The sequence below is a fragment of the Streptomyces sp. NPDC088252 genome, assembly GCF_044740965.1.
GTDB lineage: Bacteria > Actinomycetota > Actinomycetes > Streptomycetales > Streptomycetaceae > Streptomyces.
Window position 1 is genome coordinate 252,235 of sequence record NZ_JBIURS010000004.1, and the last position, 55,239, is coordinate 307,473.

The window sequence follows — 55,239 nt, forward strand, 5'->3', positions numbered from 1 at the left end:
TACCGCGCGGGGGACGGTGCCGAGACGAAGCGGCAGGCCGAGCCCTATCGGCTGGTGAGCACCGGGTGGCGCTGGTATCTCGTCGCATACGACCTGGGGCGCGAGGACTGGCGCACGTTCCGGGTCGACCGGGTCAGCGAGCCGTTCGCGACCGGGGCCCGGTTCACCCCGCGCGAGCTGCCCACGGGGGACGCGGCAGAGTTCCTCGCCGACTCCATCGCCCGGCGACAGCCCGAGCTGGCCGTCGACGTGAGTTTCGCGGCCCCGGCGGACTTCGTGTCCGCGCGCCTCCCGGCCCCGATCGGCCCACTGGAGCGGACCGGCGAGAACAGCTGCCGGCTGCGGGCGGTGCTGTCTGACTCACTGGAATGGGTGGCGGTCCGGCTCGCGCTGGTGGACTGCGAGTTCACCGCGCACGAGCCGCCGCAGCTGGTGGAGTACCTGAGTGATCTGGGCGCCCGGTTGACCCGCGCGGCAGCGGCGCACCGACGCGCGGACCCACCGGCCACGCGCCGAAGCGCCGGGGCCGCGAAGACGCCGGCCGACCGGTCCACAGGCACCGGGGCCGCGGGCACCAAGGGCGCAGCCACCAGCACCAGAGGCGCCCTGGGCACAAAAGGATGAGCCCCGGCGCCAGGGGGGGTGGGCGCCGGGACTCAGCTCAGGGGGTCACACGAAGCGACCTATTTCGGAGGTTACTGGACTCGGGCTCACGCCGCAGCGTCAAAACCCGTGTCGTGCGCCATTCGCTTCAGTTCGAGCAGCGCGTGCTTCTCGATCTGGCGGATCCGCTCACGGGTCAGCCCGTGCTGCTTGCCCACCTCGGTGAGGGTCCGCTCGCGGCCGTCCTCGATGCCGTAGCGCATACGGATGATCGACGCGGTGCGGTTGTCGAGCTTGCCGATCAGGTCCTCCAGTTCCTCGCTGCGCAGCAGCGTCATCACCGACTGCTCGGGCGACACCGCGGAGGTGTCCTCCAGCAGATCACCGAACTGTGTCTCGCCCTCGTCGTCCACGGACATGTTGAGACTGACCGGGTCGCGGGCCCAGTCCAGGACATCGCCCACACGCTCCGGCGTGGAGTCCAGCTCTGCGGCTATCTCCGTGTGCTCCGGCTCGCGCCCGTGCTCACGGTTGAACTCGCGCTGCACCCGGCGGATCCGGCCGAGCTCCTCCACCAGGTGGACGGGGAGCCGGATCGTACGGGACTGGTCGGCTATGGAACGGGTGATGGCCTGGCGGATCCACCACGTCGCGTACGTGGAGAACTTGAAGCCCTTGGCGTAGTCGAACTTCTCGACCGCGCGCACCAGGCCCGCGTTGCCCTCCTGGATCAGGTCGAGCAGGGGCAGCCCGGCCCGCGGGTAGCGGCGGGCGACGGCAACGACGAGCCGGAGGTTGGAACGGATGAATATGTCCTTGGCGCGCTCGCCCTCGGCGACCAGCGCCTCCAGCTCCGCGCGTGATGCTCCACCGGCTTCGCTCTCCACCACACCGTCGAGAATCTGACGCGCGTACACACCCGCCTCGACGGTTTGCGACAGCTCGACCTCCTTTGCGGCATCGAGCAGCGGCGTACGCGCGATCTCGTCCAGGTACATGCCGACCAGGTCGCGATCGGCGATCTCTCCGCCCGAGGCGCGAACACTGCTTGCCCGGCTGGTCCCGCCGGTGGCGGACGAACGACGGGCGACGGCACGGGTTGCCATGCGTGCTCCCTTGCTGAGTAGGTCGCGACACCCTCTCGGGTGCCCTGCATCCGATGGAAACAACGACTGGAATCCGGACAGAATTCCCATGCCTGGCATTCATTTTCGTGATCATGCAGTACCCTGTGCCGCCGCGAAGGGATTGCGCATGCCGAACATCCAGACAGAAGTGCAGGTCAGGCCAGGCACCGAAGGCGATTTGGTGGCACTCACGGACATCTACAACCATTACGTTCGTGAGACCGCGCTCACATTCGATACGGCCCCCTTTACACCCGAACAGCGGCTGCCGTGGCTTCGTTCCCACCCGGAAGACGGCCCCCACCGTCTTCTGGTTGCTAAGGATGTCCGCATTGTCGGCCCCGTCTCGATCCTGGGGTACGCCACCAGCAGCGCCTTCCGTCCCAAGGCGGCGTACGCGACCTCGGTCGAGGTGAGCGTGTACTGCGCCCCGTGGGCCACCGGCCGAGGCATCGGTACGCTCCTCTACTCATCCCTGTTCGAGGCGCTCGCCGGCGAGGACCTGCACCGCGCGTACGCGGGCATCACCCAGCCCAACGACGCCTCGGCCCGGCTGCACGAGCGTTTCGGTTTCCGCCATGTCGGTACGTACGCCGAGGTGGGCCGGAAGTTCGGAACCTACTGGGACGTGGCCTGGTACGAGAAGCAGATGGGGCCCGGGTCCTAGGTCGCGCACGGTCCCGGACCGGGACCACAGCCCGATACGCGCCACGGGCGCCACGCCTAGCGTCCTCCCGTATGGACGAGACGACGAGCACGGACGACACAGCGGGCGGCACAGCGGGCAGCCGGGGCGACGCGGCGGCCGTCGGGGGCGACGCGGCGGCCGTCGGGACCTCCGAGGACACCACGGGCACGCTCGACGAGGCGCTGGAACGCCTCCACACCGCGGGCCCGGAACGGAACGGCTGGCTGAGCAATCACGGTCCGATGGCCGTCGAGGCACTGGTCCGGCACGGTCAGGCACCGCTCGTCCACCGCTGGCTCGACCACTACAGCGACAAGCTGGAGGACATGCCGGACGCCGCGTCCCGGGTCACCGCGGAGAACTGGCGCGAGGCCCTGGGAGACCCGCGCCGGATCGCGGACTGGACGCTGTACTTCGAGCGGGAGACGGCCGAGCGCCCCTGGCGGGACGTCCTGGCCGAGTGGTGGCCGCGGCTGCTGCCCGGCATCGCGGCGGGCGCCACCCACCCCGTGATCCGGGTCGGCCACTCCGTACGCACCCTGCTCGCGGGCGAGGCGAGCGCCCCCCGGATGACCGAGCTCGCCCATGGCCTCGGCTACTGGGCCGCCCGCCACCAGCCGCTGCCCGCGCTGACTCCGCTGACCCCCGCACCGAGCGCCGGGGCCGCGCTGGACGCCGTGCCGCCGGTGCCGGAACAGAGCGGCGGCATCCGGGACCGGCTGGCGCGGCTCACCGCGTTCCCGGTCTGGCCGCAGCGCTTCACCGACGACCCGGACGAGGCCCGGACCCGGTTGGAGGAGCTGGTGCGGGCCGCGACGCATCGATATGCCACCCACGGGCACGGCGAGCCGGTCATGCTGGTGCATGCCGCGACCGCGCCCAACGCCGTGCTGCGCACTCTCCCCGCACTCCCCCGCGCACTGTGGGCGCCGAGCCTGGGGGCCGCCTGGGCGGCGAGCGCCGCCGTCACCGCCGCGTACGGTCCGGCCGAGCCCGCCCCGTACGCGCCCACGACCGCTTCCGCCGAGGAGCTCTTCGCTCGGGCGGCGGCGCACGGGGACGACCACACCATCAAGTTCACCGACACCGCGCTGGACGTCGGCGACTCCACGGCCCTGGCCGCCGCGCTCCGCTCGATCGAACTGAACCCGCCGACCCTGTGACGGATCCTCCGAGGCCTCTCACCGGCCTCGGCGCCCCCGTCCCCTCGGCCCCCGGCCTTCGGCATTCTCAGCCGAACTGCACCGACCGTTTCGCCAGCCCCATCCAGAACCCGTCGATGACGCTGCGGCCCAGGCCCAGCTCCCTCTCCGACGCACCGAGTGTCACGAAGAGCGGCGCGAAGTGCTCGGTGCGCGGGTGGGCCAGCCGCCCGGCCGGGGACTTGTGCTCGAAGTCCAGCAGGGCGTCGATGTCCTGCGCCTGAAGCGCCCGCTGCCCCCAGTCGTCGAACTCCGCCGACCAGCCGGGGACGCCGCCGCCCGCGTGCCGCAGGGCGGCCAGGTTGTGGGTGAAGAAGCCGCTGCCGACGATCAGGACGCCCTCGTCGCGCAGCGGCGCGAGCCTGCGCCCGATGTCCATCAGCTTCTGCGGGTCCAGCGTCGGCATGGAGATCTGAAGTACGGGGATGTCGGCGTCCGGGAACATCTCCACCAGCGGGACGTATGCCCCGTGGTCGAGCCCGCGGTCCGGGATGTCCTGGACCGGCATACCGGCGCCACGCAGCAGCTTGCGCACGTTCTCCGCCAGTTCCGGGGCGCCCGGGGCGGCGTACCGCACGCGGTAGTAGTGCTCGGGGAAACCCCAGAAGTCGTAGACGAGCGGGACGGTCTCCGTCGCACCGAGGGCGAGCGGGGCCTCCTCCCAGTGCGCGGAGACCATCAGGATCGCGCGGGGGCGGGGCAGGCCGGCGGACCAGGCGGCCAGTTCCCCGGGCCAGACCGGGTCGTCGGCCAGCGGCGGTGCGCCGTGGGAGAGGTAGAGGGCGGGCATGCGCTCCGCGGTGACAGTCATGGCACTCCCCATCCGCTGCTGATCGAGGTAAGTCTTCTACTGGTCTCTTTGCGAAGGAAGGATTCTTTAATCTTCAAGCTCCTACCTTCCGAGACCTTAGCTCTATCTAGTTAAACTTTCAAGAAAAGGTCGTACAGTGGAGTACATGACCACGGCATCCCCCGGCGAGCCCCGCTGGCTCTCCGACGAAGAGCAGCGTGTCTGGCGTGCGTATCTCCACGCCACCACGCTCATGGAGGACCACCTCGACCGCCAGTTGCAGCGTGACGCGGGGATGCCGCACATCTATTACGGACTGCTCGTCCAGCTCTCCCAGGCGCCCCGCCGCCGGAAGAGGATGACCGAGCTGGCCAAGGACGCCAAGATCACCCGATCCCGGCTCTCGCACGCCGTCGCACGGCTGGAGAAGAGCGGCTGGGTGCGCCGCGAGGACTGCCCGTCCGACAAGCGCGGCCAGAACGCGGTCCTCACCGACGACGGCTACGAGATGCTCCGCCGGTCCGCGCCGGGCCATGTCAGCGCCGTGCGCCAGGCGATGTTCGACCGGCTCACACCCGAGCAGATGCGCTCGCTCGGCGAGATCATGCAGGTCGTCGCCACCGGGCTGCAGCCGGAGGGCACGGACGCGGATCTGCCCTGGCTGCGCTGAGCCACTCACCACACGGCTCTGCCCCGGTTCCGCTCGACGGAACCGGGGCAGAGCCGCGTTCACCTCACTTCACGCCGCAGGGCGACGTCAGTGGGCGACGACCGGGACCTTGAACTCGTCCTCGACACCGTCGACGTCCCCCGAACCGGAGCCCGCGCTCGCCGTGGTCGCCGTGGGGCGCCCCGCGTTGATGAAGGTCACCGCGATCGCGGAGGCCACCACCAGGATGCCGACGGCCCACCAGATGGCACCGGTGAAGCCGTGCACCATCGACTGGAGCTTCAGCAGTTCGGGGTCGCGGGCGCCGAGCGCGGCGTGCGAAGTGGCGTACGCCGTCGCCGCCGATGCCGCGATGGTGTTCAGCAGCGCCGTACCGATCGCGCCGCCGACCTGCTGCGAGGTGTTGACCATCGCGGACGCGACGCCCGAGTCCCTCGGCTCGACACCGTGCGTGGCCAGCGACATGGCCGGCATGAACGCCGTGCCCATGCCGAGCCCCAGCAGGAGCTGCGCGGGCAGGATGACCGTGGTGTACGAGGAGCCGACCTCCAGCCGCGTCAGCAGCAGCATGCCGACGGCGGCGGCCAGGAAGCCGGGGCCCATGAGCTTGCGCGCCGGGACGCGGGTCATCAGCCGGGCACCGATCTGCGTCGAACCGGTGATCATGCCCGCGATCATCGGGAGAAAGGCGAAGCCCGTCCTGATCGGCGAGTACCCCTTCACGACCTGCAGGTAGTACGTCAGGAAGAGGAACAGACCGAACATCGCGATGACGGCCAGACCCAGCGAGAGGTAGACGCCGCCGCGGTTGCGGTCCAGCACCACGCGCAGCGGCAGCAGCGGCGACTTGACCCGGGACTCGGTCAGGACGAACGCCAGGAGCAGCACACCGGCCGCGACGAACATGCCGATGGTCAGCGCGTCCGACCAGCCGGCGGACTCGGCACGGGTGAAGCCGTACACCAGCGAGACCAGACCCAGTGCGGACAGGACGACGCCCGGGATGTCGAGCGGCGAGCGGTTGCGGCTGCCGGCCGGCTCGCGGATCACGAAGTACGCGCCCGCGGCCGCGACGACCGCGAACGGAATGTTGACGAAGAACGTCCAGCGCCAGTTCAGCGCCTGGGTCAGGAAACCGCCGAGGATCAGGCCGACGGCGCCACCGCCACCGGCGATCGCACCGTAGATGCCGAACGCCTTGGCACGCTCCTTGGCATCGGTGAACATCACGGCGAGCAGCGACAGCGCCGCCGGGGCGAGCAGCGCGCCGAAGACGCCCTGGAGGGCCCGGGAGCCGAAGAGCATGCCCTGGTTCTGGGCCGCGCCACCGAGCGCGGAGGCCAGTGCGAAGCCGATCAGACCGACGACGAACGTCCGCTTGCGGCCCCAGAGGTCGGCGATCCGGCCTCCGAAGAGCAGGAGTCCGCCGAAGGCGAGCGCGTAGGCCGTGATGACCCACTGTTTGTTGGCATCGGATATGCCCAGGGCCGTCTGGGCGTGCGGCAGCGCGATGTTCACGATCGTGGCATCGAGCACGACCATCAGCTGCGCGAGGGCGATGAACGCCAGCGCTTTCCAGCGACTGGGGTCCGGGAGTCGGATATCAGCTGTTTTTGACATGGAGCTATCCACCTAAGGACGCGCGTGGGCGCGCGAAATCGTGAACCGAGAGGTCGGCGAACGGGCAGTCGGTAAGGGACGGCCGGCGAGAACGGCCGCCGGAGAAGGCCGGGCGGGACGGGTCGGGCGCCGTCGGTGGGGCGTGACGGATCAGCCCCGACGGGGCGGACGGCGTGACGGGTCGGGTGCGACCGCTCGGGCATGACAGGTCGTTGCGGGTCGAGCGGTGAATGGAAGACGTGGTCGAGGTGCGGTGAAAGGGGAAGGCGTGGTCACAGTGCGGCGGTCGCGCCGCCGGGCACCCGGTTCAGGAGCCCGGCGCGGGCCTCATGGCCGGCGCCGCAGATCCTCCAAGGTCGCCGCCGTTCCGGGCAGCCGGGACCGGGCCGGAGCCTCCAGTCCGTCCAGGAACAGCTGTAGATGACGGTGGGTGAACCGGTCGATGTCCGGGCAGCCGATGCCGGGCAGCGGCCGGGTGAGCTGGGAGAGGGCGACCAGTACGTCACCGACCGCGATGTCGGTGCGCAGGCGCCCGGCGGACATGGCGCGCGCCACGAGCCCTTCGACGGCCTCTTCGAGGCGCCGACGCTCGGCGAGCAGTTCGGGGTGGTCCTTGTCGAAGCCGCCGGACAGCATCGGGCACAGGGCCCCGATCCGTTCGTCGGCCGCCGCGTGCACGAAGCGGCAGAGCGCGGCAAAGGGATCGGCCTCCTCGGCCGCCGCCTCCTCCGCGCGGTCGGTGGTGCGGGAGGTGACCGCGAGCACGACCTCGTGCGTCAGCGCGGCCCGGTCGGGGAAGTTCCGGTAGAGCGTGGCGTTGCCGACGCCGGCGCGGCGGGCGACCTCGTCGAGCGGCACGTCCGGCCCGAACTCGACGAACATCTCGCGCGCGGCCGTCACGATCCGCTCCCGGTTGCGCAGCGCGTCCGCCCGCGGACGGTGCGTCCGGGGCTGCGCCGTTCCGGCGGCGGTGCGAGTGGCGGTGTCCACGACGACTGTCCCTGCCTTCCGAATCCTGGGGTTCCCGGCGCCACGGTCTTCGCGGTGCCGGTCTTCGGTTCTGGTCTCTTCGGCCTCGGCCCTGCTTCGGCCTCGGTCTCGATCCTGCTTCGGTCCTGGTCCTGCTCTTGCTCCTGTGTTGTTTCCATCCTTGCAGCACCCCCTCCCCGCAACCGGGGAATGCCTCCCCGTTTCACGGGGACACGAGTTCAAACGGGGAAACGGTCCCCGGTTATTTCCCCACCACGATGTGACCTGAGGCACACCTCGAAACGGGAAAACCAACCGTTCGGCGCACCCGGCGAGCGGTGCCGCATCACCCGTCACAGGCTGATCGGCAGAGCGCAGTCAGGGCCGGCCGGCTGCCGCGGACCCCGAGGCGCCTGTATGCAGAAGACCCGCCACCGGATACGCAAGCACCGCAGCCCGATCGCGCTCGCCTCGGCCACGACCCTGGTCATCGCGGCACTGGCCTCGGCCAGCAGCGCGCTTCCGATGTCCGGCCGGGCATCGGCCGGACCGGTGGCGAGCCCCCGGGCGGCGGGCACAGCCGCGTGCCGAATAGCGACGACCATGGGCGTGCAGATGTCGGAGGGCATACCGACGGCGGCGAACTACGCCCGCTCCACGGGCAGGATCCACGCACTCAACCTGATGATCGACTTCCCCGACGCACCGGGCGCCGAACCGGCGATGGACCGGTTCGGCGAATTCTTCCCGCAGACCATCAACTGGTTCCGGACCGCTTCGTACGGGCGGCTCACCTACATCCCCGACGCGCCCGTGAAGACCTGGCTGCGGATGCCGCTCCCGTTCTCCGAATACGGGATAGAACGCGGATCATCGTACGAGCCGGGGTACCGCCAACTCGTCCAGGACATCGTCGCCGCCGCGAAGTCGAAGGTCGATTTCAGCACGTACGACCTGGTCAACATCCTGGTCACACCGAACGCCGGGCCTCCCGCCCTGGACACCGTCCTGTCCGTGACCTTCTCCGGCAACGACGAGGCCCCGCACGCGGACGGCGTCCCGCTCGCCAACACCTCGTTCATCTACAGCCGCCAGGACGACGGCTCGGGCTCGTTCAAGCAGAACGGTTACCGTGTCCTGCCGCACGAGAACGGCCATGTCTTCGGCCTCCCCGACCTCTACACCGTGGAGGGCGGCGGCGCAGTCGGGCACTGGGACATCATGTCGGAGGACTGGGGGGCCAACAACGACCTGCTCGGCTGGCACAAGTGGAAGCTCGGCTGGCTGGACAACAAGCAGGTCAGCTGCGCCGCCCGGTCCGGCACCAGCGACCACGTCCTCGAACCGCTGGCCACCCGGGGCGGCATCAAGCTGGCCTTTGTACCGCTGAGCAGCGAGTCCGGCTACGCCGTGGAGGTACGCACCCGGGCGGGCAACGACCAGGCGGTCTGCCGGCCGGGGGTGCTGATCTACAAGGTGCACTCGGACGTCGACACCGGTCAGGGGCCGGTGTCCGTCGCGGACAGCACCAAGGGCAGCGGCGGCTGCACCCAGCTGCCCAATGTGCACCCTGAACTCTCCGACGCCCCCTACCAGCCCGGCCAGACCTTCACCGACCGGGCGAGCGGCATACGCATATCCGTGGTCGACAAGGACGACAAGGGGAACTACCGCGTCCGGATCACTCGCCCCTGACCGCCCGAGTCCTCGGCCCGACCGCCCCGCTCGGCCACGGTCACGTCCGGCCGCCCTCTCCATCCGGATCCGTGGCCGGTTCTTCCCCGTCGGCCCGCCGCACCTCCGCCTCGACGGGCCCGCGCAGCTCCCGCTTGAGGATCTTCCCGGTCGGATTGCGGGGCAGCGGTTCCCTGCGTACCAGCACATGGGCCGGAACCTTGAACGCGGCCAGGCTCCGGCCGACGTGCGCCCTGAGGTCCTCGGGAGTGACGGTGGCACCGGCCCGCAGCCGGACGACGGCCGCGACCTCCTCCCCCAGGACCGGATGCGCGACCCCCAGCACCGCCGCGTCCTCGACGTCCGGGTGGTCGTGGAGCACCGCCTCGACCTCGACGCAGTACACGTTCTCCCCGCCGCGGATCACCATGTCCTTGATCCGGTCGACGACATCGACCCGCCCCGCGCGCACCAGCGCGAGATCACCGGTCCGGAACCAGCCGTCGGTGAACGCCCGAGCGGTCGCCGCCTCGTCCCGCCAGTAGCCGCGGACCAGGGACTGGCCGCGCAGCCACAGCTCACCGACCTCGCCGTCGGGCAGCACCTCGCCCGTGGGGCCCGTGATCCGCACCTCGGTGGCGGGGGTCGGACGGCCGACACTGCCCGGGTGGAGCCGGTACTCGGCGCCGAAGTTCGCCAGGACCCCTCCGCTGGTCTCGGTCAGACCGTAGCCGTTGCGGGGCTCGATCCGGTCGCCGTGGCGGGCGGTCAGCCGCGCGACCAGATCGGGCGGGGCGGCGGCCCCACCGGTGTTCAGCATCTGCAGACTCTCCAGACCGTCGCCCGCCCGCTCGGCCGCCGCGAGGAGCTGGAGCGCGGTCGTCGGGACTCCGGCGTAGTGCGTGACGCCGTGTGCGCGGATCAGCCGCAGCGCCTCCTCGGCATCCCACTTCCGCATCAGCACGATCGTGCCGCCCGCCGCCATCGCCGCGTAGAAGCCGGTGAACGCGGCGACGTGGAAGAACGGGAACGTCAGCAGCGTCACCGGGGCGGGCCCCTGCCCCGGGACGATCCCGCGCCCGAGCGCGGAGGCGGCGGCGTGGTAGCGGGGGTTGAGTACGGCACCCACCTGGGCGAGATGGGTGGCGACCGCGCCCTTGGGCCGGCCGGTGGTGCCGGAGGTGTAGATGATCGTCGCGTCGTCCTCCGGCCGGATCTCGACCTCGGGGGGCGCGGCGAGCGGATCGGGCGCGGGCAGGTCCTCGTACCGCTCGACGCCGTCCGGGACCGCCCCCTCCGCGTGGAAGACGACCACGCGCGCCCCGTTCTTCGCCGCCCAGCCGGCGACCCTCGGCAGCCGCTCGCCGTCCACCAGGAGCATCCGCGGCTCACAGTCGTCCAGCGCGTACGTGAACTCGTCCTCGGTCCACCAGGCGTTGAGCGGGACGGCCACCAGCCCGGCCAGTTGCGCGGCCCAGAAGGCGATCTGCCACTCCGGGTGGTTGCGCATCGCGACGACGGCCCGGTCTCCCCGGCGCAGCCCGTACGTCCCGGTCAGCCGACACGCCAGCGCGGACGCGGCGGCGAAGAACTCGGCGTACGAGTAACCGCGCTCCGTCGAGATCAGGAACGGCCGGTCCCCGTAGGCCCAGGTGGTCTCCACGAACTCACGGAGTGTGCGTGGCCCGTCCGCGTACACGAGGGCTCCGGCGTGCGCCCCGTCCTCTGCCCGCACCACGGCGAACGGGGCTCCCGGAGCGGTGAGCGCGGCTTCGACACGGGCCGCGGCGTCCGCGGCGGCGGCTTCATCGGCAGCGGCGGCCGGGGGGCGGGCCTGCGGGGCCGATGCGGCGGGAATCGGGTCGATGTGCGGCACGAACGACCTCTCTAAGCGCTTGCTCAGTACCTTCGCGACGGTATGCCCGCGCCCACCCGTCGTCAAGGGAACCGTCCGACCCGCGCCCGCAGCGGCTCTCGGAGCCTGTCGGGTGGCCTCGGAGCTGCCGAAGGCGGTCACGCAGTCTGCGTGCGGGCGACCTGCGCGGCGTCCGTGGCCGCACAGACACTGTGACCGGGCCCGGCGGGGTCAGGCGGGAAGTGTCAGGCGGAAGGCCGTGTGTCCGGGGCCGCTGGTGACGGTGACGGCTCCGCCGTGGGCGGTGATGACGGCGTGGACGATGGCGAGGCCGAGACCGGTGCTTCCCGTGCTGCGGGAGCGGGCGTGGTCGGCGCGGACGAAGCGTCCGAAGACCTCGGGCTGGAGCTCGGAGGGAATCCCTGGTCCGTTGTCGCTCACGCACACAGCGACGCCGGTCCGATCGGCGGTGAGGGCGACGGTCACTTCCGTGCCGGGCGGGGTGTGGGTACGGGCATTGGCCAGGAGGTTCCCTATGGCCTGCTGGAGCCGGTGGGCGTCGCCGGTGACGGTGACCGGTTCTCCGGGGAGGTCGAGGAGCCAGCGGTGGCCGGGGCTCGCGGCACGTGCGTCCTGTGTCGCGTTCAGGATCAGCAGGGTCAGATCGACCGGCTCGTGTTCGAGGGGGCGTCCGGCGTCCAGGCGGGCGAGGAGAAGCAGGTCGTCGACGAGGCGTGTCATGCGCTGCGACTCCCCGTCGATGCGCTCCAGGGCGTGGCGTACCTCGCCGGGAACGGGGCCGTGGTGGCGCAGGGCGAGCTCGGCGTGGCCCCGGATGTTGGCGACGGGGGTGCGCAGTTCGTGACTGGCGTCGGCGGCGAAGTGCCGGAGCCGCTCCTCGCTGGCCTGGCGCTGGGTGAGTGCGCCCTCGACATGACCGAGCATGTGGTTGAGGGCGCTGCCGACCTGACCGACCTCGGTACGGGGGTCGGTGTCGGGAAGCGGTCCGGGCATGGCGACCTCCCCACTGGCGAGGGGCAGCCCGGCCACCTCCGCGGCGCGGGCGGTGACCCGCTGGAGGGGGCGCAGGGAGATCCGCACCCACAAGGCCCCGGCGACGCCGGTGACCACGAGGGCGGCGCCGAACAGCACGGCCTCGACCGCTTCGAGGCGGTGAACGGTCTCTTCCACCGGGTGCAGGGGCAGGCCGGTGATCAGGGTGTCCTGGTCGTCGCCCCGGACAGCCGTGACGCGGTAGGCGCCCAGAGCTGCGAGGCGGACGCTGTGTCCGTGTGCGTCGGCGGGGATCCCCGCCAGGGAGTGACGGTCCGCGGAGGTGAGGGGGAGGGGGCGGTCGGTGGCGTCGTGCACGACGGCTGCCTGGGTGACGGTGCCGTTCAGGAGGCGCGCACCGAAGGTCGACTCCGCCTGGCCCCGGGTGTCGGGGCGGTTGTCGGCGTCGGGCGTGGCCTCGTGCTCCAGGCTGGCGGCGAACCGGCCGCCGGAGGCGGACAGCTGCTCGTCCAGGCGCCCCATCAGGAAGCCCCGCAGTGCGAGGGCGGTGGTGATTCCGACGGCGAGGCAGGCGAGGGCGAGCAGTGCGACGAGTCCGGCGGTGAGCTGGCCGCGCAGGGTGCGGGGCAGCGGGCGTCTCATCGGGATTCCGGCTTGAGCACGTAGCCGACACCACGCACCGTGTGGATCAACGGGGTGCGTCCGGCGTCGATCTTCTTGCGCAGGTAGCTGATGTAGAGCTCGACGATGTGGGCCCGCCCACCGAAGTCGTAGGCCCAGACCCGGTCGAGGATCTGGTCCTTGGACAGCACCCGGCGCGGGTTTCGCATGAGGAACCGCAGAAGTTCGAACTCGGTCCGGGACAGCTCGACGGTGACCCCGCCGCGTCTGACCTCCCTGGCTTCCTCGTCCATGGCGAGATCACCGACGGTGAGCCAGTTCGTGCCGGCGGATTCCGCCGTCAGACCGGCCCGCCGGAGCAGCCCGCGCAGCCGGGCCAGGACTTCCTCCAGGCTGTAGGGCTTGGTGACGTAGTCGTCGCCGCCGGCGCTAATGCCGACGACGCGGTCCTCGACCGCGTCCCGGGCGGTCAGGAACAGCACGCACACGCCGGGTGCGTCGTGTCTCAGCGCGCGCAGGACCTGCAGACCGTCGAGGTCCGGCAGCATCCAGTCCAGGACCACCGCGTCGGGCCGGAAGTCACGGGCGGTCGCGAGCGCGGTCACGCCGTCGGCAGCGGTGCGGACCTGCCAGCCCTCCCCGGCCATGACCCCGGCCAGGACATCGGTGACGTCGGGTTCGTCGTCGACGACGAGAACCCTTACCGGTTCTCCGTCAAGGCGGTGCAGAGGCGATGTCGTACGCGGCTCATCCATGGTTCCTTCAGCATCCCCCGGCGCGGGCCACGGCAGGTCGGGCCGTGTCTCTGAGTTCCCTCTGAATCGGCTCTGAGAGTCGCCGGCGGGTCGCTTTCAGAAGATACACAGAAGTTGAACCGGGAGGCTGGCCGTCCGTCGCCGGAACGAGTCCTGTCCGGAGGAGCCCCCATGACCACCACGTTCACCACCACATACGCGAGCCGCAAGATGCGCCACCGGCGCCCGCGCCGCAGCGCCGTGCGCTTCCTGGCACCGTCGGCGATCTGGGCCGGTGCCGCGGGAGTGCTCGCCCTGTGGTGGATCGACACGACCTCGGTGGTCGGCCCGGCGGGCTGGCTCACCGGCGCCGGGCGCATCACGGGGCTGCTGGCCGGTTACGCCTGCGCGGTGCTGCTGGCCCTGATGGCCCGCGTGCCACTCCTGGACCACACCATCGGCACGGACCGCCTCGCGCGCTGGCACGCCCTGGGCGGTCGCTGCACCGTCTCGCTGGCCCTCGCCCACACCCTGTTGATCATCTGGGGCTACTCACTGACCTCCCACACGGACGTGCTCGGCCAGACCTCCATGCTCGTCCTGCACTACCCCGACCTCCTCAAGGGCACGGCGGGCTTCCTGCTGCTCGTGGCCACCGGAGTCCTCTCGGCCCGCGCGGCCCGCCGGAGGATGAGTTACGAGACCTGGCACTACCTGCACTTCGCCACCTACCTGGCGGTCTTCCTCGCGTTCGGCCACCAGCTCTCCAACGGCGCGGACTTCGTCGGCAACCGCCTCGCCCAGGTGGCCTGGTACACGCTGTATCCCGGTGTTGCCGCGCTGGTCGCCTGGTACCGGTTCGCCGTCCCCGTCCGGCGCGGGCTGCGTCACCGCCTGCGCGTCGCGGCCGTCCACCCCGAGGCGCCGGGCGTGGTCTCCGTCCACCTCACCGGCGAGCACCTGGATGAGCTGGGGGGTGAGCCGGGGCAGTTCCTGCGCTGGCGCTTCCTGGCCCGCGGGCTGTGGTGGACCGCGAATCCCTACTCCCTCTCGGCCCCCGCGCACCCGCGCCATCTGCGCATCACGGTGAAGACCGCGGGTGGCCACAGCGCCGCGCTCGCCCACCTCGCGCCCGGCACCCGGGTGTGGGCCGAGGGACCCTACGGCGGCCTCACGGCGAACCGCCGCACCGCTCCCAAGGCCCTGCTCCTGGCCGGCGGCGTCGGCATCACCCCCCTGCGCACGCTCTTCGAGACGCTGCCGGGGCAGGTCACCCTCGTCCACCGCGCCCGCCGCCCCGAAGACCTCGCCCTGCGCGGTGAGATCGACGCGATAGCCGCCCGCCGACGGGCCGTCGTGCACTACGTCGTCGACGAACCGGCCGAGTACTCGTCACCTCTCACCGCCCAGGGCCTGAGTGCTCTGGTGCCCGATCTCGCCGCGCACGACGTCTACCTCTGCGGTCCGCCCGGCATGACACGGGCCGCGATCCAGGCCCTGCGCGACGCCGGTGTCCCGGCACGGCGCATCCACCACGAGTCGTTCGCGTTCTGAGGAGAACCGTCATGCGCCGAGCCGTCCTGGCAACCACCGGGATCAGCGCCCTCGTCATCGCGCTGCTCGCCCTCAAACCCCACCAGCGCCCCGCCCTCGCAGGAGTGACCCCCCGATCCCCCACGGTCTCCTCGTCCCCGCCCACCTCTGCGGGCACGGCATCGGGCGCGTCCACGGGGACGGGCACGTTCACCGGGGATCCCATCGACACCCCGTACGGAACCGTGCAGGTCGCCGCCACCCTCGCCCGGGGAAGGATCACCGCCGTCAAGGTGCTCCGGGCGCCGGACCAGAACGGCCGCGACCAGCAGATCGCCTCCTACGCCCTGCCACGCCTCACCCAGGAGGCGATCGGCGCCCAGAGCGCGCACATCGATGCCGTCACCGGCGCCAGCTACACCAGCCAGGGCTACATACAGTCCCTGCAGAGCGCCCTGGACCAGGCCCATGGCTGACACCGCATACGGTCTGCGCCACGTCGAGCACGTGATGGGCACGGTCTTCTCCTTCGACATCCGGAACGAGCCCACCACTGCCCTCCACCGCGCCCTCGCCGAGGCCGTGCGCCAACTCCACCGGGTCGATGCCGTGTTCTCCACCTACCGGCCCGACAGCCACATCAGCCGACTCGACCGCGGTGAGATCCGCCTCGGCGACTGCCCGCCCGAGGTCCACGAGGTGCTGTCCCTCTGCGCGCAGGCCGCCCACGTCACGGACGGCTGGTTCAGCATCGTCCCGGCCGGTGTTCTCGACCCCTCGGGCCTCGTCAAGGGCTGGGCCACCGAAGCCGCCTCCCGGCTGCTCCACGAAGCCGGCGCGCACCACACCTGCGTCAACGGTGGAGGCGACCTCCAACTCCGCGGCCGGGCAACCCCCGGCGCCCCCTGGCGCATCGGCATCGCCCACCCCCTGCGGCCCGGCGAACTGCTCACCGTCATCACCGCCGACCACGACCTGGCCGTCGCCACCTCGGGCACCGCCGAACGCGGCGTCCACATCCTCGACCCGCACAGCGGCACACCCGCCACCGCGTTCGCCTCCCTCACCGTCGTCGGCCCCCGGCTGAGCATGACCGACGCCTACGCCACCGCCGCGTTCGCCATGGGCGAGGACGCGCGGGACTGGCTGGAAGCACTGGACGGCTACGAGGCACTCGCCGCCCTGCCCGACGGCCGGACGTGGCAGACCTCAGGATTCAGTCGATACGGCTCACGAGGCGCCATGCGACCCCCATCCTGCCCGCCGTGAACGGGCGCGCCCCTCGGCGCCTGAAACCGCGGACCCCCGACCCCGGCCCGCCCCACCTCACCCACTGGCAGCACCCCAGCTCACACCCCACAGGCGCGCACGGCACAAACCCGAGGTACCGACCTCACCCCACCCGCTACACTGTCGGCGGTGGCCCACCCTTCACGGGCCGGACCACCGCAAACCTGTCGGCAAACCGACCTGAAGCCCATCGCCCACCCGGGTCGGGTTTTGCACACGTTTCCGACAGATCCCCGCCTTCGTAGCTCAGGGGATAGAGCACCGCTCTCCTAAAGCGGGTGTCGCAGGTTCGAATCCTGCCGGGGGCACTGACCGGATAGCAGGTCAGAGAGCATGCGGGGCCCCTCGTTCGTTCGAACGGGGGGCCTCTCCTCTACCCGGAGTCCACATGGAGTCCACATTCCCACGTGATCTTGCAGTGCTTTCATCGCCAAAAGGGACTAGACCTGAACGCTGGCGTCGTAGAGTGCGACACACGGGAGGGGCAGGCGTGACTCCCCATGCGCGCCTGAGGCGCGCCTCCCGCGAGCTGTGGCTCCCCCGGCGGGGAGGCCGGGCCCACAGACGAGACCCCCACCGCGTATATCGGTGGGGGTCTCTTACTGCCCAACGTAGACCGCCCCGCACCAAAATGAGTGCGGGGCGGGGCGTCGTGACTCAGTCATGACGCCAGACGGCCGAACTTTGACAGAGGCGCGTATGCCAATGGCCGCCAACGAACCACCCGAAGGTGGCAGCTTCCAGCAGGGGTATGCCCCTGCATATTCATGATCAACCGTTTTACGGTCGACCGTAAAGACAAACGATCAAGACCCCGGCGAGCGTGGGTAGGTGCACCACCAGCCGATGCCCCCCGACCGCGTCCACGCCAGGCGCAGGGCCATCGGCGACAACATGCGCGCCGCCCGACTCCACGCGAACCTCACACAAGAAGCAGTCGCGCTGCGGGCCGACATCCGGATCGCGACCTACAGCGAGATCGAACAGGGGCACCGCGCTGCGCTCATCGACACCCTGATCCGCATCGCCGACGCGATCGGTGTCCCGCTCGCCGACCTCGCCCGCGAGTAGGGCCCGCCCGCACCCCGGCCACCGCCGGCCTCGGGTACGGGCGGGAGTCTCATATCTCCGCCCTGTCAGATCGGGCGGTGCATGGCAGCGAACGTGATCACCACGTAGACGAGCACGAGCACGACCGCTGCAGTGATGGCCATCCGCCTACGACCCCGATCAGGGCCGGACCTGCCGCGGCCCGCATGAGGCCGCGGCGGGGAACCCGCCCGCGGCCATCGGCGTAGCCACGGGCGGGAGGCATGAGAGGTTCGTCGGCGCATCGGTGATCTCGTCCAGGTCGATCAGTGTGCAGTCCGAGAGGCTGAGGGCCAGCTGACTAGCAAGCACCCACCGCGAGGCAGGGTCTCCGTCCTCGACCACACGGGCCTTCTTCTTCCCCGGCTGGTAGTTGACTCCGTACACCCCGGCCACCTCGCTGGACCCGACCCGTACGGCCACGGAACCGGCCCTGAGGTTGGGGCAGGCGCCGACAGCGATACGGGCGCACGGCACACACACCGGCGGGTGCACGGTCAACAATCCGTTCGGCCAGCCGTGCCAGTCCTCGCGGCAGTCTTCCAGCAGCCACAGCGTGCCCCGCTCGTCCCGGTCGGACGGTCCACCGCAGACCTGACACAGGAGACGGTTCATTGCACGTCGCTGCCGCAGGGGATGCACCCGGCCGAGCTCGGGGCGACCGCACCGGGGCTTGATCAGCGTCCGCAGCCAGAGGCGGCCTTTGCCGTCCCGGTCGCAGGTGTCTTCGTCGCGGTACGCGATGCCGCCGCGCGGACTGATCACCACCGGGCTCGGCACCTGCTCCGGCGACCATGACGCGATGTACGGAACGACCGACGGCCGCCGCAGGGTCATCGCACCCTCCCCGAAAAGACCGAGGCCGGGCCGCGGAGCGCTTTCCACGTACGTCTCAGCGCCCTTCGCCTCTCGCATGGCGCATTCGCACGACAGGCCCCACACGCCAGGGTGTGACCCACAAGAACGCGGTACGTCTCCTCTGCACCCACAGGCTCATCCATAAGCTGCCGACCGGTAGCGGCCCACCATCACGGCCTGAGAGACGGCGGCAGGAGGGCACAGCACACCGGCCGAATCCATCGGCACCGACCAATACACTCGCGCCCCGTCCCCGGCGGTCACGCCAGGGCGGGGAACGCCCAGCTCCGACCCCTTCCCCAGACACACGGTGTCCGGGACGTCCCACCGCCGCGCCGCACTGGCCGGAACGAGGGCGTAGTACCGGGCCGCGTACCGGTCACAGATCACAGGGCCGTCCATCAGTGCCTCCGCGAGGAACCGGTCCACGTCCTCCTGGTCGTCACTCCCGGCCGCGGCCCGGACGACGGAGGACGGGATACGTACGGCCGCGAACAGCGCCCCGCACGGCAGCAGCGCAAAGGGGCGGCCCTCCCACTCCGCGCGCACCCGGTTGCGGTCCGGCACCGTCGATAACAGCCAGTGCTCCACAGCGAGACGCCGTTCGACTCCAGTGGTCAGGGTGGTCACGGCTTTCCTTTCTTCGGGCAGGTGAGACAGGACCGGGGGAACCATCGGACGCGGTTCCCGTGCACCTCGCGTATGCGCACCCCCAGGTCGCGGACGAACCCGGCGCGCAGGGCAGCTCCGCAGAACACACAATGGGCACCGCGCTGCTGATGCGGGCTCAGGGCCTCCACCGGCGGCAACAACTCCGCCAGAGGCGTACTCAACCGAACGCCCCGGCCGGCAGCCGGAGCCCTCCACCAGGGCCGAAAGCAGCCCCCAGGACGGTCGGGCTCGTCAGCATTCCCGAGCCGTCCGGTTTCTCCAGCCACCCGTAGCCGTCTATGTACCGCTCGGCCGGCGGGCACCGGAGCTGCCAGCGCTCCGGATGCACCGTCAGCCTGGACAGGTCGTCCAGGACTTCCTCGGCGCCCGGCGGCACGAGCCACCAGGCGCGGTCGGCGCTGGGATAGACGAGGACCGGGCCGAGCAGGTCCGGGCCGATGCGCTGCATCGCGGCGACGGTCGGCATGATGTCGGCCTCGACAGCAAGCCAGAGCCGACCGGACGGGATGAACGCGAGTTCATCAGCCGCCCACTTGCGATGCACCAATACCGGATCCGGGGCGCAGGAGGCCAGCCATTCCGAGCCCGGATTGCGTGTCCGTGGGGCCATGACCAGCACCGTAGGGATGCTGGCAACGAGTTGGCCCGTCGATTGCGCCGGATTGCGCGCGTGGGCCGGCGGATTGAATCCGGTTGCTTACGTGAGGTCCAGCGAGGCCCTCGCTCGGGCGATCAGTCGGCGTGCCTGCGGTCCGTGAACCGCAGCCTCGGCGAGCCAGTCCCATGCCCGCTCATACAGAGCGATGTTCTCCTCGTCATCGAGCCACATCTCCGCATTGATCGTCTCGACGATGACGAGCCGCTGGTCGTAGATCCAGAACCCGTGGGTCGGCGCCCGTCGCAGCTGCGCACCGAACGGGATGACACCGATCTCGACGGTGTCGAGTCCAATCAGCCCGGCAAGGCGCTCAAGTTGTGCGGCCATGACCTCGCGCGGGCACGTGAGGACGTGGAGGGCCCCCTCCCAGACGATGAACCGGAACAGGCGTCCCCGCTCGTACAGGGCGTCCTGGCGACGGATGCGGGCCCGTACGGCTTCCTCGACGTCCCGAGGGGTCTGCCGGAACTCGGCATTCGCCTGGAAGGTGTGCCGGGCGTAGTCCGCCGTCTGGAACAGACCAGGAATGCGGGAGACTTCCACCCCGCGAACCATCTGGGTCGCCGCAGTCTCCGCAACGGCCAGCTCCTGCCGAGCCCGATGCCCGCCAGCCAACTGCCGACGCCACGAACGGTACTGCGTCTCCAGACCGGACAGGCGGCCCTTCAACTCCTCGGACATTTCGGGGCGGCCCACCGCTTGCGACCACGCCACGAGATCAGCGACCGAAGGGGTCTGCTTCCCAGTCTCCAGCCGCGACACCTTCGAGCGCTGCCAGCCGAGCACTTCAGCCACGCCCTTGCCGTCGAGGCCGGCCTCGGCACGCAGCTCGCGGAGCCGTGCGCCGAGGGCGACCCGGGCGGATTGAAAGTCGGTGCTCACACGCTGGAACGTACCGCCCTGGCGAAGTCGGCGGTACGGATTGCATGATGCCAAGCGGCATCCCGGGCCTGGCACGCTGCCACGACGTCGACCGGGTCGTCTGTGAGGACCACACCGAGGGTGGTGTCGTCCTCATCGAAAACAAATCGCATCACGGTGCGGGAGTCGAACAGCCAGAAATCGAAGTCCGGCAGGCCGATCCGAACGGCATCCGTTCGGTACAGATTGCGGATGTCCTCACCGGCCGCCACGTTCCTGGGGGCTCGCGCAAGGAGGAATCGCTGCCCCTGAGTAGGCGGGTCGTCGACCAGGCGCACCCGCTCGAACCGCGCCCCGGCCGCTGTCTTCGCTGCCACGTTCCGGCGCCAGGCGTCCGGCGGGTCCTGGCTGACATCCTCACCATTCCGCCAGCGGCCCCAGTTCGGCCCATTCCTGTCAGATGCATAGCCCTGCCGGGTTTCCAGGCGCCAGGCAGTGTGTTCGAAGTCCTCGAAGAAGTGCGTGGCTTCCTTGAACGGAATCAGGTCCGGCACGTCACTCCTTGGGGGCGAAGCGGGTCAGCAGCTCCCGAGGGACCACTACGAACGTTTCCGATGGCTTCACGTCGCGGAGCTGCTCCAGGTGCTCGGGGTCGGTGAGTTTGTCGCCCTGGACCACGATGTCGCCCGTCTCCTCGACCTCGTAGAGAGTGGGGCAATCACCGTCGTCGCTGGTGGTGCCGATGAACCTGAGCGTCATGTCGCCCTCCGTCTGCCTCGGTGGAGAGACCAGGATGCGCGAGATCGTGAGCCAGCACCGGACGATTGCGGCAGATTGCTGATCACCAGACATCCGTCCAGGTTGCGCGCAACCCAACCGTGGCCAACAGCCTGCCTCCCGGCCTATCGCCGACGACGGGAAACGGCTTGAAGGTCCAGATACCAAAGCAGCGGCCATGTCCCCAGGTGAGGCACATCTCGGAGACGCACATCACACCGCGGGCCCACCAGGCGGGACAGCCCACGGCGAGACATACGATCCGGCAGTGGCAATCAACATCCCTGAACAACTGATCACGCTTGGGCGGTCCGCCGCCGAAGAGCAGCACAAGGCCCTCGCCGAGCCCTACACCGCGCAGGGGTGGGCTGCCTGGCGTGAGGCGGCTGCCGCGTTCCAGCTCGCCGTGACCGAGCACGCCGAGACGGCCGACGTGTCCCGGGTCGAGCTGGAGATGGCCGTGAAGAAAGCCGTGCTGCATCCGGAGCCGGAAGGTATCTGACGCACGTCCGCCCCGCACCCAGGCGCTGTTCCGGGTGAGGGGCGGTCTCGTAGCTGCGCCCAGCCAAAGGCGCGAATTGGGATGAGCCCACGGTACTGGGCCGGTACGACAACCGGGGCGGCCCGCCGCGACGGGGGTGACACGGCGGGCCATGGCCAGTGTGGCAGGGGCGGGCGTAGTTCGCGGAGGTCCAGGAAAGACTTAGAATCGAACTTATGTCCGATACTCCGTCGCGCCTGGTCATGCTGCGATTCCTCAGGAGAGTGCAGGAGCGGCAGCTCGCCCAGACCGACCGGTGGATCGCCGACGAAGAGCAGCGAGAGGCCGAGCAACGGCAGGGCGAGGAGCGACGACCTCCGACACCCGACTGGGTCGTCGAGCTGGGCATCGGCGAAGGTCGACCCCCTACCGAGGTCCACGCCGGGTGGTGCCACGCCATCGGCAAGCGGCACCGAGCCATCGACCGGACCCAGGCCCTCGCCCTCCTCGCGGACGGCGTCCGGGCCTGCGCACACTGCCGGCCGGACACCGAGCTCGGGGTGCTGTGAACGACAGCCCAACGCACCCTGGAGAGGTGAGCACCCCGATAGTCGTGCACGGTCTGTCCCGCACTGGCGGGCGGAGAGTCGCCGTCAAGGGAAAGGTCGTCGGGCTCGCCCGCAACGACAGCGACCTCGTCGAGTTCCTGAGGCGGGCCGGACTCGAAGAAGCCTGGGACCTCCTCGACGACCCGCACTGGATCGAATGGCGCGGCGGGCGGGCGCATCGGTACGAAGCAGCGTGACGAAACTTCCCCCTGTCCGAGCCATAGCCGGAACGGGGCACGGTCCTTCTCGCGTGCCATATGGCGGCCCCGTCGACCGGGGGAATGCGACGGGGCCAGCGCCAGTGTGGCAGAGGCGCCGCCTACGGTTCTGTATCGGCGGCGAGTTGTTGGGTGCGTGCGTCCACACGGTCTACCGCATCCCGCAGCGAGCTGCCGCTGTTGGGGTGCAGCTCGTGCTCGACCGAGCCGAGACGCTCCTCGATCCCATCCAGCCGTGCCATCACACCAGGGCGGCCCGGAACGCCAGGCCGGCCAGGTACGCCGTTCCAGTCGTCGACAAACTCGTCGACCCGGGTGACGATGCGGCGGACACCGCGCGTCATGCGCCACAGCAGGCCAAGGGCTGCCGCCACAGCGGCAGCCGCCAGCGACCAGATGACTGCCACGTCCACGGCCACGACTCCGGTAGTGCCCTCGCTCACTCGGGGCTCCTGACCGTCTCGGTCAGCCCCGGCCCCTCCGGCCCGCCCGCCGCCACCGCAGTGAGCACCGCCAGGAGCGCCGCGCTCCCCGCGAGCGAAAGCCCCTGCCCCCAGTCGACATCAAGGACTCCAGCGGCATCGAGACCGAGCGTCGCGATCAGAGCCTGCGCGGCCGTCCGTACAGCCCTCTCCGAGGTAGCGAGCCAGAACGCGGCAGTGAACACGGAGGCAGCCATCAGCCGTCCTTCTTTGCCGCGTTCAGGGTCTTGTCGATCCGACGGACCCGCGTCACGAGGTCAGCGAACACCGATCGGCCCGTCCAGTAGTGCTGAGGACTCTTCGGGTCGTCGCTGTAGTCCGCAGCGTCCTTCGGCGCGTCGAAACGGTCTGCGCTCAGCAGCCGCTCGACTACCGCGTCCGCGATCTTCTTCACGTCTGCGTCGCTCACGGCCATGGAGTCCTCCTGCTTGGGTGGGGCGGAACCGCTGGGGCTCCAACTGGCGGGGTGCTTGAGTCGCTCGGCCACGTCAGCACGGAGCCGGGGCATGTCGATACCGCGCGGATCGATCTTGTCCGCGCTCCACTCCCGGTGGCCGATCACGGACTTCGCCGACCACCCGTGGGCCCGGCACAGGGCCGCCTGGACACGGACGATCGCGTCGTACTGCGCCTTGGGCCAGGGGTCCTTGCCGTCGCCGAGGTTCTCGCACTCCCACCCGTAGAACCTGGCGTTGCCGTCGGTTCCGTTCGCGTTGCCCTTCGTGGGCGGTGCCGGGCGGGTGCTGTATGACTCGGCGATCACCTGGTCCAGGACGCGCGGATCCCCGCCCCCGGCGTGGTTGGTGCGGCCCCAGCCGACCAGGTGCACACGGCCGTCCTTCGCGATCATCCCGTGGCACAGCGGGCCTGGCAGGTCCGCGTAGCCGTCTCGGACGATCCGGACCGTGGACCCGGTGCCCTTGGTCACGGTGTGATGCACGATGCTGCCGTTGAGCGGACCCCACGGCCCCTTCGAGTTCCGGTTGTGGGTGCGCCAGTTCCCAACCTCCACCACATGGACGCCTTCAGCCCGCAGCGCCTGGAGCAGCCGCTCGGCGGCCAGCGGGGCCGCCATCAGCCGTCCTCCGTCGTCCGGGCGATCGCTGCGTTGGCCCAGAACATGGCTTCTTCGAGTTTGGTGATCGCGAGGGCCTGTTCCCGCCCGGCGGGGCACACGTCCGCGATCGTCGCGGCGAGCCCCGCGCATGCTCCACGCATCGTGGCGTGGGCTGCGGCGCGCTCGGGCGTCGCGGGCGGGTGATAGGTGAACCGGTGTGTCAGGTCGTCGGAGGTAAGCACGTCAGCGTCCCTTCTTCTGCGCGCTGCCCACGGTCGGGTGGGGCGGGTTGTACCCGGACATGCGGGCAGCGGTCGCCGGCGGGATGCCGGCCGCGATCAGCGCTTCGTAGTCCTGGCGGGCCTGTTCCTGCGCCGCCGCTTCCTCCTCGGCGACCTTGGCCGCGTTCGCCGCCTCGATCGCTGCGACGCCCTCGTTGTACTCGGCCTCGGTGACTTCGACGGCACCCTCCGGGGGCTCGGCGCCCTCGTAATTCACGGTCCGCACGGAGTAAGAGCCGTTGTCGTGCCGGTAGTAGTAGGTGTGTTCCACCGTGATCCTCTTCCTTTCAGAGGACGAAAACGAAAGCGTTGATGCCCCACTGGATGCGGGTGTACGTCGCGCCGCCAGACCCGCGGGACACAGTGATCAGCAACGGCTCGGTGAGCGTCCCGCCTGCGGGGATGACGCGATGCCACGTCTTGGCGACCTGCGTGTGCACAGCCGTTGCGGTGCTGCTGCCCCGATTCGCGAAATACGTCATGTTGTCCGGGCCAATCCCGCAGCCGCCGCCCGAATTTGCGGGGAAAGTGAAGTCGACATCCACGTCGACATTCACGATGACGTGTGCTTCACGGCACGCGTCCGGATTCGTGATCTTCAGCGACGGGGTGATGGCCGGAACATTGCTGCCCGTTGGAACCGGTGTCGCCAGGAAGGCCTGGCTGGCGTTATCGGTGAGGAAGGCGAACTTCCCCCGGGGCTCCGAGCGGAGCTTTCCGGTGCTGTCGCAGTAGACGCGCCCGCCCTCGACATCCAGATCACACGTAAACGGCCACTTGCCGACAGCCGCCGTGAGCGGCGCACCGGTCGACCCGTCACCGGTCAGCCCGCACGCCGTGGCCACCGTGCCGCCCGTGCCTCCTGAAACGACGAGCCCATTCGGGCCGCACTTCAGCAGGTTCGCCGGATTCGAATCCAGGCGCGGCGACGCGACGAGCGGGGCCGTGGTGGTGCCCTGGCCGCTCAGGGTGATGCAGCTGCTGTCAGCGACGACGAGCGGGGCCGGTTTCGCGGTGATCACGACGGGATTTGACGGGCTGCCTGCGCCATCGACTTGAATGCCGTCGCCCGCGACGATCACGCACGAGCACCGGTCTGTGCCACACCCGCATCGGGCCACTGGACCACTCCAACGTCAGAGATGGCCCGGCCCACAACCAGCGGCACCACAAGCGTAACCGCGACACCCTGCTACCCGTAGAGCTCGACGATCACGATGCCGTTCCCGCCGACCCCGCCGTCGTACTTCGTGCCGTCCGAGCTGAACGCGCCGCCTGCGCCGCCGCCACGCCCACGGGACGTGCCGCCGGGCCCGGACGTCGTCCGCCCGTACCCGCCGAATCCCATCCAGGAGTCCCCGCCACGGCCGGACATGCCGCGCATCGCCATGCGCAACGCTCCTTCACCGGCACCGCCACCGCTAGTGATCTGCCCAGTCCCGGCCGGCGGCGCCGACGTGCCGTTCGACGTGGTGTTCGTGACGTCGGACACCATGCCGTCACCGCCGGGATTCCCGCCGACCGCAGTCACCACGCCACCGAACGAGGACGCCCCGCCAGCCGTGCCGGGGTTGTTGCCGAGACCACCGGCACCGCCCGCACCGACCACGACGGACTCGACATCGGCCAGAGCCCCCACCTCGATGACAGACTCCGAGTACCCGCCGCCGCTCCCGCCGGGCCGGGCGATCAGCTGCTTCGCCGCCGCCTCGGCCCCGGCCGACCCGCCCCCGCCGGCCTGGACCTTGACCCTGATCCGGGCCAGCCACGGGTAATCCGCCTTCAGGAACTTGAACGTGCCGGGCGTGCCGAACTGGACCACCTTGCGGAGTCCCATCGTGCCCGGGTTCAAGCACAGCTCACCGGTCTCGTCGACGTTGAAGTACTCGCCGCACGCGCAGACGCTGGCCACGATCCCCTCCCAAGGGGTTGCAGTAACGAGCCCGGCCCAAAACCAGCGACTGCACCGAGCCTAAGGCAGGCCCTCGCCGCCGGAGTAAGCCACGCTGGCCTCCAAGAGCCACTGCGATCTGCAGTTTCAAGGATGCCCCAAGGTTTGCCCAAGGCTGGCCGAGCACTGTTGGTTCCGTTCGACAAGAACACGAACAGCAGGCACACATCCGCTCGTTGACGTCGACGAAAGGCAACATCATGCGCACCCGTAATATCCTCGCTGGGCTCGCCCTTGGAACCGCAATCACGCTGGGTGGCGTAGCAGCGCCGGCCCAGGCGGCTTCCGCACCCTCCGCTTCTGCCGCCAACACCAAGAGCCCCGTGGAGGTCCAGCGCGCGGACGCGGTAAAGCACTTCTACAGCAGCCACATGACCGCTCAGGCTTGCTACGACGCCGCCAGCTACTGGATAGGCAAGCACCCCAGCTGGTGGGCAACCTGCGAACGGTTTCCTGGCACCGACGGGGTCATGAAGTGGCACCTCTACATGTGGTACTAGGCGCTGCCCCAAGAGCTGTCCCGTAAGCCCTAAAGCGGCATTGGTGTTGCCGTGAGGTGTACGTCCACCCCGGCGGCTGGAACGGCGGGGGGCAGGCCGAGCCCGAGGACCGGCCGGGTGCGCCAGACCCGCACCGTCACCGCGGTGCCGGTGATCTCCTCGGCGGTGACGGTCAGCGGCCCGTCCTCGCCCCCGACCGGGGCGACGGCGATGGCACTGATGACGGGCGGTTCGGCCAGGGGCGGTTCGAGTGCCCAGGTGGCGCGGCCGTCATGGTCGGTGACGACGACCGTGGCGGCCGGGGCCGGGCCTGGCGGTCCTTCCGGTCCTCGCTCACCGGGCGGGCCCGGCGGGCCGGGCACCGGGGCCGTATTGGGCTGGTGCTCCATCGACCTCGTGCGCCGGTCCAGGTCCCGGAGGACACCGGCGAGAGGACTGTCGGGCGAGCGCCTGGCGGCGGAGCCACGCAATGCCACGAGGCTCACACCCCTGCCGGGGTGAGCTGGAGAGAGACGCGCTCCCCGTCGGCGTCTTCGTGCACCTTGACCATGGCGATCTTCAGGCTCTGCGCGATGTCCCGGCACGTCTGGGTCGTCGTGACGTCCACGCACCACCCCGGGACGAGGGCGGGCACATCCACGCTGCTGTCCGGCGCCAGGACGGCTTCCTGGGAGTCGAGGAACACCGGGGCCGGGGACGACGCGGCCAGGCGGCTCCTGGCTGCGGCTTCTGCCGACGCGTCGTCGAGGATCGACGACTCCTCCGCAACGCGCTCGATCAGCCCGTAGTAAGGGTGGACACCGCCGGCCTCGCCCCGCACTCCGTCCTTGCCGTGGATCACCCACCGGGTGGCGAGCGCCAGGCCGTCCTCCGCGACGACGAGCTCGGACGCGAAATCGTCGTCCGTCAGCGACCCGACGCGGGCGTAGTGGTCTTCGGGGAGGATCAGGATCTGCTGCCCGAGCACGGTGAAGTCGATGCCGGTGGCGGCCAGGTCCCGCAAGTGGTCGCCGCTCTGCCCGACATCGGCCTGATAGGCCCTGTCACCGCGGATGCGGGACGGGCCGATGATCTGCACACTGTGCCCGGGGTCGTCCGGCTGGAACGCGTCATCGATCAGCCACTCGGCGATCTCGGCCAGCTCGCGGTCCACGAAAGTCTGGTCGTTGTGCGGGGTACGGCGGTCGACCCACCCGAGGATGTCGACCGCGCTGACCTGCACCCCGTCAGCCGTCCACTCCGGTGCGGTGATCGGCCCCTCCCACACCGGTTGAGTGTCCCGGTAGATCGCGAGCTTGTGCCGCCACGACCGGACACGGGACAGGGCCGCGCAGCAGTCCGCATCCGGGGCCACGAGCACCCGGGCGGTAGAGACATCGTCCAGGACGCGGGACCACTCGACGTCCAGCAGCACGTCAGCCACGGCGACCACGGCCCCGTCGCGGTCGATGATCTGCGCCGTGTGAGATGAGCAGCCAGCAGGCACAGCAGCCTCCCCAGTGTGGGTGGTGCCCGGCCCAAAACCAGCAGCAGCACGGCGAGTGTACGGTCAGTACTCCCGGCCACTCAGGGACACCGTCACCGTCGCATCGGCGGCCGGGGTGAAGATCGCATCCACCGCGATCTCCACGCAGTACCGGTCACAGGTCAGCAGAGGGAAGGCGAGCGGGCCGCCGTCGCGCCCGTACGCGTCCGTCGTCCCCTCGCACCGGCCCAGGCATTCCACGGTCGCTCTACCGACCTGTCCGTCCAGCGTCATCGTCCCACCGGCCGCCACGAACCCGATCTCGTACGTGCTGTGCGGGTTGCAGCGCTCCAGGTCCACAACCTCCTCGCAGGACAGGCCCTCGTGTTCCAGGGTGCGTTCGTAGATCGTGACGGTGGCACGGCGCAGGTCGCTGCTCCCGGCACTGACCTCGATGACCGGGACCGCCCCGAACCACCGCGGCCACGTCGACAGGTCCAGTTCGTACGTCTCCGTGTTCACGGCCAGGGCGTGGCGGAAGCACGTCTCCGGCGGGGGGAGCCGTGGTGGTGTCGGGGTGCGGCACGTCGGGTCATCACACAGCGCCTGCGGGTCCGGGCACGCGGCCAGACGGCACGTCGCGGCACACGGGTCGCGTACCGGCTCGTTCGCCGGCCACACCACCTCGCACGCCGCCGTGTCGACGAGCTCCACCGCCACGGTGCCGGGGGCGCAACTGGCGTCCCCGGGCTCGATGCATACCGGCGGCAGTGGTACGGACGGGCCTCCGTGAATGCACCAGGTGATGCACTCGCCGTCGTCGCCCCGCAGCGGGGCGGTGATGACCGGCACCGGATCCGCCCACAACCACGGCGTGCCCGCAGTCAGAACGAACTCCACGGTGAGGATGTCCGCGCCGCTCTGGCACGCGCCGCTGCCGGTGCAGCCGTCACCGTTGCGGTCGATGACGCGCGGCCCGTCGACCAGCGCGACGCGGCGCAGTGTCCGCCGGTGCCGTGCCGCGAAACTGTCCGGGTCCTCGTTCTCGGGCGGGCAGCAGTTGTACACGGTCAGGCAGTCTCCGCCGCACCCGCCCCCGCACCCGGACAAGGCCTGTGCCAGCCACCGCAGCCCGTAGGCGACGCCGCAGCACGTCACGCCGAGGAGTACCGCGGTGACGGTGATGGTGCGCGGCTGCACGCGCGGCGCGCCCAGGGCGGCCCCGCCGGTCACCGAGGCTGTCACCGACCGTTTGACCGGATGGTCGTCCATCCCTTCGACGGACAGGACGAGCATGCCGGCGAAGTCGGCAGACTCGGGGACGTCCTCGTCCCACCATGGCGCCTCGTCGTCCCACGGGGTGCTGTACGGCTCATCGCCGACGTGCTCGGCCGTGAAGGTCGGGCACCCGCAGTTCCCGACGCTGTCGAGCGGAGACCCGACACTCGACAGGTATGCCTCCAGGCGGGCGGAGTTGAAGATCTCAACGCCGCCGAGGTTCATGTAGTCGGTGAACATCACACCACCCCGGCGGCGAGCGTCATGCGGGTGAGTACGCGCCTGGCTGTCATGTGGGCATCGCCCGCCTCGTGGATCGTCCAGTGGTTCGTGATGGAAGCACCGGCCGCCTGCACGGGGGCCGGCTGCGGGGCCGCGTTCCGGGGCGCGACCACGGAGGCCATGAGGCCGCCTTGTTCGGCCTGCTGCCGGAGACGCTGGGACCTCGTGAGCGGGGCAATGACCGGGGTCCTGACGTCGCTGATGCCGCTCAGCGAGGAGCCGATACGGCCGGGCAGCACCGCGAACTGGCCGCTGACGGTGTCGACGACGGCCCTGGCCGCTGCCCGCGCGGCCTTCTCCAGCACGGAGATACGGTTGGTCAGACCGACCTGGAGCCCGGCCCCGGTCTGATCACCGATCTCAGCGAACACACGGGACGGTGACTTGATGCGCAGCGCGGTACGGATCGAGCGCTGCATGCCCTTCGCGATGTCGAGCATCAACTGCTCGATGTCCTTCTTCTGCCCCTTGAGGCCCGCGAGGAGGCCGCGCCCGGCTTCCTTCCCGGCGTCGTACAGGGCATTCGCGGCAAGCTTGCCGAGCTGGTCGGACGCCCCCACCAGCTGGCCCTGAAGCTGGTTGATCTCCTTCAGCGAGGCAGCGGACTGCCGGGACAGCGTGCGGGCGATCTCCGCACCGGCCTGCGGGCCCATCTGGATGACCTGCTCCAGCAGGTCCTTGCGCAGGCCCTTCTTCCGCAGCGTGTCAATCTGCGACGAGAACGCCTTGACCTGCGCCACAGCGTCTTTCAGCCCATTGATGATGGAGGCGCCGGTCAGGTTCTCGGCGCCCTGGGTGAGGTTCTGCAACGAGAACGCCGACAGTGCGGCGTTCTTCGTATCGGTGGCGAACTTCTGGGCGTCGGCGATCCGCTGGGCCAGCTTGTCGCGTTGCGTCGCCAGCTTCTGCAGCTTCGCGTTGCCGTCCTTGACCATGGTCACGAGCCGGTCGTCGACCCGCGTGTTCTGGCCCTTGAACGCCTGCGTGATCTCGCGGGCAATCTTGTCGGTGGTCTGCTTGATCTGCGACGCCGTCCCGGTCAGGCCGACGATGAAGCCCTTCCCGGTGTTCTTACCGATCTCGACGAAAACCCGAGACGGCGAGTGGATCTTCAGGACGTCTTTCGCTGCCTTGATCGCCGAACTCACAACGGATTTCGCGGCCGACGCCACCTGACCGGCCATGGCCTTCACACCGTTGATGAGGCCCTGCACAAGCTGACGGCCAGCCCCCACCAGTGCCGACGCCGCCCCTGACAGTGCACCCCTGATCCTGCCCGGCAGCCCGGTGAAGAACGACACCAGCTGCGTGCCGAAAGACCGCGCCGCGCCGAGGGCCGAGGAGCCGGCCGAGCGCATCACGGACGCGATCCGGCCCGGCATCGACGAGATGGCCGACGCCGCCCGGCCCGGCAACTGCGCGAGGAACGAGATGACGGCCGAGATACCTGCCGACACCGCAGACTTCGCGGAGTTCCACGCCGAGGTGAACACCCCGGCGAGCGTCGACCCGAGCGACGACAGAGCATTCAAGATCATTCCCGGCGCCCGCTGGAACAGCAGAATGACCACACCGATCGCGGTGCCGATCACGGTCCCGAGGCCGGTCAGCGCCGATTGGAAGAAGCTGCTCAGCAGGCCCGGCAACGCCTGAAGCGCCGAAAGGATCAGCCCCGGCAGCCCGGTGAAGAACGTGACGATGCCATTGAAGGCGGTCGCGACCATAGCGCCGAGAGCCGACAGCCCGGACATGATCAGACTCGGCAGGTTCGTGATGAACGTGATCACCGACGTCAGCGCGGACGCGAGGCCGGTCAGCGCGGTCACCACGAGCGTGAGGACCGGCACCACCGTCTTGATGATCAGCCACGACGCGAAAGAGGCGGCGATCTTCAGAATGGGCGCGGCAAGGCTGACGAGCAGGGACACGATCGGCACCAGCGCCGCGACAAGCTCAGCGATCGGCGGGAGCAGCGGCACCAGCGCCGCGACCAACGCGTTGAACGCGTCGATGATCGGCGGGAGGATCGGCAGGAGCGCGGTGAGGATTTGCCCGACCAGCGGGGCGAGCGCAGCAACCAGCGTCGTCGCAGCCTGCCCCACGGACGCCAGCAGCGGGGCGAGCGCCTGCGCCGCAGACCCGAGCGCGGCCCCCAGCGCGGCAGCGACCTGGGTCAGTACGGGGATCAGCGGGGACACGGCGGCCAGGAGACTGGACACCAGCCCGACCAGCGGCCCCAGGAGCGGAATGACCGCCTGCAACGCCGCCCCCAGAACGGCGCTCAGCAGACTGCCCAACTGCGTGATCACCGGGGCCAGTGCACCGGCCAGCTGTGAGATGAGTGGCCCCAGCGCGGTAGCGAGCTGCTGGAACGCGGGGGCGAGCGCGCCGAGGAGCACCGCCGCGATCTGCCCGACCAACGGCAGGAGCGGGGTGAGTGCGGTGATGATCGAACCGACCGCCGCTCCGACCGGCCCCAGTGCCGGGCCCAGCGTCGCGAACGTGTCGGCGAGGGCCGTGCCCACACCGGCCAGACTCGGCCCGATGGCGGCGAGCGCGGGCCCCAGTGCGTTGATGAGCCCCACCAGGGCCGGGCCCAGCGCGACGAACACCGGCGCAAGGGCGGGTGCAATGGCCCCGATCTGCGTGACCAGGGCCGAGAGGATCGGCCCGAGCTGAGCAGCGATCGACGCGACCGTCCCGAAGACGTTCCCGATGGCCTCCTGGCCCTTGGCACTGTTGACGAACTCGCGGAAGGACCCCGTGATCGTCTGGAGGTTGTTGAGCAGCCCGCCCCCGGCCCCGTCGGCCGCACGGAACATGCCGCTGATGATCGAGCCGACGTTCGCGGCGATCGCCCCGAGCTGCTTGAAAACTGCGACGGCGCCGCTTACCGCCTCAACGGCCTTGCCGGATGCCGCGAGAGTCGACAGCCAGGTCCCGAGCTGTGCACCGGCCTGGCCGATCGAAGCGCCGAGCCCGGGACCGAACGCGGTCAGGACCGCCGCGGCGATGTCCAGAAACCCCTTCGCGATCGGGGCGATTGCGACCTGGAGCCCAGAGGCGGCGCTCTGAGTGCCCTTGATGATCGCCTGAAGCGGGGCGAGTGCCTGCCCCGACGCGGCGAACTTCAGACCCTCGCTGGCAGCCTTGCCGAACTCGGCCGCGACTCCCTGCAGCCCCGTCCGCAGGGGCAGCAGGTTGGTGACCGCCCCGGAGACGTCGCCGGCGAACTGCTTGAAGAACGACTGCTGGACGGCCTGCTGAACCGCCTTCAGGTCCGGGGCCAGCTCCTTGACCGCCAGGACAGCTTTCTGTGCCGCCGGGGCGAGCGCGTCCAGGGCCTCCTGGAACTTCTCGGCGTCCCCGCTGAACGCTGCCCCCAGGGCATCGCCCACGCCGAGCAACGCCAATTTCAGCGTGTTGATCGCGACAACACCACCGGCGATCGCAGCAGGGAACGCGGCGACGATCCCCGCTGCCGGGGCCAGGGCGGCCACCAGCCCGCCGACCGACTGCGCGGCACTGGCCGCCGCGATACCGATCGCGCCGAGCTTCAACAGACCAGTCAGAGCGCCACCGACCCGACCCGCAACACCCCCCAGCCCACTGAGCGCCCGCGCGAACCGGTCGCTGTCGACGTCGGTGTTGACGTGGACCGTGACGTCCGGCGCCCGGTGCGCCCTCACCCGGGCGTCGAAGTCGCCGAAGTCCGGGACGACCCGGACCGGCACCTCCTCACCGGCGAGCATGGCGCGGACGCGCTCCATGAATCCGGTCAGGTCCGGCGTGACCGGAATGGACAGGCTCGCCGTGGAGTGAAGTTCATCCCGGATCCGGGCATGGAAACGGTCCAGGTCCGGCTCCACGCGGACGGTGACGGCTGCCGCATCCAAACCATGCTGGATATTGCGACGGATCTCAGCACCCAGGCCGCGGGTCGCCCGGTCCAGGGCTCGCTGAATGCGGATACCGAGGTCGCGTGCATCAGCGACCGCGCCGGAATCGTCCAGGACGATCCGGATCCGGGCGGATCCGTAGTCCTCGTCCTCACCCATCGGGCAACCTCACACGTGTGATGGCTGCCCGGCCCAGAACCAGCGGCTATGCCGGCCGCCCCCTGCGGGGAGGACGGCCGCGCGTCCAGACTATCCGCTGCGCCCCCCGGAGAGCCTGGCATCCTCCGCCGCCAGCTGCGCCGCGAGCGACTGCGCTTGCGCCCGCGACATACCCGCCCCTGGGGCCGGGCGCCGCACTTCACGGCAGGCACCGGGCGGCGGCGCGTACAGCTTCGCCCGGATCCGCTGCCGCTCGGCATCGTCCTCCGCCGTCTGCTCGATCGCCGTCTCAGCGGCGTTCAGCATCCGCCTCAGCGTCCACGCGTGGAGGTCGACGCCTTGGAGCGCGAGCTGCCCGTCCCACGAGTCCCACGCGGCGGCGATGCTGTGGCAGAGCCGCTCGACGACCCAGAAGGGCGGCCTCCCCCGTAGATCGTCATCGTCCACTCCAGCAGCTCGCCAATGATCCGCGTCGGCAACTGCACCTCCGCGAACCGCTCGGCCGACTCGGGGAGCATCATCCGCGCAAGGAAGGCCCGAACCGCGTGGTTGGCCTCACGTACGGCTGCCGTGCTCGTGTCCTGGCCATCCGTGGCCTCCGCCGCCTCGCGGACCTTCTCGTACGCGTCCAGGAACTCGTCGCCCATGATCTCCGGGCGGAATTCCAAGACCAGATCATCGCCGATCTCGGCAACGTGGGGCTCGGCGTTCAGGGCGAAAGATGCCTTGGCCATGAGGGCTCCTACAGCTTCGTGCCAACGCCCGGCCCAAAACCAGCGGCGTACCACGAGGGTAGCCGCAGACAGGAAACGGCCCCGCTCCCCCGAGGCGGACGCGAGGCCGTCGTCTCGTTTCCCGCTCGGCCCGTAGCCAGCAGCGTGGAGGCCCCGCCAATTTGCCAGCCTTTCGTCAACGAGCAACAGGAATCGCGGCAAGCTGAAACCTGGTGGGGAGCCGCACAGCAGCAGTCACGAGCGGCCGACCAGGCAGGGACGAGGTCAGCGTCCCTCGCGCAGGGCACGCGCGAGGAAGTTGTTCGGGCGGGTGCCAGGATGCCGGGCGTACGCGGCATACACGACCCGGCCGCCGACAGTGAACCGCAGGGCCTGCGCCCGGCGCGGGCGGATGACGTGCGGCCGGGTCCCGTCAAGAACGTAACGGACGGCCGGATGGTCGCACACGATGACGCCCTGCAGGCCGCCCGGACCGGGTACCACCTTCCAGGAGATGTAGCGGCCCATGGAGCCCGGCGCCTCGCGTTCGGCGATCGTCGCGACCCGCTCTGTCCGTTCCCGGAGCTTCCGTTCGGCCCGGCCGCCCCGCATCCGCAGCATGCGGGCGATCCGGCCCTGATCGATCCGGACTTCCACACTCACGACGCCTCCTCTCCCGGGCACGGCGCGCACCCAGGCAGGGCGACCGTGACCCGCTGCTCGATACCGACGCACCCGCCCTCGGGCCCGATGGTGCGCTGTGCGCCGAGGACGAACTTCCGGCCTCTGCGCCTGGCCGACGTGCCAGGCAGGCAGCACAGCAGCGCGTTGTACACGGTGACCGCGTCCACGTGCAGGACCCGGGCCGCCGCCGCCAGTTCCTCACACGCCGGGGGGCAGCCGTTGACGTCCGGTCCTGGGGCGCACCGCAGCAGGGTGATGACCAGTTCCACGGCCGTGGTGGCTGGCGGGGCACAGTGCCGGACGCCGCGAACCTCGCGGTCCTCGGCGGGAAACACAGTGCTCGGGTAGATGCGGGCCACGTTCACCGAGAGTTGCCCGCCGGCGTCCCCGGTGCACGGGTCGGCGCAGGAGTCCCATGCGGCCTGTCCGGGTACGACGCAGGCCCGGCAATCTGGGCACCCGGGCTGATCGTCGACCTCTTCGGCTGTCGCTTCCAGGGCGGCGCACACGCAGCCGAGGACAGCTTCAGTGAGGTCATGGAGCGCGAGAGGACTCAGGGCCATTGCTGCACCCTCGGGCGTCGGAAATCGGGACTGTAGACCCTGGATGCGCTTGCCTGACGATAGGGGTTTACCGCGAACAGCCAGGCGTCAGCGAGCGGGAGGCCGGTTCGGCCTTCGGAGTAGATGAGCGTCGGGTCGGCTTTCTCCCACTGGACGCCCTGCCTGGTCATGCGGGTGATGTTCGGGTTGGCCTTGCACCCGCACGAACCGCCGCCTCCGGTGCAGCCCTTCATGAGGTGGCAGGTCAGTTCTGACACCGCTGCGATCGCCGCAGCGTCCAGGGGGAGGCCGGTCCTGTACGTGACGCAGAGGGTGCCGGGGGTGCCGCAGGGGGCGGCCATGTCCTGGCACGTCGGCCAGCACTCGCCGTCCGTACGGACCAGCACGTTCGGGGAGTCGACCCGGTACGCCTCCGGCACCAGGACGTCCTCGCCGTCCTGGACCGACACGATGTCGTACACCGGGCCGTCGAGGCGGATCTCGCAGAGCTCACCGCACGAGCAGTCCGAGGTACAGCCGCAGATGCTCGCGTTGCGCCACTGCCCATCCGCGCCGAGGTACGGAATCCACCCCCCGCTGCTCTGCACACCGGTAGGGAACGAGGCCGAGTAGGAGTCGAGGCACGCTTTGCGGCAGGGCCGGACGGTGACGGGGCAGGACGGCCCCCATCTGCGTCCGGAGAGCGCCCACAGGAGTTGGGAGGCGACCAGTGCCCAGCGCTGCACCTGGTCCTCGGGCATGTCCTCGGGGACGTCGCAGCACAGGTCAACGGGCCATGGATCACAAACCGTTCCGATGGTCATCGGTGCCGCCCCCGGGCCTCGTACCGGCATGGCTCGTGGAACTGGCCGCGGATGAACCAGCCGACCCGGCCGTGAGCGAAGCTGTCCGGCATCGTCGACAGGTACGGCGATTCGGCCGGGAACCTGGGCGACCGGGTCAGCACCTTGACGTCGTCGATCCGGTCACCGCCGAGCCCGGCCAGGTTCCCGTACAGGGTCCGCTTGTGCACGACATCGAGCCGCTGCCCCGCGTCGAGGGCGTCGAGCATGCCGGCCTTGTCGACGAGCAGTGGTACGTGCAGCTCGTACGACAGCGGATCCGAGTGCCCCAGGCTTTCGAGGAGCGCCCGGGTCTCCTGCATCCCACGCAAATACTTCCCGCTGTTGCGGGTCTCGTAGTACCTCTCCACCTCGCGCACGGGTCCGCGGTGCAGCACCGGCATGGACTCCTGCGCCTGCATGACGAAGAAGTCGTCATTGCACAGCAAGAACCTGTCCGTGACGTCCGGGTGCTCGCATGCCGCACGCATGGCGACCGTGGTGTTCTGGTACTTCGTGCCCGACTGCCGAGTGGGCAGGTGCTCGACGTCGGCGACCCACGCGGGCCGGTACCCGATGAGCCATACCCTCCGGTGCGGGAGGTTCGCCGCCCACGACCGCAGCGCATACCGCAGCTGGGTGTTGGCGGCGCCCTCCCGCACCGGCACGACGATGTCGTGCACCGCCATCAGGACGCCTTGCAGTAGTCGCCCGCCAAGGGGATGTACGTGGTAGACGGCTCCGGCGGAGCGATGGACGTGATGAACGTCCTGCGGTGGCAGGAGGATTCGAGCGGGGTGAGCATCGGGCCGGGGGCTCCGGCGGCGTCCTGGGCCTGGACGTCGTACGGGCCGACACCCCACTTCCCGCCCGCCCGGGTCGAACCGGTCAGTTCCAGGTTCACGGCCTCGTTTGCAAGCTCCAGATCTCCGATGATCCCGTTGCTCACCCAGGGCAGCAGGAAGTACAGCCAGGCCCCATCCGCGGCCTCTTCTTCACATACGTCTTCGCCGAGGACGTCCGTCCACACCTCCATGGCGAAGCCGGACTTGCAGGGGATCGAGCAGGAGTCGAACCCGATCGGCTTGCCGTCGTAGTCGAAGTACACGGGGCTGCCGGTCATGATCTCGATCAGCTCCGGTGACGCCGCGAAGAACGTGAACGTGATGTCGTAGCCGTTGAGGGTCGGGCAACCCTTCTTGAACCCGCACTGACGGCCGTTGGCGGCCTTGAACGTGATGTCGTCGCCCTCCTCAATGTTCGCGGCCATCTGGACGCTCGCGAAGCACTCGGTGACGAACGAGGAATCGTCACCGCAGACAGGACGGCCACACCCGTCGACGCGGGTGACGCGGACCGTGGCTGCGTTTGAGATGAGAGGTGCTGGCACGGGGCTGGCCTCCAACAGAGTTGGTTGGCCCGGCCCAGAACCAGCGGCATCGTCACCAGCATAGCCGCGCGGGGGTCAGGCGCCCCCGAGCCGGACTACGGCCTCCGGCTGGCTCCCGGGGCAGGGAAGGACGTCGGGGATCCGGCAGGCGTCCACCTGCGGGTACAGCGCGCGGTGCCGCCGGGAATGGCCGACGGCACGGCGCAGATCAGGCAGCGGGCTGGTCGCCGATGGCAGGCACCTCGACCGGAGCCTTCCCGGCGCCGGGCTCGTCCCGGCCGGGCTGCTCCTGGGGCAGGGCCACGGTGATCGTCCCGGCCGCCGCGTTGAACTCCGCCTCGGTGACCTCGCGGTAGCCGTCGGGCACGGAGCCGAACACATCGTCGCCGCTGACGGTCAGCCAACCGCCGTTGTCGGAAAGGTAGTAGCGCATGGTCGGACTCCTCAACGGGTGATGGCGATCATGTGGGTGTCGGTGATCCACTGGTTCAGCGTCACGCTCCCGGCCGTGACGTTGATCGCCGGGTAGACGCGGACCGTGTAGCCGGTGTGCGGGGCGAGGACGGTCGCCTGTGCCGTCGCGAAGGTCCACCGCTCATGCCCGGCCACACCACCGGCCTGAAGCCTGCTGTGCATGACCCGTACGGCCAGGGCGCCGCCGTTGACCTGCACCGCGTAGCCGACATCGAAGACGCTGCTGGCCGTCCACGTCGCTTCGAGGTGCCCGGTGAACTCCGTACTGAAGGAAATGCCGCGGCAGGTGGTCAGGGAGTCGGCCTGATAGACGCCCTCAGACCAGGCGGTCGAGTCGACGAGGATGAACCCTGCGGTGGGACCGAGTGTGGGAGTGCCGAGCGGGTGATTCTGCTGGATCGTGACCGCGGCCGATGTGTGCTCGGGCGGCGTCCACAGTGCGCCCGTGCCCGGGTCGCACTTCAGCGTGGAGTTTGCCGCCGCGTCACAGTCCCAGTCATCCGCCCACGGCTGCGCTCCTGCGATCGGGAACGCAGCCAGTGGCGACGCTGTGGTGCCCTCGCCCTGGAGGCCGCAACCGATCTCCAGGGGGTCGGCGGGTGGCGCCAGCAGGCCGCCGTCGGTACCAGCCATCAGTCGGAAACCTTCTTGAATCGGAAGTTCAAGGCCCAGACGGCCTCAGAAGTCGTGGTTCCGCTGTCGACGTGTTTCAGCGCCTCGACTCGAATCGTTGCGGGCGCCGCCACCCGGTAGAGCGCCGCTGCTGAGGCGTTGCCGTGGAGGGTGTGTGTGACACCGTCGGCAGGCGTGGCAGCGAAGAGGAAGATGCTCCGCGTACTGAGCGGAACCGCTGCACTGGTGGTGACGTCGAAGAGCCGGGCTTGGATGATCGAGTTGGAGACACTGCCCACCATGATCACGCCGCCCTGCACGTCGGCGACCAGTTCGTAGACGCCTGGCTCCGGCAGCGTCAGCTGCGCCCCGGGAACCGGCACCCACGTGTCGTAGGGGGACTCCTGAAGGCCCGTGGTGCCGGATGCCTGTCCGGTCACCGGAGTGAGACGAGCACCGACCTGCCACGCCTGCGGGCACGTCCCGTCAGCCGGGGCGGTCACGTCGATGTCGACCGACCGCTCCGTCCCGACTGCTCCGCCTGGCGCGATGCCGGCCACCTCTGTGCGCGGTGCGAGGAGCCCGGCCGCCGTGAGGGCGAGGGCGTTGCACGGGGCCGGGTCGACGGTGGGGTCGGTCCGGTACACCCGCGTACTGCCTGCCTGGCAGCAGCACCCGCCCATCAGAGGGTCGCCCCTGTCGTGAAGGACACGGCGACCGTGCCGGTGTCGGCGGTGATCGTGAGTGGGCCGGTGAGCAGTGCGTCATCATCCCGGGCCACGGACCAGGTGACGCTTTCCCCTGCCACGAGGCTGGAGGTGCCGTCGGCGGTGGTGATCGTGCCGGTGCCTCGGGCGACCGCCGTGACGGACTGGAGCGTCGGCCAGGCCGCGGCGTTCCACGCCTCGCCCGCGGCGAGTTCGACGCGGCGCGCCTGTACACCCGTGGCCGTGGGTGCGCCTTCCGTCTCGCACGGCATGGGTGCGACCGGGGTGTAGGGGGCGGACAGGTCCGGCGTGTACGTACCGATCGAGGTGAGAGCGCCTTCGCAGTCGACGGCCAGGAGCTCGACGTAGTCGGTGTCCGCGACGCCGTCACCGTCGGTGTCGTCGCACCGGCACGATTCGAGGACGCTGGTGGCCTGGCAGGGCTCCGGCTGCGTGGTCCCGCCGCCGCTGGCCGGGGTGCACTGGCCGACTTCGCCGCCCACCTCGTACGGCTTGCCGTCCAGGGTGGTGTCCGACGTGCTGACGATCTCACCAGTGCAGTCCGTCACCAGGGTCCGCAGGAACTGCGTTTGTTCGCACCCGGGCACGGCTGTGCCGCTGTCAGGGACCGGGGCAAGGGAGTAGGTGAACTCCTGGACGGTCCATGTCTTCTCTGAGTTGCCCTGCTTGAGTTCCAGGGCCAGCACGGCCACCACGTTCGGCAGGTCGGCTACCGCAACCGTAACCGGATCGAGCGTCAGCGTGCTCGAAGCGCCTACGGGAAGGGAATTTTGTACGCTCTTGGCGCCGATCCAGGTCGTGCCGTTGAAAACGGCGAAAACGCCATCCGCGTCAACTCCCGGGTGCGGCCCCTTATTGATGACCTTGACTCGCATGGTCAGCACTACGTCACCCGCATCGTCCCAGGTGCCGCACTGCGGGCTACCGGCCAGGGAGAATCCGAAGCCGCCCCACACGAACCAGTCCGGCCGGGTCCAGTTATCAAGCCCGGCCGTGTTTCCCCAGGACGCCGCCTTGCCGTCAACGACGGCTTGGACGGCCGTCGCATCAGCGTCTTGCCACCGGTGATTGGGGTACTTCGCCGTCATGGCCGCGACCGGGGGCGCGGCTGCCCGCACAGAGACTGCGGCCGGGTCCAGCGCTGGGGGGCCTCCCGTCGAGTCGCACAGCAGGACCGTGCTCGTGTCGCGGCACTCCTCCGCCGGGCAGCAGTCGCCGCCGCCGGTCGTGCACTCGCCGACCTCTCCGGTGACCGTGTACGGGTCGCCGCCCAGGGTGGTGTCCGTGACGGTGAGGACGGCGCCCGTCTCGCAGTCCACCGTGACGGTACGGAGGATCTGTGTGGCGCAGTCGGTCTGTTCGTAGACGACGGCCGCAGTGAGCCCGGAGAGCTTCCACGACGATTTACGCGGGCTGCCGGGGCATGCCTGCGGCGAGTCGTCGTAGGTGTCGAGCGCCACGAAGAAGACGAGGTTCCCGGCGGCCAGGTCGGCGGCCGGGACGTCCGCCTCCACAGTGAGCGTGCCTGACCAGCCGACCTTGGCGTCATTGGGCGGGAGGACGGTAGCGACCGGCTTCGTGCCGTTGAAGAGGCGCACGGCGCCGGTGATGGCGCATCCGGTGTCCGGGCCGAGCTGTGCGGCGTCGACCGACACAGTCACGTGAGCTGTCCCGGTGTCGCACGCCGGGCGCGGGGCCTGGACCTTCGCGGCCAGGGTGCGCACGGTGCCGGTCGTTCCGGGCTGCGGTCCGGTGCCCGGCGGGATGGTGAGGGCGCTGCCATCCCATAGCGTTTGTGCACCCGCCATGGCCAGGCCGGTCGGATACGGGTAGTACGGGCCGGGCGCGGTGTCCGTGACCGTGGGGTCGGGCTCGCCGTCTGCCGGAACGTCGCACAGCAGGAGCGTGGAGGCATTCCGGCACTCGGGCTGCGGGCAGCACTCCCCGCCGCCTCCTCCACCGCACGCGACGATGCGGTCGCCGTCGGGGATCTTCTCCTGCCGGGTGCCGGTCTCGTCGAGGTAGTAGACCCGGCCGTCCTCGACGACCTGCGTCCAGACGCGCGGCTCGTGGTCGTACGTCGCCGCGACGTGGAGGATCATCCCGGCCTGGTTGTTGTTCGGGCACGGCACCGAGGACGGTGGCTGTGTCTCCAGGATCTGGACGATGACCTCGTTCTGCCCAGCCCGGCCACCAGGAACGGCGGTTGGCGGGAAGCTCCAGGCCGGTGGGCCGAACTGGCCGCCAGCCACGGGCTGCCACTCACCATCGTTGAGCCGCCACTGCACGACGTCGTTGTCCGCGTTGAGGACCGTCGCGGCGATCCGGATCGTCTCCGGGTCGACGTCCGTCGGCAGGTTCCACGAGGCGCGGGTGTACCAGGTCGCGCTCACGTGCGGGGCCGCGGCCGGGTTCGGGGAGCAGACGCCCTTGTTCGCGTGCGGGGACACCCAATGCGCCGGATTCGGCGCGGGGTCGGTGACCGTCCACAGAGCGTTGGGGGCGACCTCGTACATCGGGTACCAGGTACCGGAGAGGTTCGGCGCCCACTGCCAGGCAACATCCTGCCCCGACGTCGCGTTACCGGCGTTGGTCAGGAACTCCGTCGTCCCGGACCTCACAACGCAGATCTGCCGGGTGATGCGGTCCGGGGACGGGCAGCGCGCCAGGACAGCCCCGGTCGGCAGCTCCACCGGGTCGCCCGTGGTCGGATCGGTGAGGCGCTGCTCCAGGCGGTCGCCGGTCTGGTTGTCGTAGACCCGCTCGACCACGACCTGACCGAGGACGTTGCCGCTTGCCTCGTCGCGGATACACAGGAGTTCAGTTTCGACGTCCACCCGCTGCTCCGGCGGGGCCTGCTCGCAGCACTCGGACAGGGTCTCGCACTGCCCGACCTCGCCGGTAACGGTGTACGGGTCACCGTCGAGTGTGGTGTCGTGTGTGGCGATGACGTCGCCGGTCTCGCAGTCGACGGTCTGACGGCGCATGAACTGGGTGGTGTGCGGGAGCGCGATGTCGAGGCGGCCGACGACGTTGTTGATGCCGTTGGTGTCGCGTACCTCGATCTCGACCGTGTTCGGTCCTGCGGTGACCGGGATCTGTGCGGTGCCGGAGGTGGCGGGCTGGTTCCACTGCCCGTACATGCCGGCGTCGACGCCGTTGATCCGGACGCGGGCGCCACCGTCGCCCCGGAAACCCACGGACTGGGCGACCGCTACGCCGTTCTCCGGGGCCTGGAAGGTCTTGCGGAGGACCCAGTGCACCGGGGCGGCGTCGTAGCCGGGCCACTGGGCGCCGCTGGAGCCCGCGTTCTGGTCGGCGCGTGCGCCGAGCGACGGATACCCCATGGGTGTGCCGTACGGGGCCGGGTACGGCATGGCTGTTTCTGGTCCCGCGCCCGGGTTGGCCCCGGTGAACGAGACCACTTCCCAGCCGTCCGAACTGGGCCGGTTCGCAGGGTCGAACACTGTGATCAGGTCGGTGGCTGCGGTGTCACACAGGAGCGTGCTGGAGGTGTCGCGGCACGGCTCTGTGTTGCCGCTGCTGCCACAGCCACAGCAGCCGTCCGGCACAAGCGTCATGCCCTGGAAGCGGACAGAGGTGCACGCCCGTCCGCCGCCGGTGTTGCCGTACCGGTAGCTGATCTGTGCGGGCGGGTTGTCGAAGTAGACGTAGGCGGTGATGTTGTTCTGGTTCGACCTGATCGTCGACCCGTTCCAGGTGACGTCGCCCTCGACGCGGGACGGGATCGGGTTGAGCCCTGTGACGCCCTCGAACGTGTCGAAATCCAGAAGATCGAGACGGAATGTACTCATCTCCTGGGCTGCCTCGTCCAGGGTGAGCGTGTACGTCGTCGGGTTGTTGAAGACGGGGTTCGCCGGGTCGTACGTGCCGCACCCACCGGGCGCGGCGCTGCTCGCGTGCAGTTTGACCCGGGCGACCTCGCTGGTCTCCGGATTGGTGACGGTGTAAATGAAGTCCTGCCGCGCCACCCCGGCGGGGTCCTCGGCAATGCCGGTCTGCGGCCACAGGAGCTCGGACAGGGCGGGGACGCCGCCGCTTCCGCAATCGACGACCTTGACCGGCGTGTACGGCGTCGTGCCGTCCATCTCCGTGTCGCGGCTCTCAATGAGCGCACCCGCGCAGTCGTGTACGAGGTGCCGGAGGAACGGCACGGCGCAGCGCTTCCCGTCTTCGGTCGGCTCCACGTCTGGGTTGAGGTCGCACAGGCGCAGCGTCGACACCGTGGATGCGCACGGCTCGGCCTCGGGCGGTTGGCACACGCCGACCGTGCCGGCCGGGGTGTACGGGGTGAGGCCGTCCAAGAGGGTGTCCGTGACGGTGGTGGTGGTGCCGGAGCAGTCCCGGCACACCGTGCGGAGGAACTGCCCGCCCAGGGAGACGTCTACGGCGCCGAACAGCCAGTTACCGATCCGCGCGCAAGCGGTGAGGACGTTCTTCGTGCCCAGGTACTGGAGCGCGAAGGATGACACTCCGGTGACGCGGAAGCGGGCGCTGTTCGCACGGGCAGGGGCGGTGAGAGGGGCGCAGTCCGTGAGGGTGGCGTCCACGCTCAGGATGCTGGTGGCCCGGTCGTAGGTGTAGCCGGGCGGCAGGCTGAGGGGCTGTGCCCCGGCCGGGAGTTGGGCCGTGTTCTCCTTGGCCCCGGTGCCGGTCGAGTGGACCATCAGGACGCTGAACTCAGCCGTGATGGGCTGGTCGAACGCAAACTTGGTGACCGGCAGGGACGGGTTGGGGAAGAGTGCCAGGCCCCACCATGCCGCGCCGTCGCCCTGCTGGTTCGGCGGGAACGCCGAGGGGCCCGTCGCCGTCCAGGCGACGCCGTTGGACAGCGTCCCGGACGCGGCCGTCCCGGCGATGGTGGCCGGGGGCATGACGTCGGTGTCACACAGGACCTGCGTGGTGCAGTCCCGGCACGTCTTGACGCATCGGCCGACCTTGCCGACCGGCGTGTACGCGGTGGTGCCGTCGAGGGTGACGTCGTACGCGGTGCTCGTCCCGTCCCCGTTGGGGGTCAAACCGCGCAGGAACTCCACGGTGGTGCCGTCCGGCAGGGTGTCGCACAGGACCAGGTACTCAATGTCATCGACGGCCCCGGGGCAGAGGCCCAGCGTCCCGACCACGGTGTACGGGTCGCCGCCCGGGGTGAGGGTGCGGACGCCGGTCAACTGTCCGGTGTCGCCGTACTCGTACTCCACCAGGACGGGGGCGATGACCTCGCCGTCCGCGTCCAGGTCGCACCACTGGCCTACCTCGAACTGCTGGGGCTGGCCGAGACATGCCTCTGTCCCCGGCGGGGGCGCGCCCTCGGTGAACACGCCGGTGAGCAGGTTCAGCCACCCGGAGACCTCCGGGGCGGCGGCGTCGGCACCGCAGTCCCCGCACGCCGAAACGGCCAGCACGGAGATGGGTGTGCCGTCGGCGAGGCACAGGCCGGTGGAGGCGATCCCCGGGGAGCAGCAGGGCGGGGTCGGCGGCTCGGGCTCGGGCGCGGCGCAGGGAATCGGCTCAACGGCCACGGCTCAGGCCTCCGGGTGGATCTGGCGGCGGTGGCTGTCCCGGCCGCGCGCGGTGGTGAAGGTGCGGGAACAGTCAGGGCAGGGCAGTGGGCCGTCCTGCCCGTTGTCGTCCCCTGCGCCGCTGCCTGCGGGGTCGGTAAAGGTGGTGGGGTCCTCGGTTTCGGCGGGGGCGAGCGGGACGCTGTCGGGGCCGTACGCGGACGCGGGGACCTCCGGGAGAGCCCCGCCCACTACGGCCTCCTGCTCGCCCAGCTGCTGGGCCTCGAAGGCCGCAACGGTCGCCAGGTCGGGCGCGGCGACGCCCAGCAGCTCGGCGCCAGGTGCTGGCCTGCCCTCGGCCGCGTCCTCGTCCGGGGATACGTACCGGTGGCCGTCGACCAGGGCGCCGGTCAGGATGTCCTCCGGCATCTCGACGAACAGGCGGGCAGGTACGCCGAACTCGTACACGGAAACGGTGTCGACCTTGGGCCGCTGGGCGACTGCCCACCGCGCGAAGTCGGTGCGGCGCCCGTGGGCGGGCCGGATTCGGATCATGTCGTTCATTCGCAGACTCGGATCTGAACCGCGCAGACGGTACAAGTAGTGGCGACGACGACCGTCTTCTCAGCGAGGACCTGACGGTCGTTGTTGCGGATATTCACGGACGGTCCGGGCCGGTCCGGGATCACGTCGACCGGGCCGCGGCGGATGAGGAGCGGGCCGGTGATGTACAGCCACGCCGTACCCGGTTCCGCAGGAATTCCACCCGGGCCGGCGTTCATCGCCGAGTAACCCGCCCCGATGACTACGCAGTTCCCGGCGAGCGTGCGTAGGTTCCCGGTTGCCGGGTCTTCCCGTACGAGGTTGCAGCACCCCAGGAGCGCAGCCGCGCCGGCGGGGACGTGGAGGGTGCCGATGCCGCCGTACGACTCGGCGAGGCAGCCCTCCAGGACGGCGACGCCCTGGGCGATCGACAATGGCCCTTCGGGCGGGGTCAGGTCGACGGCGTCCCGTGTGAGCTTCAGCCGCATGAATCCGGCTTCGATCGCGGCTTGCTCTCCCAGCTCAAGGGATGCCTCTGCCTGGGCCCGTGCTTCCGTGTACGCCCAGCCGAGTGCGGAGCATTCGGAACCGGCGTAAACGGTGAACGGTTCGGCGTGCTCCGTCTGGGGGCGGCAGAACTCCTTCTCCTGCGGTGCTCCGGGGCTCTCGTCGCCGGGGGACTCATCCGTGAGGCAGGGGTCCTGCCAGTCGAGTACCGGGCAGCAGCCGAGAGCCAGCCACTCAACGCCCATGAGTTCGTGGGGGTCTTGCACGTCCTGCACAGTGGCGCAGCCGCCGAGGATGCCATGGGGAAGCGGCTCGCCCGGGATGGCCTGGACGGCCTTGCTCAGACCTGCGGGCGGCATCGCCCACCTCCGTGTACGTGATGAAGGGGGTGGCTGGCCCCGGGGATGCCCTCGACCCTGGGACCAGCCACGTTTGGGGGGTCAGCTGCCTGCGGCGCAGACCATTTCGAGCTGGGCGCCGGTGGACCCGTCCGGGCAGACCGGAACGGTCACGAGGCGGGTGTCGACGGACCGGTCGACGAGCGTGCTGCACTCCTCCGTGAAGAGGGCCGTGTAGTCGTTGGTGCGGAACTTCGTCGAGTCGTGGATGGCGCCGAGGTTTACCTCTTCGCCGCGGCCGATCTGGAGCGAACCGGCCGGGTACATGAGGAACTTGACCGCGTCGGGCCATCCGGTGGCCGGGTTGGCTGCGCCGATGTCGGTCGGGACGGCCGGGGCCAGGCCGCGCGCCCACTGCACACGGACACCGAGCGGGGCGAACAGGCCCTGGATCTGGGCCTCGGTCACCTCGTTCGGGTTGACGCCGTTACGGCGGGCCAGGTCCGAAAGGAACAGGTTCCGGCTCCACCAGGGGAACACCACCTCAAGGGCAGTGGACTCACACAGGCTGTGGCGCTCGATGACGTCGGCGGCCTGGAGCGCCACAGCGGCGTACACGGCCGACAGCGCACCGAACGACACCGGCATCGTCACCCGTGTTGCGGTGTTCAGCGCGTCCTGGAACAGCTCCTGCCGGATCCGGATCTCGTGCGCGACCATGGCGTTACGCAGGTACCAGGACACGAGCTCCGGGAAATGGCGCTGCGTCAGGATCCCGGACTCCAGGCAGACGCCGATCGCACGGCACCGGACCTCGGTCGGGTCCGGGCACGGGATCTTGTAGCAGGGCTTTTCGGCACCCGCGATGTCGTCGGCCTCGGTGTGCACCCACGTGAGCGCCGCGACGTCCAGGGACAGCGGCTTGTAGTAGCGCAACCCACCGCGCGACAACTGGATCTCCGGGGCGTCCCACAGCATGTCCGGGCACGCCGTGTCCGTCAGCTCGTAGATCGTCTCCGAAGGGGCGCACCACCCACCGGAAGCGATGAGTTCCTGCTGCGGGAGGCGCCGCTGGTTCGACGCGGCGAGCGTGACCGTGGTCCCCTCCGGCGCCGACGAGGAGTCCGTGACGATGAGGTTCTGTTCGTACGGGTGCCGGTAGGAGATGACCTGACCGACACCACCACCGGCGGTTTTGAGGGCGGTCGCCCGGGACGTGATGCCCTTGGTGATGTCGTCGAAGTCGAGGGCCGCGCCCGGGGTGTAGCCGGGGACGTCAACGGCCGCCGTGATGACGGTCGTCGGGGCAGGCGGCGGCGGGAGGACGTTGGGCTGGCGGCGGCGGACACCGGACAGGTTGAGGGCGGGACGGCTCACGAGTGAGGCAGTCGCGGTCTGGGGCTCCAGCTCCGGCTCCGGTTCGACGGCCACGGGCTCGGTCGCCTCGGCGGGCTCGGTGGTCTCGGCGGCGGGCTCCGGCTCCGGGTCGGCTCCGCGTACCTGTGCCGCCAGGGCGTCGATCTCGGCCGCGGCCTGGGTGGCTGCCTGGTGGCGGGTGGCCTGCTCGGTACGGATGTTCTCGACGCCGGCCGCGAGGGCCCGGATCTGGTCCAGATCCTTCGGGGTGACGACGCTGCTGGTGCTCTTGGTGTCGAAGGCCTCGACGGCCCCCTCCAGGAGAGCGGACAGCTCATCGTCGGTGAGGGTGGTGATGTCGTCGGGAAGCTCGAACGGGTCCATGGACGGATCTCCTTGAAGCGATCAGGAGACCCGGCCCAGAACCAGCGGTCGTCAGTGCTGAGAATCTTAGCCCGCCGTTGTGGTCAGCGGGTTGGTGTCAAGGTCCGGCGCCTCGTGCGGTCGCCGGATTGGCGCGAACTGGTCGAGTGCTGCTGCCGTTGCCTCTACGGTCCCAGCATGGGCGATACGACGATTCGACACATTCAGCGGCAGGTGGAGCGGGAGGTAGCAGAGGAGATGAGCGGCCGGCGCAGGGAGCGTCTACGTGACGCTCTTGCGGACAAGCCACGGGAGTGGCTCGTGGAGCAGCTCCTGGACCTCCTGGAGCCGCCCGGCATGCCGCCCCTGCCCGGCCCGCGGGGGAAGGACAGCAAGGCATAGCACCTGTAGGCACTCCGGGGCTGCACACCGTGGCGTGCAGCCCCGGGGGGTCTTCACTTCGCGGCAGTTGTTGCCCCGGCCTTGGCCTTCTCCCGGACCTCGCTGCCCGGGTAGCGCTTGGACACGGAGTCGGCGGTCGGCTTCGAACCCGTGGTGAATACCACCTTCCCTCCGGCCGCGACGACCTCGTACTGCTGGCGGTTCTTCTGGCATGAGCAAGCCATCAGGCCTCTCCCCTCATCACGGTGCCGGCCATGCTGGCGGCGATTTCTTGGCGGGCAGGGGCGACGGCAGCGGTGAGCCGTTCTACCTCTTCCCGGGCTGCGGTGCGCTCGGCTTCCCTGGTCTCCAGGGCGCCGGTGAATCGGTCGAGGAAGTCCGGGCTGGTGAGCAGCGCGGCCACGGCTTCCACGACGTCCCCCGAGGTGTCCGGGCCGTGTCCGGACAGGGTGTCCGGGCGGCGTCCTGGCAGGTCAGTGGCAGCAGAGACGCGCTGTCCGGGCAGGACTCCGGACGGGGAGTCCGCCGTGTCCGTCCCCTGTCCGGACAGGGTGTCCGGGCTGTTGGCGGCGGAGGCGGCGAGCGCGAGGTTGGAGCGCTCCGCGACCGAGGCGAGGAGTGGGCTGGAGTGCCCGGGGACGGGGACGGACAGCACCGCGCGCAGCTGCCACTTCCCACCGGGGGCCTGCTTCATGTGATACGAGGGTTGGCATGCCGCGAAGGTGTTCCGGTCCCACTCGCTGAGCCAGGGCCCCGCCGCGCCGGAGAACCACATGCCCCGCTCGTTCATGCCGACGGTGACGATCCCGGCGACGGTGCGGGTGTCGTCGAACTGGCAGGACGCCGTCTCGCATTCGGCCCCGTCTCTGTGGTGGCCGACGTTCATCGTCATGGCTCCGGCGCGGATGAGGCTGCCGTCGTCCAGCTTGAACTTCGCGCGCAGGAAGTGGGTGGTGTCGATGTCCCCGAGGCTGTCGATGGTGAGGTTGCGGCCGGGCATCCCGGCGTGGGGCTCACCGGCCTGGGCGACCCACCCGTACACCCTGCCGCCGGAGTAGTGGACGCCGCCGGAGCCGGGGGGCAGCTCCTGCGGGGTGGGCTCGGCGAACCAGGCGGCGGGCATGGGGTCGGTGTCCTGCATCGCGGTCCAGGCGGACGCGACCAGGTCCTGAAGGGTCGGGTCCTCGCCGTCCGTTGGAACGGCGGCAGCCGTGACCTCAGTCCCTTCGGGGATGGTCGAGGCGCCGACGTACAGGCCGCGGCTCAGACGTACGAGGCGCCCGGCCTCGACGGCACGCGTGAGGTGGCCTCGTGCCGCCTCCATGGTGATGTCCAGAGCCAGGGCCACCTGTCGGGCGCCGACCGCGACCGGGGAGGCCGATACGTAGGCCACAACCTTCCAGTGCACGTCGCCGGGCGCGGCGGCGAGGAGCTGGCCGAACTCGGTGGTGGGATGTGCGCTGGCCTGTTCCTCGACCGGGTCCAGCACGATGCGGGCCCGGTTGTAAGCGGGCATGGCGACGAGGGTGGCCCCGCGCAGCCGGGCCCGGGTGACGCGCAGCAGGAGGTCACCGGTCTTCTCGGTGTGGACGACGGTGCCGCCTTCCGGGTCGTCGGCGTCTCCGGCCGCTGCCGTGAGGACCCCGGTGCCGGTGAACGCGGCGCGTACGGCGTCGGCGGACACCACGCCGCCGGGGCCGGTGATGAGCTGGACGGCGTGCTGGGTGCGGGAGAGCGCGGCCCCGGACGCGGTCCACTCCGCTGCGGTGCTGGTGGTGATCATCCATGCGCCGTCGGGGAGGCGCAGCAGACTGGCCGAGGACAGGGACGCGGCCAGGGCCAGGCCCTCGTGGTCCTCGGTGGCCCGGCTGACGAACTCCACGTCGACGTCGTCCAGGTCGACGCTGATGCCGAGGGGTGCGCCCTCATCGAGGAGCATCACGGCGTCCGCTCCAGCGGGGCGACTGGCGTAGAGGACGCCGGATGCGGTGATGCGGTCGCCGTCCCTGTCCACGGTCTCGATCGCTCCGGCGAGTTCGGCGCCCTCGTGCCCCATGAGCATCTCGTCCGCGTACTGGAGGGGAAGGCTGGCCTTCTCCCAGTACAGGGAACCGGCCGCGAAGATCCGGCCGTCGCCGGTCTCCTCGTTCTCGAACGCGATCGCGGTGTCATCGGGGGTGGACCAGGCCCGGGTCGGCATGCCGTCGGCGGTGGTCTCTTCGGGTTCCATGGGCTCCTCCTGGGGGCCGAGGGGGATATCCGTGTAGTCGTCGGCGAATGCCAGGCGGATGCGATCGAAGGTGACCGGGCCCAACCGCTCCTCCAACTGGGGCAGGAGGGCCGGGTCGTCGCTGTACGCGGCACAGATATGGGGCGACCAGGGGGAATGCTGGACGGGGATGTCCGGGCCGTGGCGGTCTTCGAGGGCGTCCGTCGCCGCCCGGTGCGCGGCGCTGAGGTCCGGGGCGTCGTCGGGGCGGTCGCGGTCGTCGCCGACTGCCCACACCCAGGACGGGGAGTCCGTGCCGGCGTTCCAGTGGTTTGCGCCGAACGCGCGGGCGGTGACGGGCTGGAGGTCTGCCGCGCGGTTCTGGACGTTGGCGATCAGCTCGTTGCGCTGGTCCACGGTCCAGTCGGCGCCTTTGCCGAGGAAGTACAGGGTGAGGTGCAACTCCTCGACGGGCTCCCCGCCCTCGACGGCCAGGCGCTCCGCGTCCTCGGGGGTGGGCATCAGAGCGACCATGGCGCCCGTTCGGTGGCTGCCGTCGGCCGCAGCCGTCACTAGGTCGGGCACGCTCGGTTCCTTCCGTGGATTCGTAAGCCGGTAGGCGGCGGTGCGGTCTGCGCGGGCAATGGCCACGACACAGCGGCAGTTCACGGTTAGCGCGGGCGGGGCGGCCGGGTCGCCGGGGCCGGCCATTTCGATACCGGCGACGGTGAACGGGTCGTCGAGCAGCTGCAGCTGGCCGTCGGCCTTGTCGTGTGAGTCCCGGACCCGGGTGTCCCGGCGGGTCAGCCATTGCTTGACCAGGGGGCGGTCCGGGCCGGTGAGTTCCTGGGCGGCGGCGAGCGTCACCGCGTTCCAGGCGCGGGCTGACTCGGTACGGGCGATGCGTTCCTCGCGCATCGTGCCGAGCTGCGCCCCCTCGCGGTCGAAGGCGTCGCGGAGCCTGGCGCGCAGTTGCTCGATGTCCTCGCCCGCGTCCACGCCGACGGCGAGTTCTCGTACGGCGACGTCGGCCAGGCGGTCGCCGACGGCGCGGAGCAGGTGCTCCGTGCTCTCGACGTACTGCTCGATGCCCGTGGGGAGGGTGTCGTCGTCATACCGGGCTGGGAGGTCGTCCCAGTCGTCGGGCATCTCGGCGTCAACCGCCGCGGCGGTGTTCTCTGCGGCGGTCTCGGCGACGCCGAGGAGGCAGCGGACGAGGAGCGGCACGCGCTGCCCCCACATGCGGGCAATGCCAGCTACGGAGAAACGGGCGGCGACGATCTCCGTGGCGTCGGCCAGCTCGGCGGCGAACTCGTCGGCCACCTCAGCGAGGACGTCGGCCACCTCGGCGGCGACGTCGGCCTCTGCTGCGTCCAGGGCGTCCTGGAGTGCCTCATCCACGGGCGAGCTCCTGCTGGTCGGTGGGATCGTCGCAGACCTCGCACCATTGCCAGGTCCCGACGGTGGAGACGCCGCCAGAGGTGAGGAGCAGCGTCGTGCCGGTGAGGACGGTGTAGGCCTTGCACACCGTGCACCAGTCGGCGTGGACATCGCCGGGGGCGAGCGGCACGTGGACGGCAGGCGGTGGTTGGACGGCCGGGGCGTGGCGGGCCTGGTCTGGGCGGGTCATGCCGCGACAGCCAGGCATGGGGCGTGCAGCACGCCAGCGGTCTGCTCGAAGGCGTGGGGGACACCGGCGGCAATGAGTTCGCGGGCGTACTCGTCGAGGACCGCGGCCAGGCACTCCGGGTCGCGGCCGTACCGGGTGGCCATCTCCGGCACGCGCGACCATGCCCCATCGAGGAGCTTCCACTGATCGATTTGCACGGCGTCGACCGCGACCAGCGTGTGGAGTGCGGCGGGTTCGATCTCGCGGGCCTGCGCGCGCTGCGAGCGGGGGCAGGCCGGGGTGCGCTCCAACTTGCGTCCGGCTGCGGAGAGGGCTGACCAGATCAGGCCGTCCGCTGCGGCGATGAGCGCGGAGCTGGCGGGCTGCGCGGAGGCGGGCAGGGTGTCGGGTTCCGTGGTGGTCTCGTCGGCAGGCAGGCGGGGCGCGGGCACGGGAGTGGTGGGCATGTCGGGCCTCCGTGGGGCGGTGGTGGGGGCGTCTGCTTCGTCGAAGCCGGTTTCGCGGCGCAGCGCGACGTCGGAGATGCCGCCGCGGTCGTAGACCTCCAGGGCGGTCTGTGCGCGGTTCGTACGGACACGGAGCGGGGAGGAGTCGGCGCACACCATCCACTGGTCGGCGTCTTCGACGTGGTCGCCTTCCAGGAGGGGGCGCAGCCACTGTGTGGTCAGGGCGTGGGCGACCGTGGCCAGGCGCGGTTCGATCCCGAGGCGGATCGCCTCGCTGGTGAGTGACCAGGTGCCCCAGTGGTTGACGTCCGCCATGCCGAGGAGGATTTCGGCGGGGATGTCGCACCCGTTCGCGAACCGTGTCAGGACCTCTTGGCGGAGCTTGATCGCAAGTTCGTCGAAGTCCGACTCGAACGTGAGGCGTTGGATCTGGGCGAGGAGTTCGGGCGGAACTTCCAGCACGATCGGAACCGTCGCGGCGGCGGATTCCGGGTCGCGGTATGCGGTCTCGGCGACCGTCATGAAGACGTCGATCAGGTCGTCCTCGGCGTCCGACGTGCCAGGCGTGGACGGGAAGCGCGTGCCTTGCGGGACGAGGAGGACGCCGCGGCCGGTGAGCCGGGAGCGAGCGATCGCACGGACTGCGGCACTCAACAGCTTGAGTTCATCGAGCTGTTCGAGGCTGCCCAGGACCGGGGAGTCTGCTTCGAGGTGCCGGACCGGGCTGGGATCCCATACCCGGATGGCAATCGGGTCCATGGACGCGGCAGGGGTATCGGCGTTGCCTGCGGGGATCTTGACCGCCTGGCCGTCGATCTCCGCTTGCAGGGCCCCGGACTTCTGCGTGACCTCCATGACGGAAAGGACATGCCACTCCTCACCGTCCTTGCGGGGCTGGATGACGGCCCAGCCCTCTCCAGCGACGGCGAGGTGCCGGCCGAAGTTCCGCAGGAGCTGTGTTTGCCCGTCGGGGCCACCCGCGATCGTCGCGACGAGTTGGGCGGCGGGGTGGTTTTCGGGGGCGCGCTCGATGTTGCCGTCGGGGCGGCGGCGGCCCGCATAGAGCCTCGCCCCACTCATGGCGTTGCCGATCCAGTTCGCGAAGAATCGGACCTCGGGCGTCGACTTGTAGAAGCTCCAGGCCGTGGCCTGCTGCGCACGGGACGGGTTCTGCGCGGTCGTTTTCGCGGTGCGGGTGGTGTATCGGGTGGCTGCGCCGACGAGTTCGCGGGTCATGCGGTGACCTGCCGGTTGTCGTCGTGGCGGTTGAGGAGTGCTTGTCCGCCTGCGACGGCGAACCACTCGATGCCGTGGACCAGGAGCGGTGTGCCGCCGAACTGGCTGGTGACGATGAGGTAGGTGGCGAGGATGGCGCCGCTGATCCACCAGCCCATGCAGTAGGTGCAGGAGATGAGGTTGATCACGAACTCGCGGAGCTTGGCCTCCGGCCGCTTCTCGTGCCAGGCGAAGACGCGGTCTCGGGCGGGGTCGAGGATGCTGTCGTGGACGGCTAGCTGCGTTGCCCTGTAGGCCGCGAAGGCCAGGATGACGAGTTCGACGATCGTGATCACGGGGGTTGCCTCCGCCGCAGCTTGTCCGGTGCAGTGCCCGATCCTAACCCCGTGACAGAAAATTTTGCGGCCAAGGTTCTCCGAGGCGGGAATATTTACGGTATGACGCTGGATCTCTGCATTACCAGCAACCTCAGAATTCCCATCAAACCCATCCCGCTTGGCTAATAAAGCGCTTACCCGTCAAGTGTGATGTGTCATAGCTTCTGGGGTCAGTTCGGATGGGCCCCACTGCTGGGGCCTACGGACTGTGAGCCGCCAGGGGGACCACCATGTCCCGATCCGACAGAGGGGAACTGTCTGTGAGCATTCGCAAGCGCGTCGCCGCTGTCCTGTTATCGGCCGCGTTCGTCGGCAGCACCATGGCCCTCGCGCCAGCTGCGCAGGCCAACGAGTCAAGCGAG

At 70.0% G+C, this 55,239-nt stretch carries 58 protein-coding genes and 1 tRNA gene (2 of these 59 cut by a window edge); 16 read left to right on the forward strand and 43 right to left on the reverse strand.

The features are described from left to right. Nucleotides 1–624: the 3' portion of a YafY family protein gene (locus tag ACIOHC_RS10765; protein WP_351076015.1), read on the forward strand. The gene continues 477 nt to the left of window position 1, outside the view; only the last 624 of its 1,101 coding nucleotides appear in the window; the start codon falls outside the window, past its left edge; its stop codon occupies nucleotides 622–624. Nucleotides 625–710: 86 nt separating this feature from the next. On the opposite strand, the gene ACIOHC_RS10770 is transcribed toward ACIOHC_RS10765, so the two are convergent. Further along, complete coding sequence (locus tag ACIOHC_RS10770; protein WP_351076012.1) at nucleotides 711–1,709, reverse strand: sigma-70 family RNA polymerase sigma factor; 999 nt, start codon at nucleotides 1,707–1,709, stop codon at nucleotides 711–713. 148 nt (nucleotides 1,710–1,857) lie between these two features. Between ACIOHC_RS10770 and ACIOHC_RS10775 the strand changes: the two genes are divergently transcribed. Together ACIOHC_RS10775 and ACIOHC_RS10780 are read left to right on the forward strand one after the other, a co-directional pair. After that, the gene (locus ACIOHC_RS10775) at nucleotides 1,858–2,397 is read left to right on the forward strand and encodes an N-acetyltransferase family protein (RefSeq protein WP_351076009.1); all 540 of its coding nucleotides are present in this window, start codon (nucleotides 1,858–1,860) and stop codon (nucleotides 2,395–2,397) included. Between the two features lie 71 nt (nucleotides 2,398–2,468). Beyond that, nucleotides 2,469–3,581 (forward strand): questin oxidase family protein, encoded by a 1,113-nt coding sequence (locus ACIOHC_RS10780; protein WP_351076007.1) that lies wholly within the window; start codon nucleotides 2,469–2,471, stop codon nucleotides 3,579–3,581. Between the two features lie 67 nt (nucleotides 3,582–3,648). On the opposite strand, the gene ACIOHC_RS10785 is transcribed toward ACIOHC_RS10780, so the two are convergent. Continuing rightward, nucleotides 3,649–4,431 carry a class III extradiol ring-cleavage dioxygenase gene (locus ACIOHC_RS10785; protein ID WP_351076004.1) on the reverse strand — a complete coding sequence of 261 codons (783 nt, stop codon included), beginning with the start codon at nucleotides 4,429–4,431 and terminating at the stop codon, nucleotides 3,649–3,651. A gap of 136 nt (nucleotides 4,432–4,567) precedes the next feature. Between ACIOHC_RS10785 and ACIOHC_RS10790 the strand changes: the two genes are divergently transcribed. Next, nucleotides 4,568–5,080: a MarR family transcriptional regulator gene (locus ACIOHC_RS10790; RefSeq protein WP_351076002.1), complete on the forward strand. Its 513-nt coding sequence runs from the start codon at nucleotides 4,568–4,570 to the stop codon at nucleotides 5,078–5,080. A gap of 87 nt (nucleotides 5,081–5,167) precedes the next feature. On the opposite strand, the gene ACIOHC_RS10795 is transcribed toward ACIOHC_RS10790, so the two are convergent. Continuing rightward, the gene (locus tag ACIOHC_RS10795; protein ID WP_351076000.1) at nucleotides 5,168–6,700 is read right to left on the reverse strand and encodes an MFS transporter; all 1,533 of its coding nucleotides are present in this window, start codon (nucleotides 6,698–6,700) and stop codon (nucleotides 5,168–5,170) included. A gap of 327 nt (nucleotides 6,701–7,027) precedes the next feature. After that, complete coding sequence (locus ACIOHC_RS10800; protein WP_351075996.1) at nucleotides 7,028–7,690, reverse strand: TetR/AcrR family transcriptional regulator; 663 nt, start codon at nucleotides 7,688–7,690, stop codon at nucleotides 7,028–7,030. A 396-nt stretch (nucleotides 7,691–8,086) separates the two neighbouring features. On the opposite strand from ACIOHC_RS10800, the gene ACIOHC_RS10805 reads away from it, so the two are divergent. Continuing rightward, nucleotides 8,087–9,364: a M6 family metalloprotease domain-containing protein gene (locus ACIOHC_RS10805; RefSeq protein ID WP_376286045.1), complete on the forward strand. Its 1,278-nt coding sequence runs from the start codon at nucleotides 8,087–8,089 to the stop codon at nucleotides 9,362–9,364. A gap of 40 nt (nucleotides 9,365–9,404) precedes the next feature. On the opposite strand, the gene ACIOHC_RS10810 is transcribed toward ACIOHC_RS10805, so the two are convergent. The 3 genes from ACIOHC_RS10810 to ACIOHC_RS10820 all read right to left on the reverse strand — a co-directional run bounded on the left by ACIOHC_RS10810 (nucleotide 9,405) and on the right by ACIOHC_RS10820 (nucleotide 13,588). Continuing rightward, complete coding sequence (locus ACIOHC_RS10810) at nucleotides 9,405–11,219, reverse strand: class I adenylate-forming enzyme family protein (protein ID WP_389636579.1); 1,815 nt, start codon at nucleotides 11,217–11,219, stop codon at nucleotides 9,405–9,407. Nucleotides 11,220–11,429: 210 nt separating this feature from the next. Continuing rightward, a complete protein-coding gene (locus ACIOHC_RS10815; RefSeq protein WP_351075991.1) occupies nucleotides 11,430–12,854 on the reverse strand; it encodes a HAMP domain-containing sensor histidine kinase in 1,425 nt (474 codons plus the stop codon). After that, a complete protein-coding gene (locus tag ACIOHC_RS10820; protein WP_351075989.1) occupies nucleotides 12,851–13,588 on the reverse strand; it encodes a response regulator transcription factor in 738 nt (245 codons plus the stop codon). Before ACIOHC_RS10820 ends, ACIOHC_RS10815 begins: the two co-directional genes overlap by 4 nt. A gap of 171 nt (nucleotides 13,589–13,759) precedes the next feature. Here ACIOHC_RS10820 and ACIOHC_RS10825 point away from each other — a divergent pair, with 171 nt between their 5' ends. From ACIOHC_RS10825 to ACIOHC_RS10845, 5 genes are all read left to right on the forward strand, one after another. Next, complete coding sequence (locus tag ACIOHC_RS10825; protein ID WP_401842363.1) at nucleotides 13,760–15,121, forward strand: ferric reductase-like transmembrane domain-containing protein; 1,362 nt, start codon at nucleotides 13,760–13,762, stop codon at nucleotides 15,119–15,121. 11 nt (nucleotides 15,122–15,132) lie between these two features. Beyond that, complete coding sequence (locus ACIOHC_RS10830; RefSeq protein WP_389636577.1) at nucleotides 15,133–15,576, forward strand: FMN-binding protein; 444 nt, start codon at nucleotides 15,133–15,135, stop codon at nucleotides 15,574–15,576. Then, on the forward strand, nucleotides 15,569–16,369 hold the full coding sequence (locus tag ACIOHC_RS10835; RefSeq protein ID WP_401842365.1) for an FAD:protein FMN transferase: 801 nt from the start codon (nucleotides 15,569–15,571) through the stop codon (nucleotides 16,367–16,369). The genes ACIOHC_RS10830 and ACIOHC_RS10835 overlap by 8 nt, the downstream gene beginning before the upstream one ends. Nucleotides 16,370–16,625: 256 nt before the next feature. After that, nucleotides 16,626–16,698, forward strand: a tRNA-Arg gene (locus tag ACIOHC_RS10840). A gap of 538 nt (nucleotides 16,699–17,236) precedes the next feature. Continuing rightward, nucleotides 17,237–17,461 (forward strand): helix-turn-helix domain-containing protein, encoded by a 225-nt coding sequence (locus tag ACIOHC_RS10845; RefSeq protein WP_401842367.1) that lies wholly within the window; start codon nucleotides 17,237–17,239, stop codon nucleotides 17,459–17,461. A gap of 159 nt (nucleotides 17,462–17,620) precedes the next feature. Here ACIOHC_RS10845 and ACIOHC_RS10850 read toward each other — a convergent pair whose 3' ends face one another. The 6 genes from ACIOHC_RS10850 to ACIOHC_RS10875 all read right to left on the reverse strand — a co-directional run bounded on the left by ACIOHC_RS10850 (nucleotide 17,621) and on the right by ACIOHC_RS10875 (nucleotide 21,287). After that, the gene (locus tag ACIOHC_RS10850) at nucleotides 17,621–18,316 is read right to left on the reverse strand and encodes a hypothetical protein (RefSeq protein ID WP_401842368.1); all 696 of its coding nucleotides are present in this window, start codon (nucleotides 18,314–18,316) and stop codon (nucleotides 17,621–17,623) included. A gap of 156 nt (nucleotides 18,317–18,472) precedes the next feature. Then, the gene (locus tag ACIOHC_RS10855) at nucleotides 18,473–18,967 is read right to left on the reverse strand and encodes a hypothetical protein (RefSeq protein ID WP_401842369.1); all 495 of its coding nucleotides are present in this window, start codon (nucleotides 18,965–18,967) and stop codon (nucleotides 18,473–18,475) included. Nucleotides 18,968–19,166: 199 nt separating this feature from the next. After that, nucleotides 19,167–19,619: a hypothetical protein gene (locus ACIOHC_RS10860; RefSeq protein WP_401842370.1), complete on the reverse strand. Its 453-nt coding sequence runs from the start codon at nucleotides 19,617–19,619 to the stop codon at nucleotides 19,167–19,169. 87 nt (nucleotides 19,620–19,706) lie between these two features. Further along, nucleotides 19,707–20,549 (reverse strand): helix-turn-helix domain-containing protein, encoded by an 843-nt coding sequence (locus ACIOHC_RS10865; RefSeq protein WP_401842372.1) that lies wholly within the window; start codon nucleotides 20,547–20,549, stop codon nucleotides 19,707–19,709. After that, a complete protein-coding gene (locus ACIOHC_RS10870) occupies nucleotides 20,546–21,082 on the reverse strand; it encodes a DUF6879 family protein (RefSeq protein ID WP_401842373.1) in 537 nt (178 codons plus the stop codon). The genes ACIOHC_RS10865 and ACIOHC_RS10870 overlap by 4 nt, the downstream gene beginning before the upstream one ends. 1 nt (nucleotide 21,083) lies before the next feature. Further along, nucleotides 21,084–21,287: a hypothetical protein gene (locus ACIOHC_RS10875; RefSeq protein ID WP_401842374.1), complete on the reverse strand. Its 204-nt coding sequence runs from the start codon at nucleotides 21,285–21,287 to the stop codon at nucleotides 21,084–21,086. 286 nt (nucleotides 21,288–21,573) lie between these two features. On the opposite strand from ACIOHC_RS10875, the gene ACIOHC_RS10880 reads away from it, so the two are divergent. The 3 genes from ACIOHC_RS10880 (at nucleotide 21,574) to ACIOHC_RS10890 (ending at nucleotide 22,591) form a co-directional block, all read left to right on the forward strand. Further along, nucleotides 21,574–21,807 carry a hypothetical protein gene (locus ACIOHC_RS10880; protein WP_401842376.1) on the forward strand — a complete coding sequence of 78 codons (234 nt, stop codon included), beginning with the start codon at nucleotides 21,574–21,576 and terminating at the stop codon, nucleotides 21,805–21,807. Nucleotides 21,808–22,022: 215 nt separating this feature from the next. After that, nucleotides 22,023–22,355 carry a DUF6233 domain-containing protein gene (locus ACIOHC_RS10885; RefSeq protein ID WP_401842377.1) on the forward strand — a complete coding sequence of 111 codons (333 nt, stop codon included), beginning with the start codon at nucleotides 22,023–22,025 and terminating at the stop codon, nucleotides 22,353–22,355. Between the two features lie 26 nt (nucleotides 22,356–22,381). After that, nucleotides 22,382–22,591, forward strand: a complete 210-nt coding sequence (locus ACIOHC_RS10890) for a hypothetical protein (RefSeq protein ID WP_401842379.1) — start codon at nucleotides 22,382–22,384, stop codon at nucleotides 22,589–22,591. 122 nt (nucleotides 22,592–22,713) lie between these two features. Here ACIOHC_RS10890 and ACIOHC_RS10895 read toward each other — a convergent pair whose 3' ends face one another. The 7 genes from ACIOHC_RS10895 to ACIOHC_RS10925 all read right to left on the reverse strand — a co-directional run bounded on the left by ACIOHC_RS10895 (nucleotide 22,714) and on the right by ACIOHC_RS10925 (nucleotide 26,344). Further along, nucleotides 22,714–23,055, reverse strand: a complete 342-nt coding sequence (locus ACIOHC_RS10895; RefSeq protein ID WP_401842381.1) for a hypothetical protein — start codon at nucleotides 23,053–23,055, stop codon at nucleotides 22,714–22,716. Further along, on the reverse strand, nucleotides 23,052–23,291 hold the full coding sequence (locus ACIOHC_RS10900; protein WP_401842382.1) for a holin: 240 nt from the start codon (nucleotides 23,289–23,291) through the stop codon (nucleotides 23,052–23,054). The genes ACIOHC_RS10895 and ACIOHC_RS10900 overlap by 4 nt, the downstream gene beginning before the upstream one ends. Continuing rightward, nucleotides 23,291–24,169: an N-acetylmuramoyl-L-alanine amidase gene (locus tag ACIOHC_RS10905; RefSeq protein ID WP_401842384.1), complete on the reverse strand. Its 879-nt coding sequence runs from the start codon at nucleotides 24,167–24,169 to the stop codon at nucleotides 23,291–23,293. The genes ACIOHC_RS10900 and ACIOHC_RS10905 overlap by 1 nt, the downstream gene beginning before the upstream one ends. Next, nucleotides 24,169–24,393 carry a hypothetical protein gene (locus ACIOHC_RS10910; RefSeq protein ID WP_401842386.1) on the reverse strand — a complete coding sequence of 75 codons (225 nt, stop codon included), beginning with the start codon at nucleotides 24,391–24,393 and terminating at the stop codon, nucleotides 24,169–24,171. Before ACIOHC_RS10910 ends, ACIOHC_RS10905 begins: the two co-directional genes overlap by 1 nt. Before the next feature lies 1 nt (nucleotide 24,394). Beyond that, on the reverse strand, nucleotides 24,395–24,703 hold the full coding sequence (locus ACIOHC_RS10915; RefSeq protein WP_401842387.1) for a hypothetical protein: 309 nt from the start codon (nucleotides 24,701–24,703) through the stop codon (nucleotides 24,395–24,397). 16 nt (nucleotides 24,704–24,719) lie between these two features. After that, nucleotides 24,720–25,514, reverse strand: coding sequence for a hypothetical protein (locus ACIOHC_RS10920; RefSeq protein ID WP_401842389.1), 795 nt, complete (start codon nucleotides 25,512–25,514; stop codon nucleotides 24,720–24,722). 110 nt (nucleotides 25,515–25,624) lie between these two features. Then, the gene (locus tag ACIOHC_RS10925) at nucleotides 25,625–26,344 is read right to left on the reverse strand and encodes a hypothetical protein (protein ID WP_401842391.1); all 720 of its coding nucleotides are present in this window, start codon (nucleotides 26,342–26,344) and stop codon (nucleotides 25,625–25,627) included. 410 nt (nucleotides 26,345–26,754) lie between these two features. On the opposite strand from ACIOHC_RS10925, the gene ACIOHC_RS10930 reads away from it, so the two are divergent. Further along, entirely contained in the window at nucleotides 26,755–26,883 is a 129-nt protein-coding gene (locus ACIOHC_RS10930) for a hypothetical protein (RefSeq protein WP_401842392.1), read from the forward strand. Nucleotides 26,884–26,912: 29 nt separating this feature from the next. Here the strand turns inward: ACIOHC_RS10930 and ACIOHC_RS10935 are convergent, their stop codons facing one another. The 18 genes from ACIOHC_RS10935 to ACIOHC_RS11020 form a co-directional block, all read right to left on the reverse strand. Continuing rightward, complete coding sequence (locus ACIOHC_RS10935; protein ID WP_401842394.1) at nucleotides 26,913–27,359, reverse strand: hypothetical protein; 447 nt, start codon at nucleotides 27,357–27,359, stop codon at nucleotides 26,913–26,915. A 5-nt stretch (nucleotides 27,360–27,364) separates the two neighbouring features. Then, nucleotides 27,365–28,306, reverse strand: coding sequence for a hypothetical protein (locus ACIOHC_RS10940; protein WP_401842395.1), 942 nt, complete (start codon nucleotides 28,304–28,306; stop codon nucleotides 27,365–27,367). A gap of 126 nt (nucleotides 28,307–28,432) precedes the next feature. After that, nucleotides 28,433–29,866: a hypothetical protein gene (locus ACIOHC_RS10945; protein WP_401842396.1), complete on the reverse strand. Its 1,434-nt coding sequence runs from the start codon at nucleotides 29,864–29,866 to the stop codon at nucleotides 28,433–28,435. After that, nucleotides 29,866–33,966 carry a hypothetical protein gene (locus ACIOHC_RS10950; RefSeq protein ID WP_401842397.1) on the reverse strand — a complete coding sequence of 1,367 codons (4,101 nt, stop codon included), beginning with the start codon at nucleotides 33,964–33,966 and terminating at the stop codon, nucleotides 29,866–29,868. Before ACIOHC_RS10950 ends, ACIOHC_RS10945 begins: the two co-directional genes overlap by 1 nt. 90 nt (nucleotides 33,967–34,056) lie before the next feature. Continuing rightward, nucleotides 34,057–34,272: a hypothetical protein gene (locus ACIOHC_RS10955; protein ID WP_401842398.1), complete on the reverse strand. Its 216-nt coding sequence runs from the start codon at nucleotides 34,270–34,272 to the stop codon at nucleotides 34,057–34,059. Nucleotides 34,273–34,277: 5 nt separating this feature from the next. Further along, nucleotides 34,278–34,700, reverse strand: a complete 423-nt coding sequence (locus ACIOHC_RS10960; RefSeq protein WP_401842399.1) for a hypothetical protein — start codon at nucleotides 34,698–34,700, stop codon at nucleotides 34,278–34,280. 264 nt (nucleotides 34,701–34,964) lie between these two features. Next, nucleotides 34,965–35,342, reverse strand: coding sequence for a hypothetical protein (locus ACIOHC_RS10965; protein ID WP_401842401.1), 378 nt, complete (start codon nucleotides 35,340–35,342; stop codon nucleotides 34,965–34,967). After that, entirely contained in the window at nucleotides 35,339–35,926 is a 588-nt protein-coding gene (locus ACIOHC_RS10970; protein ID WP_401842402.1) for a hypothetical protein, read from the reverse strand. Before ACIOHC_RS10970 ends, ACIOHC_RS10965 begins: the two co-directional genes overlap by 4 nt. Next, complete coding sequence (locus ACIOHC_RS10975; protein ID WP_401842404.1) at nucleotides 35,917–36,666, reverse strand: hypothetical protein; 750 nt, start codon at nucleotides 36,664–36,666, stop codon at nucleotides 35,917–35,919. Before ACIOHC_RS10975 ends, ACIOHC_RS10970 begins: the two co-directional genes overlap by 10 nt. 59 nt (nucleotides 36,667–36,725) lie before the next feature. After that, a complete protein-coding gene (locus ACIOHC_RS10980) occupies nucleotides 36,726–37,436 on the reverse strand; it encodes a hypothetical protein (protein ID WP_401842405.1) in 711 nt (236 codons plus the stop codon). Then, complete coding sequence (locus tag ACIOHC_RS10985) at nucleotides 37,436–38,017, reverse strand: hypothetical protein (RefSeq protein ID WP_401842407.1); 582 nt, start codon at nucleotides 38,015–38,017, stop codon at nucleotides 37,436–37,438. Before ACIOHC_RS10985 ends, ACIOHC_RS10980 begins: the two co-directional genes overlap by 1 nt. A 328-nt stretch (nucleotides 38,018–38,345) precedes the next feature. Then, nucleotides 38,346–38,570: a hypothetical protein gene (locus ACIOHC_RS10990; RefSeq protein WP_401842409.1), complete on the reverse strand. Its 225-nt coding sequence runs from the start codon at nucleotides 38,568–38,570 to the stop codon at nucleotides 38,346–38,348. Between the two features lie 11 nt (nucleotides 38,571–38,581). After that, the gene (locus ACIOHC_RS10995; protein WP_401842411.1) at nucleotides 38,582–39,244 is read right to left on the reverse strand and encodes a hypothetical protein; all 663 of its coding nucleotides are present in this window, start codon (nucleotides 39,242–39,244) and stop codon (nucleotides 38,582–38,584) included. After that, complete coding sequence (locus ACIOHC_RS11000; RefSeq protein WP_401842413.1) at nucleotides 39,244–39,870, reverse strand: hypothetical protein; 627 nt, start codon at nucleotides 39,868–39,870, stop codon at nucleotides 39,244–39,246. The genes ACIOHC_RS10995 and ACIOHC_RS11000 overlap by 1 nt, the downstream gene beginning before the upstream one ends. A 35-nt stretch (nucleotides 39,871–39,905) precedes the next feature. After that, nucleotides 39,906–45,491 carry a hypothetical protein gene (locus tag ACIOHC_RS11005; protein WP_401842415.1) on the reverse strand — a complete coding sequence of 1,862 codons (5,586 nt, stop codon included), beginning with the start codon at nucleotides 45,489–45,491 and terminating at the stop codon, nucleotides 39,906–39,908. 3 nt (nucleotides 45,492–45,494) lie between these two features. Next, entirely contained in the window at nucleotides 45,495–46,025 is a 531-nt protein-coding gene (locus tag ACIOHC_RS11010; protein ID WP_401842417.1) for a hypothetical protein, read from the reverse strand. 5 nt (nucleotides 46,026–46,030) lie between these two features. Beyond that, a complete protein-coding gene (locus tag ACIOHC_RS11015; protein ID WP_401842419.1) occupies nucleotides 46,031–46,879 on the reverse strand; it encodes a cupin in 849 nt (282 codons plus the stop codon). A gap of 81 nt (nucleotides 46,880–46,960) precedes the next feature. Next, nucleotides 46,961–48,598: a major capsid protein gene (locus tag ACIOHC_RS11020; RefSeq protein WP_401842421.1), complete on the reverse strand. Its 1,638-nt coding sequence runs from the start codon at nucleotides 48,596–48,598 to the stop codon at nucleotides 46,961–46,963. 177 nt (nucleotides 48,599–48,775) lie between these two features. On the opposite strand from ACIOHC_RS11020, the gene ACIOHC_RS11025 reads away from it, so the two are divergent. After that, entirely contained in the window at nucleotides 48,776–48,979 is a 204-nt protein-coding gene (locus ACIOHC_RS11025; RefSeq protein ID WP_401842423.1) for a hypothetical protein, read from the forward strand. 53 nt (nucleotides 48,980–49,032) lie between these two features. Here the strand turns inward: ACIOHC_RS11025 and ACIOHC_RS11030 are convergent, their stop codons facing one another. The 5 genes from ACIOHC_RS11030 to ACIOHC_RS11050 are packed head-to-tail and all read right to left on the reverse strand — an operon-like array spanning nucleotide 49,033 to nucleotide 54,835. Next, a complete protein-coding gene (locus ACIOHC_RS11030; protein WP_401842425.1) occupies nucleotides 49,033–49,203 on the reverse strand; it encodes a hypothetical protein in 171 nt (56 codons plus the stop codon). After that, on the reverse strand, nucleotides 49,203–52,589 hold the full coding sequence (locus ACIOHC_RS11035) for a phage minor head protein (RefSeq protein WP_401842427.1): 3,387 nt from the start codon (nucleotides 52,587–52,589) through the stop codon (nucleotides 49,203–49,205). Before ACIOHC_RS11035 ends, ACIOHC_RS11030 begins: the two co-directional genes overlap by 1 nt. Further along, nucleotides 52,582–52,818 (reverse strand): hypothetical protein, encoded by a 237-nt coding sequence (locus ACIOHC_RS11040; protein ID WP_401842429.1) that lies wholly within the window; start codon nucleotides 52,816–52,818, stop codon nucleotides 52,582–52,584. The genes ACIOHC_RS11035 and ACIOHC_RS11040 overlap by 8 nt, the downstream gene beginning before the upstream one ends. After that, the gene (locus tag ACIOHC_RS11045; protein ID WP_401842431.1) at nucleotides 52,815–54,500 is read right to left on the reverse strand and encodes a hypothetical protein; all 1,686 of its coding nucleotides are present in this window, start codon (nucleotides 54,498–54,500) and stop codon (nucleotides 52,815–52,817) included. Before ACIOHC_RS11045 ends, ACIOHC_RS11040 begins: the two co-directional genes overlap by 4 nt. Continuing rightward, a complete protein-coding gene (locus tag ACIOHC_RS11050) occupies nucleotides 54,497–54,835 on the reverse strand; it encodes a DUF1360 domain-containing protein (protein ID WP_401842433.1) in 339 nt (112 codons plus the stop codon). Before ACIOHC_RS11050 ends, ACIOHC_RS11045 begins: the two co-directional genes overlap by 4 nt. A 302-nt stretch (nucleotides 54,836–55,137) precedes the next feature. Here ACIOHC_RS11050 and ACIOHC_RS11055 point away from each other — a divergent pair, with 302 nt between their 5' ends. Continuing rightward, nucleotides 55,138–55,239: the 5' portion of a hypothetical protein gene (locus ACIOHC_RS11055; RefSeq protein ID WP_401842435.1), read on the forward strand. Its footprint extends 309 nt past the window's final position; 102 of the gene's 411 nt are visible here — the first part of the coding sequence; the start codon lies at nucleotides 55,138–55,140; the stop codon falls past the right edge of the window.

Excerpts from the sequence above, each read along its gene's own strand:
- ACIOHC_RS10770 (WP_351076012.1), bottom strand. The coding sequence starts at position 1,709 with ATGGCAACCCGTGCCGTCGCCCGTCGTTCGTCCGCCACCGGCGGGACC.
- ACIOHC_RS10775 (WP_351076009.1), top strand. The coding sequence starts at position 1,858 with ATGCCGAACATCCAGACAGAAGTGCAGGTCAGGCCAGGCACCGAAGGC.
- ACIOHC_RS10780 (WP_351076007.1), top strand. The coding sequence starts at position 2,469 with ATGGACGAGACGACGAGCACGGACGACACAGCGGGCGGCACAGCGGGC.
- ACIOHC_RS10785 (WP_351076004.1), bottom strand. The coding sequence starts at position 4,431 with ATGACTGTCACCGCGGAGCGCATGCCCGCCCTCTACCTCTCCCACGGC.
- ACIOHC_RS10795 (WP_351076000.1), bottom strand. The coding sequence starts at position 6,700 with ATGTCAAAAACAGCTGATATCCGACTCCCGGACCCCAGTCGCTGGAAA.
- ACIOHC_RS10805 (WP_376286045.1), top strand. The coding sequence starts at position 8,087 with ATGCAGAAGACCCGCCACCGGATACGCAAGCACCGCAGCCCGATCGCG.
- ACIOHC_RS10815 (WP_351075991.1), bottom strand. The coding sequence starts at position 12,854 with ATGAGACGCCCGCTGCCCCGCACCCTGCGCGGCCAGCTCACCGCCGGA.
- ACIOHC_RS10820 (WP_351075989.1), bottom strand. The coding sequence starts at position 13,588 with ATGGATGAGCCGCGTACGACATCGCCTCTGCACCGCCTTGACGGAGAA.
- ACIOHC_RS10825 (WP_401842363.1), top strand. The coding sequence starts at position 13,760 with ATGACCACCACGTTCACCACCACATACGCGAGCCGCAAGATGCGCCAC.
- ACIOHC_RS10830 (WP_389636577.1), top strand. The coding sequence starts at position 15,133 with ATGCGCCGAGCCGTCCTGGCAACCACCGGGATCAGCGCCCTCGTCATC.
- ACIOHC_RS10835 (WP_401842365.1), top strand. The coding sequence starts at position 15,569 with ATGGCTGACACCGCATACGGTCTGCGCCACGTCGAGCACGTGATGGGC.
- ACIOHC_RS10845 (WP_401842367.1), top strand. The coding sequence starts at position 17,237 with ATGCCCCCCGACCGCGTCCACGCCAGGCGCAGGGCCATCGGCGACAAC.
- ACIOHC_RS10850 (WP_401842368.1), bottom strand. The coding sequence starts at position 18,316 with ATGACCCTGCGGCGGCCGTCGGTCGTTCCGTACATCGCGTCATGGTCG.
- ACIOHC_RS10860 (WP_401842370.1), bottom strand. The coding sequence starts at position 19,619 with ATGGCCCCACGGACACGCAATCCGGGCTCGGAATGGCTGGCCTCCTGC.
- ACIOHC_RS10875 (WP_401842374.1), bottom strand. The coding sequence starts at position 21,287 with ATGACGCTCAGGTTCATCGGCACCACCAGCGACGACGGTGATTGCCCC.
- ACIOHC_RS10885 (WP_401842377.1), top strand. The coding sequence starts at position 22,023 with ATGTCCGATACTCCGTCGCGCCTGGTCATGCTGCGATTCCTCAGGAGA.
- ACIOHC_RS10900 (WP_401842382.1), bottom strand. The coding sequence starts at position 23,291 with ATGGCTGCCTCCGTGTTCACTGCCGCGTTCTGGCTCGCTACCTCGGAG.
- ACIOHC_RS10905 (WP_401842384.1), bottom strand. The coding sequence starts at position 24,169 with ATGGCGGCCCCGCTGGCCGCCGAGCGGCTGCTCCAGGCGCTGCGGGCT.
- ACIOHC_RS10930 (WP_401842392.1), top strand. The coding sequence starts at position 26,755 with ATGACCGCTCAGGCTTGCTACGACGCCGCCAGCTACTGGATAGGCAAG.
- ACIOHC_RS10945 (WP_401842396.1), bottom strand. The coding sequence starts at position 29,866 with ATGTTCACCGACTACATGAACCTCGGCGGCGTTGAGATCTTCAACTCC.
- ACIOHC_RS10950 (WP_401842397.1), bottom strand. The coding sequence starts at position 33,966 with ATGGGTGAGGACGAGGACTACGGATCCGCCCGGATCCGGATCGTCCTG.
- ACIOHC_RS10955 (WP_401842398.1), bottom strand. The coding sequence starts at position 34,272 with ATGCTGAACGCCGCTGAGACGGCGATCGAGCAGACGGCGGAGGACGAT.
- ACIOHC_RS10960 (WP_401842399.1), bottom strand. The coding sequence starts at position 34,700 with ATGGCCAAGGCATCTTTCGCCCTGAACGCCGAGCCCCACGTTGCCGAG.
- ACIOHC_RS10970 (WP_401842402.1), bottom strand. The coding sequence starts at position 35,926 with ATGGCCCTGAGTCCTCTCGCGCTCCATGACCTCACTGAAGCTGTCCTC.
- ACIOHC_RS10975 (WP_401842404.1), bottom strand. The coding sequence starts at position 36,666 with ATGCCCGAGGACCAGGTGCAGCGCTGGGCACTGGTCGCCTCCCAACTC.
- ACIOHC_RS10980 (WP_401842405.1), bottom strand. The coding sequence starts at position 37,436 with ATGGCGGTGCACGACATCGTCGTGCCGGTGCGGGAGGGCGCCGCCAAC.
- ACIOHC_RS10985 (WP_401842407.1), bottom strand. The coding sequence starts at position 38,017 with ATGGCCGCGAACATTGAGGAGGGCGACGACATCACGTTCAAGGCCGCC.
- ACIOHC_RS10990 (WP_401842409.1), bottom strand. The coding sequence starts at position 38,570 with ATGCGCTACTACCTTTCCGACAACGGCGGTTGGCTGACCGTCAGCGGC.
- ACIOHC_RS10995 (WP_401842411.1), bottom strand. The coding sequence starts at position 39,244 with ATGGCTGGTACCGACGGCGGCCTGCTGGCGCCACCCGCCGACCCCCTG.
- ACIOHC_RS11010 (WP_401842417.1), bottom strand. The coding sequence starts at position 46,025 with ATGATCCGAATCCGGCCCGCCCACGGGCGCCGCACCGACTTCGCGCGG.
- ACIOHC_RS11015 (WP_401842419.1), bottom strand. The coding sequence starts at position 46,879 with ATGCCGCCCGCAGGTCTGAGCAAGGCCGTCCAGGCCATCCCGGGCGAG.
- ACIOHC_RS11020 (WP_401842421.1), bottom strand. The coding sequence starts at position 48,598 with ATGGACCCGTTCGAGCTTCCCGACGACATCACCACCCTCACCGACGAT.
- ACIOHC_RS11025 (WP_401842423.1), top strand. The coding sequence starts at position 48,776 with ATGGGCGATACGACGATTCGACACATTCAGCGGCAGGTGGAGCGGGAG.
- ACIOHC_RS11030 (WP_401842425.1), bottom strand. The coding sequence starts at position 49,203 with ATGGCTTGCTCATGCCAGAAGAACCGCCAGCAGTACGAGGTCGTCGCG.
- ACIOHC_RS11040 (WP_401842429.1), bottom strand. The coding sequence starts at position 52,818 with ATGACCCGCCCAGACCAGGCCCGCCACGCCCCGGCCGTCCAACCACCG.
- ACIOHC_RS11045 (WP_401842431.1), bottom strand. The coding sequence starts at position 54,500 with ATGACCCGCGAACTCGTCGGCGCAGCCACCCGATACACCACCCGCACC.